This window comes from Nautilia abyssi, from assembly GCF_055388085.1.
Window position 1 is genome coordinate 1,453,939 of the sequence record NZ_AP042376.1, and the last position, 54,739, is coordinate 1,508,677.

Here is a 54,739-nt window from a genome sequence, read left to right on the forward strand (position 1 = left end):
TATTCTTCAATTGTACAAAAAGTTGTACCGAGTGTTGTAAATATTTCAACTGAAAAAATGGTAAAAACAAAAATTCCTGAGCAGTTCAGGAGATTTTTTGAAGATCCGTTTTTCAGAAGATTTTTTGGTCCTTTCGGTCAGCTGCCGAAAGAAAAGGAACAAAAAGAATATGCACTCGGAAGCGGTGTAATCGTTACAAAAAACGGATATATCGTTACAAACAATCACGTTGTGGCAGGTGCTACGAAAATTATAGTAAAACTGCATGACGGAAGAAAATATACCGCAAAACTCATAGGAACCGATCCGAAAACGGATATTGCAATCATCAAAATTAATGCCAAAAATTTAAAACCTATCACTATTGCGGATTCAAGCAAAGTAAAAGTAGGTGATATGGTTCTTGCAATAGGAAATCCTTTCGGACTGGGCGAGAGCGTAACTCACGGAATAGTCAGTGCGCTAAACAGAACTTCAATAGGTCTGAACGACTATGAAAACTTTATCCAGACAGACGCGGCAATCAACCCTGGAAACAGCGGAGGTGCTCTGGTTGACCTTAAAGGAAGACTGATTGGTATCAACTCTGCTATTATAAGTAGAAGCGGCGGAAACAACGGTATAGGTTTTGCAATTCCGAGTAATATGATGAAATTCGTTATTACATCTCTTATCAAACACGGAAAAGTGGAAAGAGGATATCTGGGCGTAATGATCAGCAATATTGATTCAAGCAAAGCGAAACTTTACGGAATAGACCACGGTGTGCTAATCAATAAAGTAGAACCGAAAAGCGCAGCGGCGGCTGCAGGTCTTAAAGCGGGAGACATTATCGTAGCGGTTGACGGCAAAGAAGTTAAAAATGCCGGTGAGCTTAGAAACCAGATAGCGTTTAAAGGCCCTGATGCGAAAGTTCATATTAAAGTATACAGAAACGGAAAATACATTACTTTAACAGCTAAATTAAAAGCGCTGAAAACAAAAGTTGAAACAATTCAAAACATTAAACTGCTTGAAGGCGTAACGCTTAAAGAGCAAAAAGGCCACATTGTAATAGATAAGGTAGCACCTAATACATATCCGGCAATGGTAGGATTACAAAAAGGCGATATAATTCTAAAAGTAAAAACAGTTAAAACAGGCAAATGGGAAAAAGTAACATCTATTGACGAACTTAAAAAACTGTTAAAAGGTCTTGACAGAGGCGACACTTTACTTGAAATTAACAGAGACGGTTCAATATTTATCGTTCAAATGTAAGGAAATAAATGAAAATACTTTTAGCGCCCAGTGAAAGAAAAACATTAGGGGGAGGTTTTCCTCCTATATCAAAAAACAGTTTTATTTTCCCCGAAATTTACGAAAAAAGAAAAGAAGCCGTTAAAAAATATGATGAATTTTTAAAAACGACAGACGATATTAAAAATTTCGGAGATGATAAAACTTCCGTTTTTGAAAGACCTGTAAAAAAAGCAGTATTAAGATACAGCGGTGTGGCGTTTGATCATATGAAATACGAAGAACTCGATAAAAGTTCACAAAAGTGGATAGACGAAAACGTATATATTTTTTCAAATCTGTTCGGTGTAATCAGCGCCGGCGACTTAATTCCCCACTATACCCTAAAACAGGGAAGCAAACCCGGATTTGACATTTATTCATATTATAAAGAAGTGTTTTCGCCTGTTCTTGAAAAAATTAACGAAAGCGAGCCTTTTATAGATTTAAGGGCTAAGTTTTACGAAAAAATTTATAAACCAAAAAACGCAATTACGTTTAAATTCATTAAAAACGGCAAAGTGGTCAGCCATTTTGCAAAAGCTTACAGGGGAAAACTGAGTGCCGTTATCTCAAAACACCGACCCGAAACCATAGAAGATGTATTAAAAATACCGTTTGAAGACATTAAAATTATAGAAATACAGGAAAAAAAAGGAGTAAAAGAAATTGTGTGCGAGGTTTTTTAAATATCGTCAAAGCCTCCGAAATCATCTAAGCCTTCAAAATCGTCAAAACCTCCTTCAAAATCATTGTCCGCCACTTCATCTTCATAATTTTCAAAATATTCGCTGCTCATAACGTCTTCATCAAGTCCTGAAGAAACATTATCTATTTTTTCATCCAGTTCATCAAGTTTTGCATCTATTTCATCAAGCTTGGTATCTATTTCGCTTATATCGTTTTGCAATACTTCATTTATTTCATTATTGTCCATACCCAGACTCTGTCCCATTTCCACAGGCGAAACGTTATGATTAAAAAGAAGATTATAAAGTCCCATACCGGCCATTGCTCCCGCCATAGAACCTAAAAAACTACCTCCAAAACCGCTTGATAAACTGTTTGAAGCTGAATTCTGAACGGTTGTCTGAGGCTGAGGTTTTGCTTTGAAATCCTCGCTTGAGAACTTTTTTTCGTTATTTCCGTTTATTTCTTCAAGTTTTGCAACCCTTTTATCGAGTTCATCTACTTTTTGAACAAGTTTTTCAAGAACAAGACCCATTTTTTTAAGAGTGTTTTCAATGTTTTGAGTATCCATCTTTACTCCTTTTTTTTAATTATATCTTTATTTTTTGCTTTTTTGTATTTTTTCCAGAGGAGTTTGAACAACATAAAAAAATTCAGGGTTTAAATCATTATAAAACAGCTTCACTTTAGCTTCCTGATATAGTTTTTTTTCAATAACTTCGGTTACCACTCCTACTTTAGCTCCTTTATAAAAAACACCGTCAAGACCGCTTGTAATTACCAGATCCCCTACCTTTATCGGTTTAAATTTCGGAATATACTTAATGGTATTTATTTTCCCGTAAAAGATTCCGGGAATTTTGTCTTTTCCTATATATACGGTATAAGAAGTTTTTTCGTTAGAATTAAGAAGAGCCAGCGAATAATTAGAATAGTTTTTAACAACAATCCCTGCCGCCATATTGTTATATACCAATCCCCTCGGCGTTTTAAAAGGTTTGTCATAATTTATATATACTTCGGTAAAATCAGGAAGTTTGGCATAAGATATAACCTGAGTAAATACCAGGTTGGGAAAATTTATATATCTAAAATACTTTAAATCTTTACAAGTAGCATATCTTACGGCAAATTTTTGAATTTCATCTTTTAAAAATTTATTTTCTTCGAGAACTTTTTGCAGTGTATCTTTTTGATCTATATATTCTTCATATATCACTTTCCATGAAGTAATAAAGGAAGAAAAGGAGTTTTTAAGGGAATTAGCGCTTTCCAGCGTATATTTTTTAACAACCGGTATCTGAAAAAACAGAACCGTTAAAAGTGTGATTATTAATAATAGCCGCTTACTCATCAAGTGTTGCTAGTATCTCTATTTCATCTAATACTTTGCCTGTACCTTTAGCAACGGCCAAAAGAGGCTCTTCCGCAATATAAACAGGAAGAAGCACCAAATCGCTTAAATATTTATCAAGCCCTTTAAGCAGAGCGCCTCCGCCTGTTAAAACAATACCGTTTTCGACAATATCCCCCGCCAAATCCGCCGGTGTTTCTTCAAGCACCTGTTTTACAGCTTCTCCGATTTCTTTTACTGGTTCTTTAAGGGCTTCTCTTATATCTTCGCTTGTAACCGTGATAGTTTCAAGAAGACCGGAAATTCTGTTTTTACCCTGAACCTGCATTTTAAGCTCTTCTTCAAGTTTAACGGCGCTTCCTATTTCCATTTTAATCTCTTCGGCTACTCTTTCACCGATAATTAAATTGTATTTTTTATTGATATAATCCACTATGCTTCTGTCAAATTTATCACCTGCAACCCTGATCGATTTACTTACAACCAGACCTCCTAAAGAAATAACGCCGATTTCAGTAGTACCGCCACCGATATCGATTACCATACTTCCCTGAGGATCTTTTACGGGAAGCCCCGCACCGATTGCCGCAGCCATAGGTTCTTCAATTAAATATACCTCTCTGGCTCCTGCGCTCATAGCGGATTCTTTAACCGCTTTTCTTTCAACCTGAGTAAGTCCGTAAGGCACACATATTACTATTCTAGGCCTGATCAGACCCTTTCTGTTGTGCACTTTTTGAATAAAATATCTTATCATTTCTTCCGTTACGCTGAAATCCGCAATAACTCCGTTTTTCATAGGACGGATCGCAACAATGTTTTTAGGAGTTTTTCCTACCATTTCCTTTGCGGCTTTTCCGACTGCAAGAACCTTTTTTTTATGCTTGTCGTCTTTAATGGCAACTACGCTCGGTTCGTTAATTACGATTCCTTTACCTTTTACGCTTACCAGTGTATTGGCGGTACCTAAATCTATCGCCAAATCGTTACTGAAAAATCCCAAAATTTTATTTAGCATTTTCTTCCTTTTTTACCAAAATAGGCTCTGCTTTTTTTTCTATTACATCTTTTGTGATAATAATCTTATATCCTCTGTATTCCGGCAGATTGAACATAATATCCACCATCGCTTCTTCCAAAATAGCTCTAAGTCCTCTGGCTCCTGTTCCTCTTTTAATAGCTTTGTCCGCTATTGCCTCAAGGGCTTCTTTATCAAATTCAAGTTCTACATCATCAAGCGCAAATAAAGCCTGATACTGTTTTATAAGCGCATCTTTAGGCTCTGTCAGAACTCTTATCAGATCTTCTCTTCCGAGCTCTCTTAATGTAGCAATTACCGGAAGTCTGCCGATAAGTTCCGGAATCAGACCGTATTTAACAAGATCTTCCGGTTCTACAAGCGCAAAAATATCGTCTTTTGTCAGTTTTTCTTTTGTTTTACCCAAAAATCCGACAGTAGCGCCTTCAAGTCTTTTTTGAATAATCTCCTCAAGTCCGTCAAATGCGCCTCCGCATATAAACAGAATATTTGAAGTGTCTATCTGTATAAATTCCTGATTAGGATGTTTTCTTCCCCCCTGAGGCGGCACATTTACGATTGACCCTTCTATGATTTTAAGCAGTGCCTGCTGAACTCCCTCACCGCTAACGTCCCTTGTAATTGATCTGTTTTCGGAAAGTCTGCTTATTTTATCAATCTCATCGATAAACACAATACCTCTTTCGGCTTTTTTAACATCAAAATCCGCGGCCTGAATCAGTTTTAAAAGTACGTTTTCAACGTCTTCACCCACATATCCGGCTTCCGTTAAGGACGTGGCGTCAGCAATAGCTAGCGGAACGTCAAGAAGCTTTGCAAGCGTTCTTGCAATAAGCGTTTTACCGCTTCCGGTAGGTCCTATCATAAGAATATTCGATTTTTGAATTTCAACGTCGCTTTTTGCTCCGAAGAGTATTCTTTTGTAATGGTTATAAACCGCAACTGAAATAATTTTTTTGGCTCTTTCCTGTCCTATTACGTATTCGTCTAAATGAGCTTTTATAGCTTTAGGAGTAAGAAGCCTTATATCGGAGCTTTCTTCTTTTTTTTCTTTTTTATCAGTTGCCCCCATTATAATTTCATACGCCGTCAATACACAGTTTTTACATATAAACGCCGCATCGTCGGGAGCCGCTAATAGCGGATTGTCTTCCGTTTCAAGACTTCCGCAGAAACTACACTTTTCTGTCATATGGTATTCCCCTTTTTGAATTTAATACGAATTCGCATAAATGTTTTACATATTCGTTATCTGTGTTTTCAAGTATTTCTTTTGCTGTGTCTTTAAGCGGTTTTCCGCTTTCAAACAGCTCTTTATACGCTTTTTTAATAGCATCTATGTCGCTTCTGTTTTCAAATCTTCTTCTAAGTCCCGTAAGATTAAGACCTCTTAATTTCGCCCTGTTGCCCTCGGCAATGGTAAACGGAGGAATATCCTGCCCTACTGCGCTAGCACCGGCTATCATAGCATGGGCTCCGATTTTTACAAACTGATGAATAGGTGTCATTCCGCCTATTACCACATAATCCTCAAGTTCAACATGCCCCGCAAGGGTAGCCGCATTGGCCAATATACAGTTGTTTGCAATTATTACGTCGTGTGCTACGTGTACGTATCCCATAAGCAGATTGTTATCTCCTATTTTGGTTACGGCTCCTCCACCTTCCGTTCCGGGATTTATTAACGTAAATTCCCTGATTTTATTGTTGTTTCCTATAATAAGTTCCGTTTTTTCACCGTGATATTTCAAATCCTGAGGTTCGCTTCCGAGTACCGCATGAGAATAAATATGGTTATTATCGCCTATAGTCGTATATCCGGTAATTAACGTATAAGGATCAATAACGTTGTTATCGCCGATAACTACGTTTTCATCAATTATAACACCTTCGCCTATTTTACAGTTTTTACCTATTTTGCCTTTTATTATTGCTTTTTCGCTTACATTTTCCATAGTTTTTCCATTTATTTTTATTTGTCCATTATCATGGCTTTAAGTTCAGCTTCGCTTACAAGCTCTCCGTCAACATACGCTTCACCCTTAAGCTGCCATATTTTACCTCTGTGCTTGATAGTAGAAATTTTATATACGAGTTTATCCCCCGGAAGTACCGGTTTTCTGAACTTCGCTTTGTCAATGCTCATAAAATATACAACTTTATCGTTTAGTTCTTCTTTGCTCATTACTGTAAAAGGTAAAATAGCTCCTGTCTGCGCCATACCTTCAATGATTAACACGCCAGGATAAATAGGATGCCCCGGAAAATGACCCTGAAATACCTGATTTGTAATAGAAATATTCAAATACCCCTCAACATATTCGCCCTCTTTTACATCCGTAATTCTGTCAACTAACAAAAACGGATATCTGTGAGGTAACATTTCCTGGATCTGATTAATATCATAAACCATATTCTGCCTTTTTTATTAAAATTTTATCAAAATTTCTCTTACATCGGGGTATACTTTAGCCTCAATATCCACTTCATATTTATCTTTTATCTTATCCACAATAATAATCGGCGACAAAGAATATTCTGTATGCGTAATTTTTTCCCTAAAACGTATCTCTTCATCGATACTTGGAGGAGAAAGTAAAATTTCTTTAACATTGTGATATTTTTTATTTAAAATTTCATTAAATTTGGAAATTTCCGCGAAAATTATCTGCATTCTGTTGAAATAACCGATTCCGTTTTTTACAAACTCGATTTTACCCCTTGCAGGCCTTTGAAGATACGAATAAAACAGAATATAACTATCCTCGATTTCCCATTTTCCATCTCCACCCCAAATAGTCTTACGATTTTCCGGCAAGCCCGAATTTTCCGTTTTACACTTTTCACTTTTCACTTTACATTTTACACTGCCCTTAAGCAGTCTGTAATTTAGGAAATTTTCTTTGATTATTTTATATTTAATTCCATCATCTTCATACTCAAGCCTCTTTTTATAAATCTCAAGCCTCTCTTCTATGCTTGCGGGAAGAATCTGACCCGTTACGGGGCTTAGCAGTTCGTCTATAATTTCCTGATCCTGTTTTTGCTGCCAGATTCCGTATATGCACCCGCAGTAGTCCTGCCTGTACATCTGAGTCTCTTTCGCATACATCTGCTGTGCCTGGGTTCCTCCCTTTTTACGGTAATCGGGTGCGTAAAAGTCGATACCGTATTTTCTTTTTATCACTTTTCCTATCGAATTTAACTGCTCCTGGGATTTCATAGGCGACATCAGAAGCGAAGTGGTTATTTTATCATCGCCGTTTTTTAATGCGAACTCGGCGGTGACTTCCAATGAATGGTCAAAACATACAGAACACCTTACACCCTTTTCGGGTTCGTTTTCTTTGCCTTTTACGGCTTTAAGCCAGCTTTCGTAATCATATTCGCCCTCTACGTATTCTATTCCGAGTTTCCTGCATATTCTTTCGGTATCAAGTGAACGAAGTTTAAACTCGCTGTAAGGATGGATATTGGGGTCGTAAAAAAAACCTGTTATTTTTTCATCAGGAAAATCTTCTTTTAATCTTTTCAAAAAATATCCGGCATCGACACTGCAGCAGAGATGGGCAATCATAAAAAGCCTTTTTGGGAGATAATATAAAAAAAGGAGAGAGTTTTCAACCCTTAGCTGACGCTCGGGCATGAAAGTTCTACATAAATTCTAAACGTATCGCCTTCTTCGTTTACGAAAAATCTGTGTTTTTTACAGAAGTTTCCGTTCATGTAGTTTGCGATTTTTAAAGCTTCCATTTCAGCCTGTTCTTTTGATTCGAACGTTTTTGGGAACTCAAGATCGCTTTTTTTAATACATCCGCAGAGTTTTTCTACGTCTACTTTGTACATTGTTACTCCTTTGAGATAAATTTTGTCCGAAATATACCAAATTTTTTTGCAAAATCAAATTTTTTTGATATATTTAGCCAAAAAAAGGACAGTAATGACAAATACTCAAAAAGAGATGATGGCTCTTGTGGGCGCCTGCACCCAGGAAGCCGGCGATAAATTTCTGGTACCAAGCGTATTAAACGGTGAATTTAATAAAATTCTTACTAAAAAGTTTGAAATTTTTAATGAAGACACTCAGGAAAAATATGATCTTATTATTGACGAAAAACCGGGCGATTTGATTAAAATATACGAAAAACTTAATGATAAAGGTATATATATCACAACCGCCTCATCACTTGAAGACAGGGATCTTTTTGCAAATCTTAGCAAACTGTTTTATATTGTAATGCCGTATTATTTCATTGAAGACGACGGTTCAAGAAAAGCCCTCGTATTCGCAAGCAAAGAGATTCACCCTACAGCGGATCTTATCAGACACAGAAGCGATTTCGTTGAAAACACCCACTACTACCATACGGACATTCACCTTGCAAGTTTTGTGCTTCCTAAGTATATTTTTGAAAATATCAAAGACGTAATTAAATTATAAGTGAAAAGTGTAAAGTGAAAAACGAAAAATTTTCTAACGCAATAGTATTAACGGGAGGAATCGGGACGGGCAAAAGCACCGTCGCTTCTTTTTTAAAAATGTTCGGCTACAAAATAATAGACGCGGACGAGATAAGCAGACAGGTTTTCGAAGAACAGAAAGAAAAAATAGAAAAAATCTTCGGAACAATTGACAGAAAAGAATTAAGAAACATAGTATTCAACGACAAAGAAAAGCTAAAAACTCTCGAAAACATAATTTTACCGGAAGTAAGAAAAAGAGTAATAAATTTCGCCGAAAAATATGAAAAAGACGGCGTTAAGTATTTTGTAGACCTTCCGCTTTATTTTGAAAAACAAAACTACCCGGAATTTGATAAAGTCCTCGTAATCTACGCCCCGAAAGAACTGCAGGTAAAAAGGGTTATGCAAAGGGACGGCGTAAGCAAAGAAGAAGCGCTTTCAATTCTTAACAACCAGCTTGATATTGAGCTTAAAAAGCAAAAAGCCGACTTTGTAATTGACAACTCAAAAGATCTAAAACACCTTCAAAAAGAGATTGAAAAGTTTATAAAAAACCTATGAATAAATTGTTGTAATTACCAGATTTATTTTTTAAAGTTTTTGAAAAAATTATTTTAAGAAAACATCTGCAGCGTAATGGTCGAAATTTCTTTGAAATTTCGGGTAACCATAGCGAAGCCGTTTGAAAAAAATAATATTTTTCAAAAAACTTCATTCACTACTTTAAAAATATAAAAACTTCCCCATACTTTCATTTTCCGTTAATAAAGTGCTATAATATTTAAAAGGATTAAGATGGAAAAAATATTCGATCTTGACAGAAAAGCCGCTTCAATAATCGAAAATGCGGACAATGAAATAAAAAAACTTTTTGACGAATTCGAAAAAGAAAAAAAAGAACATCTTGATAAATTCAATAAAGAATTAAATTCTTACGAAGAAAATCTAAAAAACGAACTGAATATAAAACTTTCACAATACAAAAACTCCATTGAGAAATCTTTTAAAGAAAAACAGAAAAAACTTTCATCATTTTCGATTAATACGGATAAACTCTTTAATAAAATAAAAGAAGAACTATGCGCCCGGTAAAATACGCCTATGTAAACGCTCTTGTAAGAAGCCTCAAAAGCGGATTTGTAACCCCCGAGAAACTCCTTGCAGCTGAAAACAAAGCGGATTTATTCAATATTTTGCTCTCAACACCTTACGCGTCAGTCCTTACGGCGCCGGAAAACCTGTATAAAGACCTTGACGTATATTTTGAAAAACTTTATAAAAAAATTACAAAACCTCTTAATAAACACGAAAAAAATCTGTTTTATCTTTTCTTTTCAAATGAAAAAACAGACAAAACCAAAGCGTCCCTTATAAAAGAGTCCGTAAAAAAAATCCCATCAAAAGAGCAAAAAGAGTTTGAAACTATTATAGGACGCTATTTTGATCTGATTAATATATTCACCGTTTTGAAATACAAAATAATCTATAATCTTAAAATTGAAGATTTTTTTCCGTATCTTCTGCCGTACGGAACCATTAAAAAACCTCATCTTCAAATACTCTCGACATCAGAAAACCTGTATGAATTCACCCAAAACCTGCAAAACATAATAAATCTGCCTGGCAGAGAGTACAGTTTCGCCTCTTTAAAAAAAGAACTTTTCAAAAACTATTATAAATCGCTCAACAGCGTATGGTTCGGATATCCTTTCAAACTTTCCGTGCCTTTTGTGTTTCTGGTGCTTAAAAAACGGGAAATTTCCAATATCAAAGCCGTATGGACGGCTTTTAGCTACAATCTGGCAAAAAACGAAATTGAAAATATGGCGCTCTGAGATGTTTTTTCCGGAAAAGATGTATAAAACAACCTTTGAAATCCCGAAAGAAAAAATTGACACTTTTCTGGAAACACTCGGAAAAGAAAAACTCATTCACATAAAAAAAGAAAAAACAAAAAAGCATCCTCTTCTTTACAAAACCGAAACTCTTTTAAAAAAAACTGCTTCTCTGCTTTCAGTAATAAACGAGCCTCTTGCGCCTCCTGAAAAAGGAAATTTAACTCTTGAAGAGATTGAAAACGAACTGGCCTCTCTTATTTCCGTATATGAAAGCGTTTCATTCAGGGAAAAAGAATATAAAAGAAAAAAAGAATCACTGCAAAAACTGAATAAATTTCTAAAAGCCTTCGGTATATCAAAAGAAAAACTTAAATTCAGGTTTTTAAAATTCAAAGCGTTTTACGCCCCTTATGAAAGTTTTGAGGAAATCAAACTTGTTATGAGCGCTTACAATATTCTGTGCGTATATGAGGAATTAAAGGATTTTATCGCCGTAATAGCCGTATATACGCCAAAAAGCGAGCAAAAAGCACTTGAAATACTGCAAAAATTTTCAATTACGCCTTTTGACGAGGGAGTATTTGAAACAGACGAAAAAACACTTGAAAACGAACTGAAAGAAATAAACAGAGAAAAACGGAAAATAGCGCAAAAAAAAGATATATTAAAAAAAATATATTCCCATCTTTTATACATAAAAAACCTTTATGAAGTCAAAACGTTTTTAAAAGAAAAAAACGGGTTTTACATCCTTGAAGGCTGGATACCCAAAAAGAGATTTAAAAATCTCCCTTTTATAAAACAAAAAGAACCGGATTACATAAACTCCCCAACACTGCTGAATACCCCCGAATTTTTCAAACCGTTCGAAAATCTTGTAAAAACTTATTCCCTGCCAAAACCGTACGAAATAAACCCTACAATATTTTTTGCGGTAATTTTCGTGTTTTTATTCGGTCTGATGTTCGGCGATATAGGACAGGGAGCCGTCCTGGCGGTAACGGGCTTTTGTTTAAAAAACAAAAAGGCGGTTCTTGGAAGAATAATGTTTTTAAGCGGACTTTCATCAATGTTTTTCGGCGCCGTTTACGGGCACTTTTTCGGATTTGAGCTTTATCATTTCTTTTCACCTATGGAAAATATAAATTCGCTTATTGCGTTAAGCATATTTGCCGGAAGCGTTATTATCTCCATTGGCTTTATTCTGTATATGAGCACAAATTACAAAAAAGGGGATATGAAAAAGCTTCTTTTCGGGGAAAACGGGCTTCTACCGTTTGCCATTTACCTTCTTCTGATATGGATAGGCGTTAAAATGTTTATACTCCACACCGATATCAAAATAGACCTGTTTATTCTGGCTTTGCTGTTTGCGGCGTTTACCGGATATACGATATATGAGAGCAAAAAGACCTCCCAGTCCCTTTTTCATTCACTAATCGCTCTTTTGGAAAACATTACCAATACGATTTCCTTTATGAGAACGGGCGCGTTTGCCCTGGCGCATGCGGCTCTTTTCCTGGCGGTGTTCACCATTGCCGATATGATGAGTAAAACGGGATACTGGATTACGGTAATTCTCGGCAACATATTCGTTATAATACTTGAAGGGGTTATTGTAACGATCCAGACGCTGAGGCTTGAATATTACGAATTTTTTAAAAGATTCTACGAAGGAGGAGGATATGAATACAAACCGTTCGAATTATAAAGGTGTTTTAAAACTGTTTTTGTTTCTACCTATGGTTTTAATGGCGGGCGACAATTCTTACGCATACATTGCCGCGGCCCTGGCAGTCGGACTTTCAAGTATAGCCGCGGGAATTGCCGTAGGAATGGTGGGAGCCGCCGCTATGGGAAGCATAGGTGAAAAACCCGAAATTTCGACAAAAGCGCTTATTTTCCTGGGACTTGCCGAAGGTATCGCTATTTACGGGCTTATCGTTTCTATAATGATACTGGGGAAAATATGAAAATCGTTCTTCTCGGAAACAAGGAGGAATGCCTGGGATTTTCGCTCTGCGGCATAGAAACGGTAAAAGTCGAAAATTTTGAAGAAGACTTTTTAAAAGTGTTAAAAGACAAAAATACCGGGCTTGTGATTATAGCCGACAGATATTACGAAACCTTTAAACTCAAATTTTCAAACTACACCAAAAAAAACGCCCTCCCTGCGATTGTGTTTATACCGTCGTTTGAAAAAACATATATGCAGGAAAGCATAAAAGGATATTTATCAAATGTTCTCGGAATCAGACTTTGAAAAACTGAAAAACCAGGCTTTAAAAGAGGCAAAGCTTACAGCAAAACAAAAAATAAACAAAGCAAAAGAAAAACTTCTGCGCCAAAAAGAAGAATTTTTTAAAAGTCTCGATTTAGACAGGGAAAAAGAGCTTTTAAAACTGAAATACGAAAAAATTTTAAAAGAAAAAGAACTAGAAATCAATCAGCGGTATGAGCTGGAATTTGAAAAGTTTTATCAAAACTTTATTCAAAACCTGAAAAAATCCCTTTTGGAAAAAATCCGCCAAAACGCCCTGGTTTTATGCGAATGTTTTATAAATAAACTTTCATCTTATGAAAATGGGGAGCTGTTTTTGCCTAAATTTCTCAAAAACAAATGCCAAAGCCGTTTTAAAACAACTTACACCGAGAGTAACTGCTTTGTTTTCAAAACCGGCAGCAAATATATCGTTTTCGACCCGGAAGAGAGCGTAAATAAAACAATACAAGGCGAACTATGCTTAAAATAACATCAGTCAACGGACCTATCGTAAAAGCAGAATACAAAGACGAAACACCTTTGATGTTCGAATACGTATATGTCGGGGAAAACAGATTAATAGGGGAAATAACAAGCGTCAATAAAAATTCCGTAACCGTCCAGGTATATGAAGACACCACTTCACTCAAACTAAACGAACCTGTTTTTTTAACCGGAAACCTGTTAAGCGCAACGCTGGGCCCGGGACTTCTTGGCAGTGTATATGACGGTATTCAAAGAGCTCTTTTTTCCATGCCTGAAAGAATACAAAAAGGGCTTAAAACAAAAGCGCTGGATGAAGAAAAAAAATATTTTTTCAAAGCTTTAAAATCCGCAGGCGATGAGGTCAAAAAAGGCGAAATAATCGGAGAAGTTGACGAAAACGGGATTAAACACAGAATTTTAAGCGATTTTGACGGAATTTTGGAAGAAATAAAAGATAAAACCTGCACCGTTAAAGACACCGTAGCCGTAATAAGCGGAAACAGACAGACAATGATAAAAAAAAGGCCTTTAAGGATACCCGGAGGTTTTAAAAAAAGACTCTCTCCCAAAACCCCTCTTATTACGGGACAGAGAGTAATTGATTTTATGTTTCCGATAGCAAAGGGAGGCTCGGCTTCAATTCCGGGAGGATTCGGAACGGGAAAAACAATTTTACAGCAAACTCTTGCCAAATACTGCGATGCGGACATAATTATCTACATAGGATGCGGCGAGAGGGGAAATGAAATGACGGAAGTTTTGGAGGAATTCCCAAAACTTTCCGACCCTTACAGCAAAAAACCGCTTATGAACAGAACCGTTTTGATAGCAAACACATCCGATATGCCTGTTTCGGCCAGGGAAGCGTCCATTTATCTGGGAATCACGATAGGCGAATATTTCAGGGATCAGGGATACCACGTAGCGCTTATGGCCGATTCCACTTCAAGATGGGCGGAGGCTATGAGGGAGCTTTCGAGCAGAATGGGAGAACTGCCGATGGAAGAAGGGTATCCTGCGGATATTTCTTCCAAAATAGCTTCCGTTTACGAAAGGGCCTCAATAGTTGAAACGTTTGCTTCAAATACTGGTTCTCTTAGCATCATCGGGGCGGTTTCACCCGCAGGCGGCGACTTTTCGGAACCTGTAACAATCCACACCAAACGTTTTACAAGCGTATTCTGGGCTCTTGACAAATCCCTTGCAAACGCAAGGTTTTATCCCGCCATCAACTACCTAAACAGCTATTCGGGATACGAACTGGAAGAATGGTGGGAAAAAATCGGAAAACAAAAAGAGATAAAACAGTTTTTTAACGACCTCCTGCAAAAAGACGCGTCGCTTCAAAAAATAGTAAAACTTTTAGGGCTCGGGGCTCTTCCGGAAGAAGAAAAAATAACACTTTACACGGCTGAACTGATAAAAGAAGCATTTTTACAGCAAAACGCCTTTGACGAAACGGACGCATTCTGCACTCCTCAAAAACAGATGGAAATGGCAAAAACGGTTGTTTTGATACACGATATGTGGCAAAAAGCGTTTTTAACCAGACAGATTCCGGCAGACATACTGAAAAACCAGCCGGTAATTTCTGAATTTATAAGGGCAAAATACGAAATTCCGAATACGGAATACGAAAAATATGGACTGTTAAGAAAAAAAATAGAAAATTTTTATAACGAATTTATAAAAAACTACGGAGAATAATATGAGAGTGGAATACGAAGGGGCTTTTAAGCTGAAAGGAAACCTGCTTTTTTTTGAAACGGTAAAAGGCGTGGGATACAACGAAAGCGTAACGCTTAGATGCAGGGATAAAACGCTCAGGGGAATTGTCAGCGCCGTTGACGAAAAAGTAACAGTTATAGAAATTCTGGGAGATACATATGGACTTGATATAAACAAAATTAAAGCCGAATTTCACTTAAAACCCCTTAAAATAAAACTCAGTGAAGAATATGTAGGAAAAGCGCTTGACGCGTTTGCAAACCCCATAGAAGGAATAACCGAATCTTTTGAAAAAGAATCCGATATAAACCCCGGCGCATACAATCCGGCTTACAGGGAATATCCAAAAGACATAATCCAGACGGGATTCAGTGCGGTTGACGCGCTCAATACACTCATAAAAGGCCAGAAACTGCCGGTGTTTGCTTTAAGCGGGCTTAAAAACGACGAATTCGTAACAAAACTCGCAACGCAGATTTCAATAGAAAACTCCCTGATAGTCTTAGGCGCGATAGGTATGAGATTTGAAAGGGCCGAATATCTTATAAACTCCATATCGAATCAAAACTCCCAAATCACCGTATTTCTAAATCTGGCAAACGAACCGACGGTAAATTCCCTGCTGCTGCCCCGCACAGCCCTTACATTTGCCGAATATATGGCGTTTGAAAAAGGCAAAAACGTAATAGTGATACTTTACGATATGACAAACTACGCAAACGCCCTGCGGGAAATTTCGGCCAAAAAAGAAGAAATCCCCGGTAAAAAGGGATATCCAGGATATATGTACAGCGACCTGGCGTCCATTTATGAAAGAGCCGGAATAATCAAAGGCAAAAAAGGTTCAATCACACAGATTCCGGTACTTACCCTGCCTGATGACGATATAACACACCCTGTTGCGGATTTAAGCGGCTATATCACCGAAGGGCAGATAGTATTCAGCCGTTCTCTTCACAAAAAGGGTGTTTTTCCTCCGATAGACGTACTGAGCTCACTTTCAAGACTTATGAATTCAGCAGTCAATTCAACACATAAAAGATTTGCTTCACAGCTCTACGCATCATACGCAAACGCCAAAAAAATAGAAAGTTTCGCTTCTATTATAGGCGAAAGCGAATTAAGCGATCTGGAAAAAAAATATCTAAAATTTTCAAAGGAATTTGACAATACGTTTATAAACCAGGATCTTCCGAGAAATATGAATGAAACATTTGAAGTTGCCAAAAAACTTTTAAAAATACTCCCAAAAAGCGAAATGACAAGACTCTCCCAAAAAGAACTCGGAGAAATTTATGATAAAGAATAAATCCACTCTTCTTGAACTGAAAAAAGACCTGGAAATTGTAAACGAAGGCGAGGAGATTTTAAGCAAAAAAAGGGATATCCTGCTTAAAGAAATTATGCAGATTGCCGACACTGTCGACAAAAGAAGAAAAGAGCTCAACGAAACCATCAAAAGCAGCTACAATATCCTCATAAAAGCTCTCATGGAAAACCAAAACCTATCTTCCGAATCTTTTGTCAAAACAGAACTAAAAGTAGTTCAAAAAAGCTTTTTGGGAATCGTTATTCCGAAAATCGACTTTAAAATAACGCAAAAACCACAAATAAGCCTTAATACCGATATTTTTGAAGATCTGGCGAGGGAAAGTTTTTTTAAGTGCCTGAAAATGATACTCGAACTTGCGGAGCTCGAAATAAAAATATGGAAACTCTCAACAGAACTCAAACAGACGCTTGTAAGGGTAAACGCCCTTAAATACCACTACATTCCCAAATACGAAAAAGAGATAAAAGAAATCAAAACATATCTTGAAGAAAGCGAGAGGGAATTTATAGCAGTAATTAAAAAGCTGAAATAAAATTTATCGGGTTAACTGATATATTGGTAACCCTCTGGAAAAAATAATATTTTTCAGAGAACAGAATTGATATAATTTTTCACTTTTTAATATAAAATGATATAATTAATAAAAAGGCTTCACATGAAAACAAACACAGTTATAGCGGAATTTCCTCTTGCAAACACAAAAGAAGGGTTAATCACCGTATCACACATTAAAGAACCTTACGGAGAAGGCAGCAAGCCTGTTGTAAGTATAGGTATTTCTCTAAACGGAGACAATGAAAAACCAGACTGGAAAGCGCATATTCCCTATGAAAATATTGACGACGTTATAGCGGCTCTTAAAGCTGCAAAAGAGAAATTCGCCAAATAATGAAATTTCTCTTTTTTCTTTTACCGGCACTGTTGTTTTTAGGATGTTCAAACAAGATCAATCTTGCCGATTACAGACCTTATTATGTACCTAAAAACAGTGCGGCTCCTTCAAATTTTTCACCCAAAATAAAAAAAATATCCATGGTAAAATTTCCAAAATACAGATTCAGACATGTAGATGTTTCTTCTGATACTTTTTATACGTTAAAAAATCTTTTATCATCTTCTAGATTCGTAAAAATTTTAAGAGTCATTACACCTGATAAAATAAACGAAGAAGTAAAAGCAGCCGAAATATCCAAAGAAACCGATTCCGATCTGGGAGCGGACTATATAATCAAAGGCCGTATTGTCAATGTAACATACACTCCTTTTTACCATAAAGGCTACTATTACTACATAAAAACAAAAAACGGCAAAAAACTTAAATATTCTCCTCCTTATTACTCATATGAAGCCTGTACGCAACTGCATATCGACGTACTTGCCCTGCCGGATTTAAATAACGCTTTAAGTGAAAATTTTCAGGCCTGTTCATCATTCAGCGATACAGTTTCTTATAAAAGGTTTTATCCGAATTTAATTATAAAATCATCAAGCAAAGCAGCAGAATACGCATACAGCTCATTAAAAAGATTTTTCGCTCCTAAAGGATACATATATGAAGTAAAAACGGACGGAGACGATTTAATAGCAAAAATAACACTCGGCAAAAACCAGGGCATGTATGAGGGGCTTAAACTGAATATTTACAGACTTCAAAAAGACCCCGTTACGGGAGAAATAGAAAAATACAAAATAGGCGAAGGGACTGTGAGCAATATAATATTCGACAACTCATGCTGGATAAAAACAGATCTAAACGACAATGCGAAACTTGAAATAGGCGATATGGTAATACCTGATTTTAATACGTCTTTTTGGGATCTGTTTTAATGAAGAAGTTTTTTATTTATTTAACGGTTTTTCTTTTTGTTTCATGCGGCTCGCCTCAAATTCCGAAATGGTATGTTAACACTCCAAAAGACACAACTTTATATTTTTACTCTTCTGCCGAAGGCTACACGAAAGAAAACGCTTTAAAAAACGCTTTAAACGACATAGCTTCCAGAATAAACGTAAAAATATCATCAAGTTTCGTAATCAACAAAGGCATTCACAATCAAAAAACATACAGCGAAATATACCAGCAGATAAACACGCAGATAAAAAATATCGATTTTAACAATTACGAAATAATAAAACTAAAAAAAGAAGACGGTAAATATTACGTTTTACTGAGAGTCAATAAACAAAAACTCATATCAAACCTGAAACATAAAATAAATATGCAAATCGGCTCTGTTAATTTTTCTGCCGATTCTCCGATAAAAAAAGTTATAAAAGCATATCATGTCCTAAAAACGCTCAAAAAAATAAAAAGCCGCATATTCATTTTGGAATCTCTCGGAAAACCGATAGACGGCTATATTAATAAGATACAAAAAATTGAAAATAAAGCCCGAAAAATTATATTAAACACAAAATTCAAAATATCCGCAAACATATACAAAACACCGAGCGCTGAAGTGTTGTCTAAATATTTAAATATAGACAAACATGCTGAAAACGAAATTAAAATAATTATATCAGTCAAAAAACTAAAACTGTTTAATTATTATCTTATAAAAGGCAAAACCACTGTATTTTTAGATGCTCCTTACACGATTACGTTTCTTGGAAAATCGGCATCAAGTTTTAAAGAAGCTGAATTTTTTGCAAAAGAAGAATATAAAAAAAGGCTTTTAGGTCTTTTAAAACAGATATTTTAGTGTTTTTTTATCTTTGCGAAATAAAACCCTGAATATGCGCCTTTTGGAAGTATTCTCACTGTTTTTACTACATCCGGGTGATATTTTTTGTCTTCCCACTCGGTAATACCTTTTTGGACATTGTCAATCGGAAGATTCACATCTACAACTTCCGCGTTTTCGTACCTGTTTAAAAGAAAATCCACACTTTCCTCGTTTTCTTCCGGAGCAAACGTACATGTGGCGAATATCATCTCGCCTCCGGGTTTTAGAGCTTCAAAAGCCGATATTATAAGCTCTTTTTGAAGTTTGGAAAACCTTCTGACCCTCTTGAGATTCCACCATGTTATTCCTTCGTTAAAATCTATATGCGCTTCGGAACTGCACGGCGCATCCAAAAAAACCTTGTCAAACATCTCTCCGGTGGCTTTATAAACGAATCTTCCGTCTTTGTTGTATGTCTGTATGTTTTTGACACCGTGTTCTTTAAAGTTTCTTTTCATCCTGAAAAATCTGTTTTTATCCGGCTCCACAGCACTGACTTTTTCGGCTTTTTCGCTGAATATCAGACTTTTGCCCCCGGGAGCCGCAGCCAGATCAAGCACCCAGTCGTTTTCGTCAATGTCAAGAGAAAGCGCTGAAATAATAGATGAGAGGTTTTGTATGTATATTTTGTTTGCCGTATATGTTTTGGATTTGGTTATTTTTTTCCTCTCTTCTATAGGAAGCGTATACACCCACTCGCTCCATTCCACAGGCTTGGGATTGTATCCTTCTTTTTTTAACTCTTCAACCGCTTCAAGCCCAGCCTTATGGCGGTTTATTCTGAATGAGAACTCTTTTTTTTCTTTCAGCCCTTCAAGAATTTCAGGGTTTATTTTATTTATTCTTTCAATAAAAATCGCTTCGTTTTCCCTGTTTCTCACTTTTAACCTTTCTTTATCAATATTATCAATTAATCTTCTAAAAAATAATATTTTTCAAAAAACACAATTATAATTTCGGCACCTTAAAAATATCAGGATGAAGAGGTGCGAGTTCTTCATTTCTGTCAATATTTCCGTACCATTCGTGAAACTGGTCCGAAACTTTAAAAAGCCAGTCAATAAGCTCTTCGTTTGCCTCTTTTTTCTCTCGCGCTTTATCAAGCACATCTTCAACAAAATGAGCGAAATTTTTAATTCTGTCTATTTTCAGATACGCCGTTGCCGATTTCAGATTATGAAACATTCTGAATAAATCGTTAACGGCTTCGTCATAATCCGTATACAGTCTCTCGATCGTCAGATCAAGATTGTCTTCCATAATATCAAGCATCATCAAAAATTCTTCGATAATATTTGAATCAAACTCATTATATAAATAATACTGAATTCCCATTTTAAGCCTCCTTTGCAATGAGAGGCAGCTAAATTATTCTTTCATACTCCTCAAAATCCATTTTCCACACTTTAGTACCGCAGAATCTGTCTCCTTCAGGACATACAGGTTTTATACCTTCCTGATGTCTCAGTGTACAAGGAGGCATGAATTTTTCAGCCGCTTTAACTCCGGCTTTTTTAAGCTCTTCCACCTGTGCGTAAACTATATCGAATATCTCCTCCTGGGCATTATAGCAAAGCCTCATCTGAGCTTTATGCGCAAATTCCTGAAAGTCGTTGTGTTCTACTATTTCAATATTATGTGCATTAAGAAGAGCATACGCCGCTTCGCCGAAACCTAATGTTTCTTTTTGATTTTCAAAAAAATCATACGAATACTCAACAGCCCTTAAATAAAGCTCTTTTACACTGTTACATATTTTCGGCATATAAAAATCTCTTTTGTAAATACTCTCGAGCTTCGGTCTAACTGCCGGTGAGCGTCTGTGACGCTGGTTTTGAGCATCTGCGCTTAAAGACAGCTTAATATAAGAATTAAAGCTTCCGAGTATCGCTTCGTCAAGATAAATGTTTGAAACTCTGAGCACTCCCGCATAATTGGCATTGAGCTCAAAATCGTAATCCACTATATCAAACACCTCAACCTTTTTGGTTACGTTTTTTGCCTTTTTAATTTTTTCTATATCAATATTCGGAAACACTGCTTCTTCATTTTCGGCAAACTCTATTAAAGGAGCCAAATTTTCATCAATTTTCAGCATTTCCCTTTTCATTTGAGATACAAACTCTTCAGCTTCAGCTTTTGCCTCCGGTATCACCTTTACGGCATTTATATATCTTAAAGCCGTAATGATGTTTACGGTATGGTAAAGATGCGCGTTCATACCCATCGGCAGCAGATATCTTGCAAACTCCTGGGCCCTTTTTTTCGCTTCTTTTTTCTTAAACTTTGGAAGTACTTTTTCAATTTCCGGAGTCAGTCTTGAAATAAGTTCTTCATAATAAAAAAACATATTTTCATAATATTTCTGCCACTTTTCCCTGTCCGCGTTTTTCGGGTAAGTGAAATTTTCTATTTTCATTTTGGCGTATCTCTGGCTTACCTGCTCGGAATTGTAAAAAGGATGCGCGTGCAAAAGCCTCCAGATTAAAAGCCTGCTCATACCTTCAATTAAAAACGTAAAGTTATAATGCATTAGAGTCGTATGATGCCCGGCTTTAAATATGGAATTTAGCAAATCATTCTTTTTATCCCACTCAGCCGCACTTTCAGGTGTCACAATATGCTTACCGAAATAACAGCTCCTCGCACTTCCTACGGCTATATCGGTCGGTTTGTATCTGCTCTCAAGCGCTTTTACAATCATCAAAATCCTTTAAATTATATTACTATATTTTAACATTAAAAGAGATTTATTACAAATAAAAAAAAAGAGAGTTATTTGGAGATTTTATCGCTGTCTATTTCTATTACCGTATGAACGTTGCCGCGCGGATTGAAATCCATTGTTACTTTCATATATTTGGGTTTAAGCTTATTATAAAGCGTATCGAATATTTCATTTGCACTGTCTTCGTGGGAAATGTATCTGTTCATAAAAGAATTTATAAAGAGCTTAAGGGCTTTTAATTCCACTACCCACTCATCAGGCGTATATTCAAGATAAACTGTCGCAAAATCAGGATAACCGCTTCTTGGACATTTACACATAAATTCGGGAAGAGTAATTTTGATTAAATAGTTTTTCTTATGTTTATTCGGCCATATTTCCATATTTTCTGGATTGAATTCTAAAATTTCCTTCTCACCGTATCTGATTTCACTCATTATTTTCCTTATACGTCAATATTTTCTACTTCTTTTGCGTTAGCCTGGATAAATTCACGTCTAGGCCCTACTTCACTTCCCATGAACAACTCGAATTTTTCAGCGGCTTTTTCGGCATCTTCCATTGTAACCTGGATAAGAATTCTGTTTTCAGGATTCATTGTTGTCTCCCAAAGCTGTTCAGGATTCATCTCACCAAGACCTTTGTATCTTTGGATATGGGCACCTTTTCTGGCTTTTTCTACAACTTCATCCAGTAGCTCCAAATAATCTCTGTCAATTATATCTTTATATTCCTGAAGTTTCTGATAAACTTTTTTAGCTTCTACAAAAAGCTGATGGTTAAGAAGTTTATCGTCAATTGTAATCTCTTCAAGTCCTCTGTTTGTCTGAATATAATAATGATCGTCATGTTTTGAAATAATATTAAATCCAAGACTTTCAAGGAATTTAGGAAGTTCTTCCAAGTTTCCGTTTTCAATTAAAAATCTTATAACCTCAGGGATGTTGAATCTTTTTGAAAGTCTGTCAAGAAGCAGTTTGTAAAGTGCCGCATATTTTAACAGCTCTTTAAGTTCGGGCTTTCCTACACCCGTAATATCGATAGAGTTTATACCCTGCTCTATTAAAAATTCATTCAGTTCTTTGTCGTCTTTAAGGTATTTTTCAATTTTACCCTTTTTGTATCTGTAAAGAGGCGGCTGTGCGATATAAAGATATCCGTTTTCAATAACTTCTCTTAAATGGTTGAAGAAAAATGTCATAATAAGCGTCTGGATATGGCTTCCGTCTACATCGGCATCCGTCATAATTATAACTTTATTGTATCTTATTTTATCAATATCAAAATCTTCGCCTATCCCGGTTCCGAGTGCAGTGATTATGTTTTTAATTTCTTCTGAACTAAGAGCCTTTGCGTCAGTAGATTTTTGGGTATTTAATATTTTACCTCTTAATGGAAGAATAGCCTGGAATACTCTGTCTCTTCCTTGTTTTGCACTTCCTCCCGCACTGTCACCCTCAACTAAATATAATTCGCTTTCAACCGGGTCTTTGCTCTGACAGTCCGCAAGTTTTCCAGGAAGCGTACCTACACCTACTTTTGCCTGCTTTCTCGTAAGATCTCTGGCTCTTTTGGCTGCAATCCTGCTTCTTGCAGCTGCAATTGCTTTTTCGGCTATAAGTTTTGCTTCATTAGGATTTTCTTCAAAAAATCTCGTAAGATATTCATAAGTAACTTTTTGAGTAATAGGTTTAACATATGAGCTTCCGAGTTTACCTTTAGTCTGACCTTCAAACTGAGGTTCGCTCATTTTAACGCTGACAATTGCATTAAGACCTTCTTTTACGTCGTCACCGGTTACTTTAATATTTTCTTTTAACTTCATATTTTTATTGATATAATTTATTACGGCCTTGCTGAGCCCCGCTTTAAATCCACTCTCGTGTGTACCGCCTTCCGGAGTTCTGATATTATTAACGAAACTTAATACTTTTTCGTCATATCCGCTGTCATAACAAAGAGCAACCTCAACATCAAGAGCTTTTTCCTCGTCGCTGTAATGATCGTTAAAATAAACGACATCGCTTATACATTCTTTATTGGTTAATGTTTTAACAAAATCTTTAATACCGCCTTCGTAGTGGTATTCTTCTTTAACACCGTCGTTTTCATTTTCGAATTTGATAGTTATATTAGGATTCAGGTAAGCCAGTTCTTTTAATCTTTTTTGAAGTATTTCGCTTTTAAAAGTAGTAGTTTCAAATATTTCGTCATCCGGCCAGAACTGTATAGTAGTGCCTGTTCTGTTTGTATTTCCTATTACTTCAAGATCTGTAACGGGTTTACCTCTTTCAAATTCCTGTCTCCATATTTTTCCGTCTCTTTTAATAGTCATTATAAGTTTTTTGGCAAGAGCGTTAACTACTGAAACCCCTACCCCGTGAAGACCGCCTGAAACTTTATATGTTTTGTTATCGAATTTACCTCCGGCATGTAAAACCGTTAAAACAACGGTTGCCGCAGGAATTTTTTCTTCAGGATGGATATCAACCGGAATACCCCTACCGTTATCTGAAATTTCGGCACTTCCGTCTTTATTAATTTTTACTTTGATTTCATTGGCAAATCCAGCCATTGCTTCGTCAATAGAGTTGTCAACCACTTCATAAATTAAATGATGAAGACCTTTTACAGAAGTGTCCCCGATATACATTCCGGGTCTTTTTCTTACTGCCTCAAGACCTTTTAATACTCTAATATTCTTAGCACCGTAATCGCTCATTAAATTCCTTTTGAGTCATTTTTTAATATTATATCAAATATTAAGCGGCATTACTATTGTTATGAAATTATCGTCTTTTAGCATAAACGGTATATTCGGCTCATTAAGACCCAGTACAAATGTATCGCTTTCAATTACATTTAAAAAGTCCATAATATATCTGCTGTTTACCGCAAATGTAAATTCTTCTAAAGGAGTGTTGATTTCGAAGCTTGTTTTTGCCTGCATTGTTTCGTCGCTTATACTTTCGAAAGTAATTTTATCTGTATTGATTGTAATTTTTACTTCGTTTGAAATAATACTTACCTGTTTTAAATGTGATAAGAATTCTCCTTTTGGTATTGAAAGCTCATATTTTAAGCTTTGAGGAATTATTTTTTCGTATGCAGGAAATTTTCCGTTTATAAGTTTGGTGAAAAACATAATTTCACCGTTTTTAAGAATTAAATATACATCGTCATAAAAAATTTCCATATCGTCTCTGATTACTCTTTTTATTTCAGCTATACTTCTTTTAGGAACTATTATTTTTGATTCTTTTGCTTTTGCGTTTGAATAATATACGGCTAATCTTCTGGTGTCTGTTGAAACGAAGTTTGTTTTGTCTTTCAGATCAAAAAGAGCACCGTTTAATTCATATTTAGGGTTGTTGTTGTCTATTACCGGATAGATTTTTTTAATAGCTTTATTTAATTCTTCTATTTCTATATCGATTTTGCTCATTTCGTCCGTATTTGGAAATTCAGGAAATTCGCTTGCATTAAATGATGTCAGTTTATAAATGGAGCTGTCTTGTGTGATTGTTATCTGATTATCTTCTGTTTTGATTTCTATTTCTTTGTTTTGAAGTGTTTTAATAATATCCAAAAATCTTTTCCCGTTTATTGTTATTGTTCCTGAATCTAATATTTCAGCGTTTGTCACTACTTTGATTCCGATTTCTTTGTCTGTTGCTTTTAGTATCAGTTTTTCGTTAGCTTTAATGAGTATGTGGGATGTTATCTGGGTGTTGTCTTTTTTTTCGGTAAAAGGTATTATCTGGTTTAAGATGCTTTCGATTACCGGTTTTTCTATTTTGATGTGCATTCTTTCTCCTTATTTAAATTTAAATAGTAATAATAATAGGACGCGTTAAAATGTGAAAAGATAACTTTTTTCCCATTATACCTAAAAAAAACGGGTGAATGTGAAAAACTTTTTTATTCACTTTATTCACTTTTTCTTATTTGGATTTTATTTTTAAGCTCTTCAATTTTTATTCTGAATTCGCTGTCTTCTTTCAGTTTTTTATTAAAACTTTTAATAGCGTGGCTAACTGCACTGTGATCTCTGAGTCCGAAATATTTTGCAATAATAGGAGTTGATTCTTTTGTAAATTCCCTTGCAAGGTAAATAGCGCATCTTCTTGCAGCCACTATATTTTTATTTCTGCTTTTTGAGACTATTTCGCTAGGTTTTATATTAAACTCTTTTGCGATAAGTTTTATGATATCTTCAAGAGTAATTACTTCTTTTTTGTCTTTTATATGTTCTTTAAGTGCCTGTTTTGCAAAGTCAAGCGTTATTTCGTTTATTCCCAAAATTTTAGACATAGCGTTTATTTTTGTAATCATTCCTTCGATTTCTCTTATGTTTGAATCAAGTTTTGTTGCGATGAACTCGATTATTTCTTCCGGAAGATATATACCGTTTAGTTCGCATTTTTTTCTGATAATTTCTATTTTTGTTTCAAGTTCCGGCGGCTGAATATCCACGATAAGTCCCGCTTCAAACCTGCTTCTTAGTCTGTCTACAAGGTCGTAGAGTTTTTTAGGAGGTCTATCGGCCGTGAGGCATATCTGTTTTTTTTGGTTATAGAGTTCGTTGAAGGTATGGAAAAATTCTTCCTGGGTTCTTTCTTTTCCGGCGAAAAATTGTACGTCGTCTATTAGTAAAACGTCGCAGTTTCTGTATTTTTCGTGAAATCTTTCAGGAGTTTTCATTCTGATGTTTTCCGTAAATTCGTTCATAAACTGTTCGCTTGTAACGTATAATACATTTAAAGAGCTTTTTAAATAATTTCCTATTGCCTGGAGAAGGTGTGTTTTACCGAGCCCTACCCCTCCGTAGATAAACAGAGGATTGTAATTTTTCCCCGGATTTTCCGCTACACTTTTTGCTGCGGTATATGCAAACTGGTTTGAAGGTCCTACTATAAAGCTTTCAAAGGTATATTCAGGTATTAGAACGCTTGGCGTTGAAGGTTCTATTATTTCTTCAAGGGTTACGGGTTTATGTGTTATTTCCTTTGTAACTATGTCTATTTTGGGTTTGATGCCTGTTTCTTTTTCATACAGTTCGCTTATTTTGTTAAGATATTTTCTTTTTACGAAATTTGCTATAAATATATTAGGAGCTTTTATTATTAAATGTGTTGAGGTTGAATTTTTTTCGTCAAATTCCAAATTTTTAATAAATTTATTATAATTCACAAGGTTTTCACTTTTTAGTGAATCTTTTATTTTTTTAAATATACTCAAATGCGTCCTTTGTGAATAACTTTTTTTTCACATTGTGAATATTTTGTGAAAAATTATGTGAATTAAATTTTATCATATCGGAGAATAAATGTAAAATCATTTCATTCACATAGTGAATAGCATGTGAATAATTGTTGAACATAGTGTGAAAGGCTTTAATGAAAATATTGGGAATTGATCCAGGAACCATAAAATGCGGTTATGCGATTATAGAGACCAGACCGAAACTTACTCTTATAGACGCAGGATTTATAAAAATTACGGAAAAAGAGCTTCAGTATCAGCTTTCACAGCTTATAGAAGGTATCGATATGATATATGACAGCTCCATTGACGAAGTGGCTATTGAAGACATATTTTTTGCTTATAATCCCAAAACAGTTTTAAAACTTGCGCAGTTCAGAGGAGCGCTTTCTCTTAGAATACTTCAGATACACGGAAATTTCAGCGAATACACACCTTTACAGGTTAAAAAAGCGGTTACCGGAAACGGTAAAGCAAAAAAAGAGCAGGTTGCTTTTATGGTTAAAAGAATACTCGGAATAAAGGCCGATATAAAACCTCTTGATATTACTGACGCTATAGCGGTTGCCATAACGCATTCACAGAGGGTAAAATGTTAGAGATTACCGATATTATTGGAATAATCGCTTTTGCCATAAGCGGATTTATCATAGGTGTCAGAAATAAGCTCGATTTATTGGGAATTGCCATAAGCGCATTTTTAACGGCTCTTGGGGGCGGTATTATCAGAGATGTTTTGGCAGACAGGGCAATATATTCTTTTACAAATATAATACCCGGAAGCATTGTTTTGGCCGTTATAGTAATTGGAATATACTTTAAACTGCATGAATACGATTTTGAAAAAAAAGATCTGTTTTTAATAAGCGATTCGATAGGGCTGGTATCATTTTCTATTTCTGGAAGCATTGTGGCGCTTAATTCGGGATTTAACGTTTACGGAGTTGTTTTTTTGGCTCTTATTACGGCAGTCGGCGGAGGGATGATAAGGGATATTCTGATTAATAAGATTCCTTTTATATTAAAGGAAAATTTTTACGGAAGCGTAAGTATTTTTGTAAGTATATTTTTATATATTTTCGGGATTACTGATGTAAATATAATATTAATTTTGATTATAGGAGTGATAATTAGGGTAATTGCACATAAAAAAAGTTGGAAATTGCCTACTTTTTGATGTATAATATTTATACATCATTTTAAAGGAGAAGGTATGAGAGTAGGTGATTTGGTAATCGTTGCTACGCTTGGTGAAATTAAAGCTTATGTTGCAAATCCTAGAACTCCGGAAGCGGAAGCTGGATTAAAACCTAACGAAATAAAATTGGATTTAATAACATCAATAGATATTTTAACGGCTCATAAAAGAGTAAGCGAACTCGTAACGGGTATAGAAGGTGCTAATAAACCCGGATTTTTAAACAGGGCTTTCAGCGGAGAAAACCATAATTTAAAAGCTGAAATATATAAAGAAGCGGTAAAATCAGTTGCCGAAGATATAGATATGCTTATAGACAAATACGGTGATAAAAAAGTGTTTTTATCTCTTCCTAAACATATTGCGAAAGATGTATTGGACAATGTAAAAAACAGATCAAAAATTTACAGAATTGTTGAAAAAGATCTTCTTAAAACAGATAAAAACAAACTTATTGACGAGTTTAAACCTGAAATTTTAAAATAGGGGGTTATTTAAGACCCTCTATATTAAACGGTTTTGAAAAATGATATCCTTGAGAAGCGTCTACATTAAGCTCTATTAATTCCAGATATAGTTTTTCATTTTCTACAAATTCTGCTATCGTTTCGAAATTAAAGTCTTTTGCAATTTCTACAATTCTTTTTAGAAGTTTTTTTAGCTTTTCGTCTTCTAAAATATCTTTTACCAGTGTGCCGTCTATTTTAATGATGTTTATTGGCAAATTTTTAATTAAATAAACAAAATTTGAATATCCGCTGCCGAAATCGTCTATAGCAATTTTAACGCCCATTTCAGACAGAGTGTGAATTACTTCATTTACTTTTTTATCAGATATCATCTCTTCGTCTTCAAGCAGCTCTATGGTTAATTTATGGGCTATATTGTATTCATTTATTTTTTCTGTAAGATGTTTGACAAACTGGTCGTTTTTAAGGTCTCTTAAAGAAAGATTAATAGAAAAATTATAAGGAAGTTTAGAAAATTTATTAAAGCATTTTTCAATAATAATTGTTTGAAGAGCTTCATACTGGTGTGTTTTTTTGGCAATTTCAAGAAAATGAAACGGGGTATAAATTTTATTATTATGTTTTATTCTCATTAAACATTCATATTTTTCAACCTGTTTAGTTTTGTTGTTTATTATAGCCTGTACGTAAGGTATAACATTGTCGTTTTCTATTGCTTCGTTTATTATTTTTTTCCATTTCAGATTTTCTTCAAACTCCTTTAAAATAGGGAGTTTTTTATTATATACAATTATCTGTTTTTTTCTTTTTTTTGCGTATTTCAGGGCCGTATCGGCTTCTGCGAGCGTTTTTCCGATACCTACGGTAATATTTATTTTTATTTCTTCATTTCCTATTTTGAATTTTAAACTTTTAAGTTTCTCAATAATATCTGAAGAGATATGTTTCAATTTTGCGGGTGTTTTTTCTATAATAGCGTATTCATCGCCTGAAAGTTTATATGTTTTTTGAATTTTATTTAAAAACTCTCCGAATTCTTTTATCAGTTTATCTCCTTCTTTTACACCGAAGAAGTCGTTTATTTCTTTGAAATCGTCTATGTTGATTATGGCTATGTATTTGTCTTCGAAATCATTGATAAGCTTTTCTCTGTTAGGAAGGTTTGTAAGGTTGTCCGTAAACATGTTTTTAGTCAGTTCTTTTGTTTTTTTATGAACTTCGTTTTTTAAATTTTTGTTTAGGTCTTCAAGCATTTGGTTTTTGGTGTTAATTCTTTCTTCAAACTCGTCTATTATTTTTTCGATAATAGCGTTTTGTTTTTTTATAATATAATTGGCAATAAGTAAGATTATAAAAAATACCAGTAAATACAGACCTGATAAAATTTTCAAATCTTTTTTAAACATATGTTCTTTTTTTTGGATGACATTATTTATATCGTCTACAAAAACGCTAGTAAATATGAGCCAGTTCCATGGTTTGTATAGTTTTACATATGAAATTTTAGGTCTTATTATTTTTGTTGAATATTTGTAAAACCAGTATGTAACAAATCCTTCTCCGGTGGTATTGGCGATTTTAAGATATTCTTTTCTGTAAAGTTTTCCTTTTGCGTCTTTTTTGTCGTCGCTTAAAAGTTTTCCGACCATTTTGGGATTGACCGGAAGCGCTATCACTTTTGCAAAATTTTTTCCGCCTTTGTAGTTAAGTATTTCGGCTACTGATATGTATCCGTGATTTTCGGGACCGAATCTTACGTTGTATATAATTTTTATAATTTTCTGTTTTACCATTTGGTCTATTTCTTTTTTATACATAGCCGCTGTCAGTAAATATTTATCAAATATATGTTGATATGTAATCTTATCGCCAAGAGATGTATGATGTTCAAAATACATTTGATTAATATTTTTATTCAGCAGTGTTTTTATTAATCTAACTCTTTTTGTATGGTTAAAGTCGCTTAAACTGCTATAAATCAGGTTTCCTTTCAGGTCTGTAAGGGCCCAGTGGACAAATGGAGTTACTTTATCGATATAATTCATAATATAATAAAGATGATTTTCATTTTTTTGAAGAATTTTTGCCGCATTTATATTGGAAATTTTTAAAAGACTTTTTACTTCTTTTAATTTTTCCTTTCTTAATGTGTTAATCAGCTTTATTACATTATTTACCTGATGTTTCATCATGTTTTTCTGATTTTCGATGTAATTGTTTTTTATTAAGTGTATTTCTGTCTGATATTTTTCGTACATTACAAAAAAGGTAATGGCAAAAGAAGCAAAAGTTAAAAATATTAAAATAGAGTATGTAGCTACTTTATTGTGTCTTAATATTTTTTCTTTTAAAGTTTCAATTTTTTTCATTAGCTAGTTTTTCCTTGGCAACCTTGTCTAAGATACCGTTTATGAAACTTTTTGCTTTGTCTTCTGAAAAATTTTTCGCTATTTTTACAGCTTCGTCTATTACGATCTGATAAGGGGTGTCGGTATACAGTATTTCGTATATTCCGACTCTCAGTATCTGTTTGTCTACTTTGTCCAATCTGTCAAAATCCCAGTCAATCAGATGGTTTTTGATTATTTCGTCAATTTCGTCTATATGTTCTAAAATACCTTTTAAAAGTTTTTTTGCAAATTCGGCTTTGCCGCCTTTTACTTTTTTGTCTTTCAGTATTTCTTCAAACTGCTCTATTGCCTGGTCATTACCCATTTCTTGTGCATACAGCGTCTGTATTACAGCTTCTCTAGCATGTGTTATCGTAGCCATTATTTCCTCCAAAGTTTTATAGTTATTAATCCCAATGCAATAAACGTTTCAGGAATTAATAAAAGTGTCATTTTTTCCGTTGTTACGGGAGTAAAAAAATATTTGAAAAATCTCAAAAACGCTCCCGTTAAAATTAAAATTATTATTGAAATCAGAATTGAAAAATCCAGTGTGTTTTTTATATTAAAACTCAATTTATCTCTTTGTAAAGATTAATCATTTCGATCAGTCCAAGCATTGCCTCAAAACCTTTGTTTCCGGCTTTTGTCCCAGCTCTTTCAATTGCCTGTTCGATGGTGTCTGTTGTTAAAAGTCCGAATGTTACGGGAATATCCGCCTGTAAAGTAGTATTGGCAATACCTTTTGTAGCTTCGGCCGCCACATAGTCAAAATGAGGTGTAGCTCCTCTGATTACCGCGCCTACACAGCACACTCCGTCATATTTTCCGGTTTTAATGGCTTTTTTTAATCCGAAAGGAAGCTCAAAAGCACCGGGGACTAATATCAGTTCCAGGTTTTCTTCTTTTCCGCCGTTTCTTAAAAACGCGTCTTTTGCGCCTTCAACCAATCTGTCAGTTATAAGGTGGTTAAATCTGCTGGCTATTATAGCTATTTTTTCGTTTCCGTTTAACTGTAAGTTTCCTTCAATTATTTTCATTTATTCTCCTTGCAATTTGTTATACACTCAATTTCTTTTAATGTTGTTTCCAATGTATCAGGTGTAATCATATTAGGCCCGTCGCTTAGAGCCTCATCCGGATTATAATGTGTTTCAAAGAAAAATCCGTCTATTCCTACAGCTGCTGCCGCTCTGCTTAAAACAGGCACATATTCCCTTTTACCGCTGCTTTTGCCTCCTGCGCCTCCGGGCATCTGAACAGCATGTGTAGCGTCAAATATCACTGGTGCGTATTCTCTCATAATATATAAACTTCTCATATCCACCACAAGATTTCCGTATCCGAATGTTGTGCCTCTTTCTGTAAGCCATACACCGTGTTTTTGAGCGTTTTCATATGTCGCTTCATCACATCCTCTTGTCTGCAGCACTTTAAGGACAGAATATTTCATATCGGCCGGATTCATAAACTGTCCTTTTTTGATGTTTACGATTTTGTCGGTTTTTGCCGCTTCAACCAGCAAATCCGTCTGTCTGCATAAAAACGCCGGTATCTGAAGCACGTCTACTACCTCAGCCGCCTTTTTTACCTGCCAGGTTTCGTGCACGTCTGTTAGTAATTTATATCCGAATTTTTCTTTAACTTCGTTTAAAATTTCCAGGCCTTTTTCAATTCCAGGGCCTCTGTAGCTGTTTAAAGACGTTCTGTTTGCTTTGTCGTAGCTTGCTTTGAAATAAAATTCATATTTGTCACTGTACGGTTTTAAATATTCCGCTATTTTAAAAATCTGTTCTTTGCTTTCTATTACACAAGGACCGGCGATTAATATCATTACGCACCTTTTATTTTTATTAAAATTATATCAGATATTTTTAATTAAACATTTAATGCTATAATACACTAAAAAGAAAGACCGGAAAATATGTATAAAAACAAATCGAAATTAATACCGAGACTTATAATAGGCTTGCCGGTTGTTTCGGTTTTACTGACTATATTATTTATAAGTTTCGGTACAATATTTACAATAAAACAGACTTTTAAAAAAGAACTCGTACAGACTGAAAAGAACTTTTTTAAAAATTTGAAATTTACTACTAAAAAAAGAATAAATATTACCTACAATATTATCGAAGCCCTGTATAAAAGCAATCCGAACGATAAAAATAAAACGGTTAAACTTATTCAAAGCGTTATGGATAAATTAAGATGGCCTGACAACGGATATATTTTTATATTTGATTCAAAAGGCAATACGATTTATCACATTAACCATAAATACATTGGTCAAAACAGGTGGAATGTAGTCAGAGACGGACAGAAAATAGTCCAGCTTATTATTAAATCGGCCCTTAAACATCCTGACGGAACGTTTGTAAAATACGCAGCTTATTTTCCTAACGGCAAGTCTATGGAAAAAATATCTTATGTGAAATATTTCAAGCCTCTTGATATGATAATAGGGACCGGTATATATCTAAACAGTTTAAACAAAGATCTGATTGCGAAAAAAAACAAACAAAAACAGCTTTTAAACAGTCTAATTAAAACAATTGTTATCGTTTCACTGATCTCCATGATTATTACTCTTGTAATCATGTATATACTTTCCGATATCGTTAACAGAATATTTAAGGTTTACGATAATGCGCTGCAGAAAGAAAAACATAAACTGTTTTTGCAGGCTAACTACGACAATCTGACAGGCCTATGCAACAGAGAGTGTTTTATGCAGAAATTAAAAGACATTTATTATGAAGCAAACAGAAAAAAAGAAAAATTTGCCGTATTGTTTATAGATATAGATTATTTCAAACAGATAAATGATTCAGACGGTCATAAAGTAGGGGACAAGGTATTAAAAATATTAGCCGACAGATTAAAAAGCAGTGTAAGAAGATCCGATATCGTTTCAAGATTCGGAGGAGATGAGTTTTTGATAATCTTAAAAGGCGTGCATTCCGTAGAAGATGTAGCCTTATATGCCCAGAGGATCCTTTCTAATATAAAAAGGGAAATTGTTGTAAACAATAAAAAATATTATCTTTCCGGAAGTATAGGAATAAGCATGTATCCTGAAAACGGAGAGGATCTTGATAAACTCATTGTTTATGCGGATGTCGCAATGTATAAATCAAAAAAAGACGGTAAAGACAGATTTAATTTTTATAATTCCGAATTTACTAAAAAAGCCGAGAATTTCATAACTTTGAAAGACGATATTTTAAGAGCGTTGAAAAAGGGAGAGTTTGAAATATATTTTCAGCCTCAGTTTGATAAAAATGAGTATCTTTACGGCAGCGAAGTGCTTGTTAGATGGCATCATCCAGTAAAGGGCTTTTTATATCCTGAAAGTTTTATCCCTTCCGCCATAGAAATGGGACTTATAGACAAAATTGATTTATTTGTTTTTGAATCTGCCGTTAAACAGTATAAAGAGTGGTATTTAAAAGGGTATTATCCGGGGGTGATGTCATGGAATGTAACTATGTATCAGCTTCAGAAAAAAGAGTTTTTGCAGCAGGTTAAAAATATTATTCAAAAATACGAAATAGACCCTAAAATTCTTAATCTGGAAATTACGGAAGAAAGTATTATGAATGATCCTGAAACGTCAATTAAAATGCTGAACGAAATAAAAAAACTCGGAATAAGTATAAGTATAGACGATTTTGGTACCGGTTATTCATCATTGGCTTATTTAAAAAAACTGCCTATAGATAAAATCAAAATCGATCAGAGTTTTATCAGCGATATTCCTTATAACAGGGATGATGTTATAATTACAAAAGCGATTATTAATCTCGGCAAAAACCTCGATCTGCTTACAGTTGCAGAGGGTGTGAAAAATAAAATTCAAAGACAGTTTGTAATAGACAAAGGCTGCGATTTTATTCAGGGGGAATATTATTCAATGCCTATATGCGCTGAAGAATTTGAAGAAAAATATTTAAGGACATATTAATGGTTGTATATAAATATTCTGCAAGCGGAAATGATTTTGTTATTTTCCATACATTTATAAAAAAAGACAGGAGTTCATTGGCAAAAGAGCTGTGTGACCGTCAAAACGGAATAGGGGCAGACGGTTTAATCGTTATACTTCCGCATGAAGAATATGATTTTGAATGGCAGTTTTACAATTCCGACGGTAGCGTTGCCGAAATGTGCGGAAACGGGAGCAGGGCGGCTGCTCATTATGCTTTTATAAACGGTCTGGCACCTGCAAAAATGAGATTTTTGACTGTTGCGGGTGTTATTGAAGCGGAAGTGGACGGAGATAAAGTGGAATCCCAGTTAACTCCGCACAAAGAGATTAAAGAAATGAACGAATGGAAGCTTTTTGATACGGGTGTTCCGCATTTGGTTAAAATTGACAGTATTGATAATTTTGATTTACAAGAATGCAGGGATTTAAGATATAAACACAATGCAAATGTGAATGTTGCTGAGGTAAAAGACGGCAAACTGTATGTAAGAACGTATGAAAGAGGCGTGGAAGATGAAACGCTTGCATGCGGGACAGGAATGTGCGCAAGTTTTCTTTTGGCCAGGGAAAAAGGATTAGTGGGTAATGAAGTAACAGTTTATCCAAAAAGCGGTGAAGAATTACAAATAAGATTAAAAAACGGCCGTTTATATTTTAAAGGCAGAGTAAAAAATACTTTTATTGCACAATATAAGTAACAATAAGTAACAAAATGTAACACTTCTAAATAAAAGATAAAAATACTCTTTTTTATTTTTTTTCTTTCTGTTATACTTCAATAAAAAAAGGATTAAACATGCCAACATTAACAAAATTAAAAGGAAACGATGTAGCACTTTACGGAAATCAGGTAAACGTAGGAGACAATGCACCGGTTGTAACGCTTCCGAACAGCGGATTAGAAGAGGTAACTGTAGGAGGAGCTCAGGACAAAGCTCAGTTAATCGTAGCCGTGCCTAGTCTAGACACTCCTGTATGTGCAATGGAGACTGCTAAATTTAACAATCAGGCGGCATCTGTTGAAGGAGCGACTGTATATGTTGTATCTATGGATTTGCCGTTTGCCGCAAAAAGATTCTGTTCAACTGAAGGAATTGAAAATCTTCAAGTACTTAGCGACTTCAGAGACAAATGTTTCTCAGCTGCATACGGAACACTTATAGCAGAAGGACCGTTAAGAGGATTAAGTGCAAGAGCTGTATTCGTAGTAGGAAAAGACGGAAAAGTGGTATATAAAGAATTAGTTGACGAAATTACCGCTGAACCGGATTATGAAGCTGCTTTAAACGCTTTAAAAGAAGCTGCGGCTAAATAATTCCTCTTCTCTCTTTTTTATTAATCATCTACTTGACTTAATTAATTACACTTGCAATAATTGCATAATCAATTGAAAGGATTTTTATGCAATATAATAAAGAAACGTCAGTCGGTTATGCACTTACTACAACATTAAATTTGCTTAGAAAAAATTTCAATAGGGAAATAAAAAATTATGATTTAAGTTCAGAGCAGTATGGTGTTTTGAAACTCGTTTCAGAATCAGAAAAACTGACACCGACACAAATATCCGAACTTTTAAACAGGGACAAGGCTACTATTACCAGAATTATTAAATCTTTGGATCATAAAGGCTTAATACAAAAAGAAAGCATTAACAACCGTTCTTTTTATATCAAACTGACAAAAAACGGCAGGGAAATGTTGAAAAAAGCCGATGATATTGCGTTTAAATACCATAAAATGATAATGGATAAAGTCGGAGAAAAAGATATAAAACATATGCTTGAAACATTAAAAAAAATCAGAGAATTATTTTAAAGGATTTAAATGAAAAAATTACTGTTTACATTAGGACTGGTAATATTATTAAACGCACAGGTGATAGATAAAATAATTGCAACTGTTAATAATATTCCTATTACTTCATATGAAGTTGATACAACTGCAAAAAAAATGAATATTTCTAAACAGAAAGCTTTAAATTATCTTTTGGATCAAAAACTTATTCAAAGCGAAATAAAAAAAAGAGGAATAGAAGTTGATGATTTTGAAGTAGAAAACGCAATGGAAAAGATTGCTAAACAAAACGGGCTTAGTTTATTCGAATTTAAAAACATATTAATGCAAAAAGGCGAACTGGATAAAGTAAAAAAACAGATAAAACAGAATCTTTTAAAAGAAAAACTTTTTGATCAGATTGTTCAGACTAAATTAAATATATCTGACGATGAAATAAAAAATTATTATAAAAATCATAAGAATGATTTTAAAGTTTTTAATACTGTCCAGGTAACAAAATACAGTGCGAATAACAAAGAAATATTAAATAAAATAAAATCAAATCCTTTAGCTAACGCAAACGTAAAAACGTCTACTCAGGTTTACAGTTATAATGAATTGCCTGTAGGACTTTTATTTTTATTTAAACAAACCAAAGTAGGGGAATTTACTCCTATTATTAACGACGGGTTAGGATATAGCATGTATTTTATTGATAGAAAAGACGGAAGTGCGTATATCCCGTTTGATAAAGTCAAAAACGCAATAGCAAATAAAATTGCGGCTGAAAAAAGAGAAATGATTCTAAAAGACTATTTTTCCAAACTGAAAAACAGAGCTTATATAAAATTTTATAAATAATTATATTTTACATGTTCCTTTTTCATTTGGAACAATTTCTCCTTCTATTTTTTTAAATCCGTTTTCATATTTCCAGATTTCAAAATTTATTCCTTCTTTTAATAAAACATCTTTAATAGTTTCTTTGTCAGTAGTCAGTATTGACACTCCGCAGTCTTCAAATATTTCGTCAGGTGTAGGAATTGATTTGATATTGTAGTCTTTTAACAGTTTTTCAGCTTTTAATCCGGTTGGAATATCTTCAAAATGAAAATAATAATATCTGTTTAAATCATCAGTCAGTTTGTAAACAAGTTCTTTAAAATGAAGTCTTACTCCCGCAGGTAAGTATTTTAATTCAGCCATTTTTAAACCTTTAATCGTTTTTTAGTTTTTTTTCCCTTAACTGTCCGCATGCGGCGGATATATCCATTCCTTTGCTTTTTCTAATTGTACACATTATTCCTTTATTGATCAAATAATCTTGGAATTTTTTCATAGTTTCATCATCAGGTCTTTTAAAATTGGTACCGGGATATGGATTAAAATATATTAAATTAACTTTACTCGGAATACCGTTTAAAAGCTTTACAAGTTTTTTTGCCGATTCAATATCATCATTTACATCTTTTATTACCAGGTATTCAAACATAACTTTTTTTCTTTTGTCAATCGGAAATTCTCTGATAGCGTCTATTACACTTTGAATGTTGTATGCTTTATTAAGAGGTATCAGTTCTTCGCGCAGTTTATCATCTACGGCATGCAATGATATCGCTAAGTTTATTCCTAAATTTTCGTTTCCGAGTTTCTTTATTTTCGGAGCTATTCCTGATGTAGAAACGGTCTGGCGTCTTGGGGAAATATTCATTCCGTTCTGATCGGCTAAGATTTTAATAGCTTTAACTAAATTTTCATAATTGTCTAACGGTTCGCCCATTCCCATATAAACGATATTTAACGCTTTATTTTCGTCAAAGTTTTTAAATTTTTTCATCCACCATACCTGTGCAACTATTTCACCTGCGCTTAAATTTCTTACAAATCCGCCTTTTGCGGTTAAACAAAATGCACATCCGACTTTACATCCGACTTGCGTTGAAACACAAACGGTATATTTTGCCTCTTTTTTCTTTCCGTCTTTTATTTCTTCATCTTTCATTTTTATTAATACGGTTTCTACCGTATGTCCGTCTTGCATTTTAAACAAGAATTTTTCCGTACCGTCGCTTGCTATCTCATGATTTACCAGTTCCAGTGGATTGATTATAAATTTATCTTTTAATTCTGCTCTTAAAGCTTTAGGAATATTTTGCATTTCATCAAAGTTTTCTACATATTTTCTATATATCCATGTATAAAGCTGATTAACTCTGAATTTCGGTTTTATGCCCATGTCTACCAGTTCATCAGGTAAATAATCCATAAATATTTTTTTATCCATTAATTTCCTTTAATATATTTTTTTCTACAAGTCTTTCAATTAATAATTTTTTAGCTTTTTCAATATTCTGAATATACTCAGTGTGTGCACTTTCATTACAGTAATTTGTTATAACAAAAATTCCAAGTGTAGGTATTTCAAATTCTTTTGCCACGCTCATAACCGAATAAAATTCCATATTTTCCGCATCTATTTTCATTTTTAAGTATTTTTCAGATATTTCTTTATCAGTGGTGATATAGTTTGAAGAGTTTATAATTGTTTCACGGGAAACATCTTTTGAAAAACTTATTATGTTTTCTATAGGCGTATAACAGTTTTTGTTTAAAAAACAGTTCTCAATATTTGAAGCACTGCTTGTCTCTATAATATCAAAAACTTTTTTATTACCGTAGCTTCCGGCCGTTCCGATAAAGATTAAAAATTCAGGTTTTTGAAATAAGCAGATCCTTGTAAGATTAATTGCTGAATTAATAAGTCCAACTCCTATCGGGGTGGCAAAATTAAATATCTCTTTATTACCTGCGCTTATTATCACTTCTATATACCTTTTTATTTTGTTTCACGTGAATCATTTACAATCAAGAATTACTTTATATTTTAGTTTAACGGTTTCAGGCTTGGTTATTATTTTGTTTTCATCCGGCGATAAAAATATTAATTCTTTTATTTTACATTTTTTATATGTGTGTTTTACCTGCTTTATAACTGAATATTGCAGTTTGTCGGAATTTATATAAGCGACTTTAATATTTTCGAACTGAGCATCCTGAGGTGCATAAAATTCGTTATCAAGCCACATATTTATTTGTCTCGTGTCTCCTAGCAGAATATAACCGTCATCGGTTTTGATATAATTAAAAGGAAATGTTAAATTCTGCGCTTTTGTTTTAATTAATATCGCGTCTTTTTTTGGAACGACATATTTGGTAAATACTTTTGTAAATACTACATCAAAGGCAAATATATTAACTAGTAAAACCATTAAAATAAAAATTTTTTTCATTTAATTAATCCTTACGCTTATATTGTTTTTATTGAGATAATGTTTAAGATCCATAATATCGATTTCTTTAAAATGAAAAATACTTGCGGCAAGAGCAGCGTCTGCATAATGTTCAAATACGTCTTTAAAATGTTCCATTTTACCTGCGCCGCCGCTTGCAATGACAGGAACGTTTACTAGTCTTGATATTTTTTCGGTTATTTCAATATCAAAGCCTGATTTTGTCCCGTCGGTGTCCATTGATGTTAACAGTATTTCACCCGCTCCTCTGTCAACGACTTCTTTAGCCCACTGAATAGCGTCAAGACCTGTATCTTCTCTTCCGCCTTTTATAAAAACATGCCATTTGTCAGAAGCCACTTTTTTTACATCGATTGCGACAACGATACACTGGCTGCCAAATCTTTTACTGGATTCATTAATAAATGCCGGGTTTTTTACGGCGGCGGAATTTATAGAAACTTTATCACAGCCTACATTTAATAGATTGTAAATGTCGTCAAGTTCGCTTATACCGCCTCCTACGGTTAAAGGAATAAAAACTTCACGCGCGACTTCTTTTACAATATCTACTATCGGTTTACGTCCTTCATGGCTGGCGGTAATATCTAAAAAGGTGAGTTCGTCGGCTCCTTCTTCATTATATCGTATTGCGGCTTCTACAGGATCTCCCGCATCTCTAAGTCCTACAAAATTTACGCCTTTAACAACTCTGCCGTCTTTTACATCCAGACAGGGTATTATACGCTTAGCAAAATATTCCATTAATATCCTTTATAAAATAGCAGAGGCTGAAAAGCAGAATATCGATTATTCCTATTTGTCAGAATATGCATAACTTCTCTTTCTTTTAAAACGCTGCTGTTTCTCAGCCTCTTTTTTGTTATAATTTTATCAAACTATTTACATTTAGTAAAAGGATATGATATAATCAAGGCAAAGAAAAAATTTGGACAAAATTTTTTAAAAGATAAACATTATTTGGATAAAATCGTCCAAGCGATGCCCAACACCGATAATCTGGTAGTAGAAATTGGGCCTGGCTTAGGCGATTTAACAGAAAAGCTGCTGGAAAAAAGAAGAGTAACAGCTTATGAAATTGATAAAGATTTATGTGAAATTTTAAAAGAAAAATTTCCTGATCTTGAATTAAAATGTGGTGATGTATTGGAGTTTTGGCAAGAAACTCTTGAAAATGAAAAGTATGATTTGATTGCAAATTTACCTTATTACGTTGCGACAAATATAATATTAAAAGCATTAAAAGATAAAAATGCAAAAAACATACTAGTACTTATTCAAAAAGAAGTTGCGGATAAGTTTTCTGCAAAAGCGGGGGATAAAAATTACTCATCTTTAGCGATACTTGCACAAAGTGTGGCTAAAGTAAAAAAACTGTTTGATATACCTCCGGGTGCGTTTATTCCTGCGCCCAAGGTTACAAGCAGTGTGATTTTATTTGAAAAGTTTGAAAACTCTTTTAATGAGGAGTTTGCAAAATTTTTAAAAGTCGCTTTTGCAAACCCTAGAAAAACTCTCAGAAAAAACTTATCCGTGAAATATAAGGATTTTGATCCTGAAAAATTCGGACTTGCCAAAAGCATACGGCCTCACCAGGTAGACGGCTCTACTTTTTTCCAGCTCTTTTCTAATGTCCGCTAGGCTAAAGAAAGGAGAATAAATGGAAGAAAAAAATCAAAAAGCCGTTGTTAAAACTAAAAAAAATTATCAACAAAAAAAGACAGATCCGAAAAACTTTGTTTGGTTTAAAGATTTAAACAAAGCATTTAACGAAAACGAAAAAATTCAACAGGCGAGACTTAATTCACATACAAAAATAGACAATAATGCAAAAGGGTGGGTTAGATTTACGCCTCTTGGAGGATTAGACGAAATCGGAGGAAACTGTGCTGTTCTTGAAACGGAAAACAGTGCGATTATAATCGACTGCGGAATGAGTTTTCCGAATGAAGATATGCACGGAGTGGATATTTTAATTCCCGATTTCAGTTATTTAAGAGAAATAAGACACAAAATCAAAGGTCTTATCATAACACACGGGCATGAAGATCATATAGGAGCTGTACCGTATCTGTTTAAAGAAATGCAGTTTCCTATTTACGGAACTTCGCTTCCTCTTGCAATGATTGAAAATAAATTTAAAGAGCATAAATTATTACAGTATAAAAGCTATTTCAGAAGTGTTAAAAAACGCCATCCGATTCAAATAGGAGATTTTAAAATAGAGTGGATTCATATGACGCACTCTATTATAGACAGTTCATCTTTGGCAATACAGACGCCCGTAGGAACACTTATACATACGGGAGATTTCAAAATAGACCATACTCCGATTGACGGATATGCGCCTGATTTACACAGATTTGCATATTACGGGGAAAAGGGTGTGTTAGCGCTTTTCAGTGATTCTACGAACTCATATAAGCCGGGAGTTACACCTAGTGAAAGCGTAGTAGGAAATACGTTTGACGACCTGTTTTTAAAAGCGAAGGGAAGAGTGATAATGTCAACATTCTCTTCAAACATTCACAGAGTATATCAGGCAATCGAAAGAGGTATTAAACACGGAAGAAAAGTGTGTATTATTGGTAGAAGTATGGAGCAGAACCTGAATGTAGCGATGGATCTCGGTTATATAAAACTGCCTCGCGATATATTTATCGATCCTTATGAAATAGGAAAATATGAAGATCATGAGATTTTAATAGTAACTACTGGAAGCCAGGGTGAAAGTATGAGCGCTTTATACAGAATGGCGATAGACGAACACAGACATGTTAAGATTAAAGAAGGCGATCAGATAGTAATAAGCGCAAAAGCGATTCCGGGTAACGAACCTACAGTATCACAATTAATCAATTTCTTAATGAAAAAAGGCGCAAAAGTTGCATATCAGGATTTCAGCGAAATCCACGTTTCGGGTCACGCGGCTCAGGAAGAACAAAAACTTATGCTAAGACTTGTAAAACCTAAATACTTTTTCCCTGTGCACGGTGAATACAATCACCTGATGAAACACAGAGAAACAGCTATGAGCCTCGGGATGGATGAAAATAACATATTCGTTATGGAAGACGGAGAGCAGTGGGAAATTACTCCTAAAAGAGTCAGAAAAGTCAAATCCGTAAAAGTGGGTAAAATTTATATCGATAATCAGATAAATGAAAAAATCGAAACGGATATAGTGCTAGACAGACAGAAACTTGCAAATGAGGGTATTATAATGATCGTTGCGCAGGTTGACAAACAGAAGAAAAAACTGCTTTCACGCCCTCGTGTAACGACATACGGTATTATTGCAGACAAAGAAGACAAAAATTTCGCAAAAGAAATGGAAGATATTTTAATCAATTATATAGACCATGCAAAAGATTACGTATACGAAAAAACGAGAATTTTCGAAAACGAGCTTAGAAACGTAATCAGAAAACACGTATTTAGAAAAACGAAAAAATATCCTACTATCGTTCCGATCGTTTACTTTATGTAAACCTTCTCTTTCTTAACTTTTCCTTAAATTTTTGATATAATATTAATAAATATATAAGTTTTAAGGAGGCAGTATGTCAGAAAAAGAAAACAAAATAGAATATCCAAGAATGTGGGGTTTCAGAATAATAGGCGAAGATAAAGAAAAAATGCGTCAGGCAGTTAAAGAATGCATAAACAATCAGGAATGCAATGTTGAAGACAACAAATCGCATGGAAAATACCACTCTCAAAAATTTGAAGCTTACGTAACGAGCGAAGAGGAAAGAAACGAATTTTTCAAAAGACTTCAGGAACATAAGGACATTAAATTCGTTCTTTAATTCCTCTTTTAATTCAAACAACCAACTTATGATAAAATTACATAAAAAAGGCTTCCGATGATTACTTTGAATACTCCTATTGATATGCATCTGCATCTGCGAGAAGGCAAAATGCTGCGAGATGTAATACCTTATACGTATAATCAGTTTGCGGCGGCCGTTGTTATGCCAAATTTAGTTCCCCCTGTTGATAACAGAGAAAGACTTGAAGGATACAGGGAAGAAATTTTGCAAAACAGTGAAAATTTTACGCCTCTTATGAATGTTTTTATGAGAGAATATACAAAAGAAGAGTTAGAAGATTTAAAAGACGATATTTTTGCTGTGAAACTTTATCCGGCAGGTATAACGACTAACAGCGAAGCAGGTGTAAAATCGATTGAAAACGTATATCCTGTTTTGGAAATTATGCAAGAACTCGGTATTCCTCTTTCGGTTCACGGCGAAACAAACGGTTTTGTGCTTGACAGGGAAAGAGAGTTTGCAGTCGTATATGAAAAACTTGCCAGTGATTTTCCTAATCTTAAAATCATAATGGAACATATTTCTACATATAATCTTGCAGATCTTTTAGATAAACATGATAATCTTTATGCAACGGTGACACTTCATCATCTGCTTTTAACGCTTGACGATTTAATAGGAGGAAGTTTAAATCCTCATAATTTCTGTAAACCGGTGGTTAAAACGCCAAAAGACAGGGATGCCCTGCAGGAAATTGTGCGATCAGGACATCCAAAAGTTATGTTTGGAAGCGACAGTGCGCCTCATTCGATAGAAAACAAACTAAAAGGCGCCGCCGGACTTTTCAGCGCACCTGTTATTCTTCCGGCACTTGCCGAGTTTTTTGACGGTGATAATGATACGTTCCAAAAATTCATAAGCGACAACGCCAGAAGAAACTTTGATTTAGCTGTGCCTGAAAAAGAGGTAGTGCTTGTTGAAGAGGAGTATATTGTTCCTCAGATGGTAGGTGAAGTTAAACCTATGTATGCAGGTAAAAGATTTTCTTATAGCGTAAAAAAATCTTAAAATTTTTTTCTTTTCTTTCTATCCCGTAAAATCGGATAAAAAACTCTTATTAAGATAAAAATACTCTCGAACTCCCGGCGTTGCTTAAGTTTACATTAAAAAAAAGGATATATAATTCCTATTATTGAATAAAAATTCAGGAGTAAAAATGAAAAAAGTAATTAAAAGAGACGGTACTCCTCAGAACTATTTTCCTTATAAAATAGAAGATGCCATTAAAAAAGCTTTTGAAGCTACGAATGTTTCGTATGATCCTCAAGTATTTGAAGAAGTTATTAAACAGCTGCAGAAAATCGAAACCCCGGAAGTGGAATATATTCAGGATTTAATAGAGCACTCATTGTATAAACACGGCTATTTTGACGTAATGAAAAATTTTATGCTTTACAGACATCTGCATAAACTGCAAAGAGAAAATCTGCTTGATAAAGAAGCGACTTATATTAACTGTAATACTACAATTGACGAATATGTCTCAAAACAGGACTGGAGGATAAACGCCAACTCAAATACGGGATATTCTCATGCGGGACTTATAAACAATACCGCGGGGAAGGTTATAGCCAATTACTGGCTTGACAAAGTATATTCTCCTGCCGAAGGAAAAGCGCACAGAGACGGAGATTATCATATACATGATCTTGACTGTCTGGCACCGTACTGTGCGGGATGGAGTCTTAGAAATTTGCTTAATGAAGGGTTTAACGGAGTAAGAGGAAGGGTTGAGGCAAAAGCTCCCGGACATTTCAGAAGCGCTCTTGGACAGATGGCCAATTTCCTTGGAATCCTCCAGAGCGAGTGGGCCGGCGCACAGGCATTTAGCAGTTTCGATACATACCTGGCTCCTTATGTATTTAAAGACAAGCTTTCATATAACGAGATAAAAGAAGCGATTGAAAGTTTTGTATATAACCTAAACGTACCGGCACGTTGGGGACAGAGCCCGTTTACGAATATTACCATTGACTTTACGGTGCCCGATGATTTGAAAGACCAGATTCCTACACGCAACAACAAACATCTTTTAGAGGGTGTTGAAGATGAAGAGCTATTAAAAAAATTACAAAAAAGAAATCCTAAAATCAAAAAACTCACCGATGCTACGTATAAAGATTTTGAGCCTGAAATGCAGGAAATAATAAAAGCTTTTTATGAAGTTATGACAAAAGGGGATGCAATCGGACAGCCGTTTACGTTTCCTATTCCGACTGTTAATATAACAGAAGATTTTGACTGGGATTCTCCTGCGGCAAAAGCTCTTTGGGAAAATACGGCAAGAATCGGAAGCAGTTATTTTCAAAATTTTATAGGAAGTCAGTATATAATTGATGAAAACGGAAACAGGGTCAGAAATCCTAACGCATACGAACCGGGAGCAGTCAGAAGTATGTGCTGCAGGCTTCAGCTTGATTTAAGAGAACTATTAAAAAGAGGAGGAGGACTTTTCGGTAGTGCTGAAATGACGGGAAGTATAGGTGTTGTGACTATCAATATGGCAAGACTCGGATATCTTTATAAAGGAGATAAGCAGGCTCTTCTCGAAAGACTGACGGAACTTATGGATCTCGCCAAATCAACGCTTGAGAAAAAAAGAAAATTTGTTCAGGAAATGTATGAAAGAGGTCTTTATCCTTATACGAAAAGATATCTCCCCGGTTTTAACAATCATTTTTCAACCATCGGTGTTAACGGTATGAATGAAATGATTAGAAATTTTACTAACGACAAAGAAAACATAGCAAGCGAATGGGGAGTTGAATTTGCTAAAGAAATTCTTGATTTTATGAGAGAGAGACTTAAAAAATATCAGGAAGAAACAGGAAATCTTTATAACCTTGAAGCAACACCTGCAGAAGGAACTACTTACAGATTTGCAAAAGAAGATAAAAAAAGATTCCCTAATATGATCCAGGCGGGCTTTGAAGATGCTCCTTATTATACTAACTCTTCTCAGCTGCCTGCCGATTATACTGATGATCCTTTTGAAGCTCTTGAGCTTCAGGACGAACTTCAGACTATGTATACCGGAGGAACCGTTCTGCATCTGTATATGAGCGAAAAACTTAGCTCCACAGAAGCGGCAAAAAACCTCGTCAAAAAGGCAATTACGAGATTCAGACTTCCGTATATTTCTATTACGCCTGTATTTTCGGTATGTCCGAAACACGGATATATTGCGGGTGAACACGAGTACTGTCCGTATTGCGATGCAGAGCTTTTAGAAGAAATAGAAAAAGAAAAATTTAATAAATAAAAGGAGAAAGAATGGAAGTAAAAACATTATCAAAAGAAGAAATTTTAGAAAAAGTAAAAGAAAAAAGACAAAAATGCATGGTTTATACAAGAGTAATGGGTTATCACAGACCTGTTGAAAGTTTTAATATCGGTAAAAAAGCAGAGCATAAAGAAAGAACTTATTTCAAAGAATGTTAGGTATTTATTCTATTCAAAAGTTTTCTTCTCTTGACTTTCCCGGGCGTCTTTGTGCGATTTTATGGTTTAGCGGCTGTAATATGCGCTGTCCTTACTGTTATAACAAAGACGTCGTATTCGGGGAAAAACAGATAGAAGAAGAAGAGGTGCTGGAATTTTTGAAAAAGCGTGTAGGGCTGCTTGACGGTGTAAGTTTTACAGGCGGTGAAGCCACGCTTTATAAAAATATTATTCCTTTTAGCAGAAAAATTAAAGAGATGGGTTTTGAAATCAAGCTCGACACCAACGGACTGAATTTTGACGTCATTAAACAGATGGTTGATGAAAATCTTGTCGATTATATCGCGCTTGATTTTAAAGCCCCGCCCGAAAAGTTTGAAACTGTTACAAAAAGCAGACATTTCGACAAATACGAAAAAACACTTGATTTTTTAATATCGAGCAACGTTGAATTTGAAGTCCGCACAACCGTTCATACAGATTTGTTGAATGAAGACGATATAAACGAAATAATCAAAACACTGCATAATAAAGGCTACAAAGGCATATATTACCTTCAAAACTACTTCGAATCAGATAAAGAAACACTTGGCAATATCGGACCGCAAAAAAGAAAATTAGACACTTCCAAAATATCAGATTTAATACCCGTAGAATTTAGGAATTTTTAGTATAATCAAACAAAAAGAGGATTTATGAGCCTTTTTGATTTGTATTATAAAGACTATGAAGAGTGGTTTGAAAAACATCATGAAATCTATGAAGAAGAGCTTAAAACCGTAAAAACCCTTTTGCCAAAAGGCAGAGGGATGGAAGTGGGAGTCGGAAGCGGGAGGTTTGCGGCGCCTTTTGGTATCAAATTCGGGATAGAACCGAGCCGTAAAATGGCCGAAATCGCAAGAAGCAGAGGTATTGAAGCTATTGAAACAACGGCTGAAGAGATGGATTTTGAGGATGAATTTGATTTTATATTGATGGTGACGACAATATGCTTTGTAAAAGATCCTCAAAAAACAATAAACAACTGCTATAAAGCACTTAAAAAAGGCGGGTATCTCTTGGTTGCCTTTGTTGATCTGGACTCGCCTCTTGGCAGAATGTATGAAAAAAACAAAGCAAAATCCAAATTTTACGCACCTGCTACATTTTTTACCAAAAACGATATAATAAACCTTATGAAAAAAGCGGGATTTAAAGATTTTGAATGTAAAGAAAACCTTTATGGCGACAGTCTTGAGAGTCTTAAATTCGGAATAAACGACTGCAACGGCGGAGCTTTTAAAGTTGTAAAAGGGAAAAAAGATTTAAAATAAAATTTTAGGATTTTAATAAAAAAGTGCTATAATAGAAAAAGTTTGTTTAAAGGAATGATAATGGATTCGTTAAAAACAGAAGTAATACTTGCCGGACTTGCGGATGTCATAGGGCAGCTAGCCTGGTATGAGGATATCGTAGTTAAGAGAGAAGAACTTAAAGATGCCGAAAGAATAAAAACCCTGCAGAAAAAAGCGCTTGAGTTATCCAACAGCATTAGAATGAACGGGGCTGACAGTATTGACGGTCTTGAAGAAAGATATAAAGAAATCAGAAAAGAGTATGACGGGTATTTCGAAAAATACAACCAGATTGTGCAGGAGTCTGTAAAGCAGTTTGACGGACAGGTAAAAGTTTAATAAAGGAATTAAAATGAACGAAGACATTTTAATAAAAATCCTTGAAAAAGTGGAAGAACAAAACAGCAAAATCGACTCTCTCATATCCGAAAACGAGCAGTTAAGAAAAGAATTAGCCGAAGTGAAGGATGAGGTAAAGGAAGCAAAAGAAAACGCACAGGAAACAAAAGAGGAAACTAAAAAGTTTTATAAAGCGTTAGCAGAGGAAGTCGTAATGACGCTTGCGGATTTTATAAAAAAAGCGCTTGATAAAAACGATGAAAAACTGATGGGCGAAATAGACGAAAAACTAAAAGGCATAGCCGGACTAATCGACAACGGTGAAAAATTTGAGAAACTGAAAGAGTATATTCATAATGAGTTGAGCGAAGCGGGAAAAGAATTAGTAGCTGTATTAAGTGGTAATCAGGCTAACATAAGCGACAACCTTATCCAACACCACAAAGATGTATTAAACAGACTTGATAAAATGGAATACGAAATAAAAACCGAAATAAAAACTATAAGAGATCCTGACTATAGATATAGACTTCCGGACGGGACTGTGTCAATAGGGCGTCCGGTAAGATAACGGAAAGTAAAATGGCTAAAACAAAAATAACGCAGACTATTTTTTATGCTCGCCAACGCTGACGAAGATGTAAAAAAGAGATGGTTTTCAAAAATTTTAACCCATATGGATTTATATGAAATGAATACTGTATTTACTCCCGAAGTCGTTTGGAAATATGCGCTTGACGATGAAGTTATAAATTTGCTTTTTCCCGATAATCACAAAATGCTTTGGAAAAGCATTAAAAAAAGACTTAAAAATTTGGGCTTGGCGGAAGAATAAATATACGTAATTATCACAAGATAATCCAGCTTTTCATAAAATAGTCCAACGGGAAAAATATATTATAATTATTCCAACAAAATTATAAAAGGTTTGCAAATGTCTTCTAACAATAAAGAAAGAACAACTTATTTTGGATTAAAAGTATATAATATTGATAATCAGGACTATGTGAGAGAGGAAGACATTAAAAAACTGCCGTTTTATAACTTTTGGAAGACAAGCGCAACAGGTTCAACCTGTATAGCCGATGATAAGCTCGGAATTTTAATTTATCTTTATGACTGGGAAGAATTTTCAGTGCTTTTTATTAAAACAGGCAAACACAGATATATGTAAGAATGAAAATCAGTCAATTGTATTTAAAAACTATATAAAAACTCCCGCCCTTTCTTTTTCTCACAACCCTTACATTTCAACCGAAAAATTGCAATAATACCGTTAAGTGCATATAAAAGTTTGCTTTATAATTAAAAAAAAGTTTAAACTGTCTATTATGCTTTAGACGGTTGTGCTAAAATATGAAAAAACAAAGGTAAAAAATGCAGTTCAGCATAGTATTTGACAATTACATAGCAAACGAAAAACTGGAAAGTTTTTGGGGGTTTTCGTGTGTAATCAATGACTATTTTCTTTTTGATACGGGAAGCAACGGGCGTGCGCTTGTAAGAAACATAGCAAAAACGGGATTTGATATTAATGAATTTAAATACCTTTTTATATCACATCCCCACTGGGATCATATAGGCGGAATCGACAGTATTGTGGACGTAAACAGAAAAATGAGCCTGATACTTCCTAATTCACTCTCAAAGCTTTATATAAGGGATTTAAAAACGCTTTCACGTGAAACAATTGTAGCGGACAGTAATCCTAAGAAACTTTTTGGAAGTTTTTACACTACGGGCGTAATGGAACCTGTAGGAGAGCAGAGTCTTGTGATTGACGAGGGGGAATTTAGCGTGGTTGTGACCGGATGTGCGCATCCGGGAATCGTAAATATTGTAAAAAGGGCAATGGAAATGCTGAATAAGCCTGTATTGTATGCTTTAGGAGGATTCCATCTTATGAGAAGCTCTGAAGCAGAAATAATCGAAACTATAAAAGAGCTTAAAAGCTTGGGTGTAGAATACGTAACTCCTACGCATTGCAGCGGTGACATGGCTATTGAAATGTTTAAAGACGCTTACGGGGAAAATTACATTCCCGGAGGCGTCGGAAGGGTGATAGAGTTTTGAAAAAGATTATAATCTTTTTAGCCGTTTTTCTTTTTGCCAATCCTCTTTTTATTATAAACGAATACAGAAGCGCTGTGGGTTTGAACTCATTGGAAGATAATCCTTCTTTGGATTTTGCAGCAAAACTGCATGCAAAATATATGTTTAAAAACAATGAATTTTCTCATTACGAAAAAAAATACGGATACAGATTCGCCGGCGTTACTCCGGCTGACAGGGCAATGAGCTGCGGTTATCCTTCCAGGTTTGTTATTGAAAATATTTCAAAAGGAGAAAAAAGCTATAAAGAATCTGTTAAAGATTTATTCAGTGCGATATATCACAGACTAGCTTTTTTGAATTTTAATATTAACGAAATAGGCTATTACCGTTTAAACGATATTTATGTATATGATATGGGAAATAAATATATTAGTGAAGCCTGTGATAATTTGGAAAAATTTAACAGTGGGTTTGCAGGTCTTTGCAGGGATAAAAATAAAATAATTCCAAAAGAAGTATATATTGCAAATATGCAGAATAATCCCAAAGTTGTGTTCTGGCCGTATAACGGGATGAAAAACACTCCGCCTGTTTTTTATGATGAAATACCCGATCCTCTTCCGGATTACGGAGTCTGCGGTTATCCTGTAAGTATAAGCTTTAATCCGTATTATTATAAAAACAAGAAAATACAGCTTATTACATTTACTCTGTATAAAGGGAAAATGCCTGTTAACGATGTTAAAATAATTACATCTGAAACCGATGTAAATCATATGCTTAAAAAAACCGATTTTGTTTTATTTCCGCTGCAAAGACTGGAATACGGAGCAAAATACAATGTTGAAGCCGATTTTGTAATAGACGGTAAAATCAAAAGTTATAAATGGTCTTTTGAAGTGGAGGATAAATATATCCCTGTAATTAACGTAATAGGCAATAAAGGAAAATATTATATAAAACCGAATATTACATATCTGATTTATTTTAAACCTTTAAATAAAAACGATAAACTTTCCGATTTAAAATATGAATTCAGAAGAGGGCTTACCATTAACAAAATCGGTTATAAAGACGCCAATACCCTTTATCTCAATATTTCCGGCAAAAATAATAAAAAACTTAAAATTTACACCAAAAACAGACGGATTACATTAATTATAAAGGATTAGAATGAAAAAAATTTTATTTGGTATCTGTGTTCTTTTTTTTATTACGGGATGCAGTTCCAAGCAGGAAGTAAATAAAGGCAATTCCATACAAATGCAAAAACAGGATGCAAATAAAGCATGGAAAGAGCTGGACACTCAATAATTAATTTTTGGGTTTGTGTCTTACTCTTCTCAGTTCTTTTTCTATAATATCGTCATATGCCCATTTTTTAAGGGTTTTTTCAATCAGTTCCTGAGGCAGTGAAGGAGTGTCATACATGCCTTTTGCGGCTCTTTGGCGTTGAGCTTCATACAAAATGACCGCATTTGCTACGGATACGTTAAGACTCTGGCTCATTCCGTACATCGGGATTATTACTTTTTTATCTGCGTATTTTATACTTATGTCGCTTGCACCGTCCACTTCGTTGCCTAATACTATTAAGGTCGGTTTTGTATAATCAACTTCCCTGAAATCGACCGTTTCCTCATCAAGCAGCGTTACTACCACCTGATAGCCTTCTTTTTTAATGCTTTTATAAAATTCCTCAATATCTTCAACATATTCGTGAAATATCCATTTATGCGCACCCATTGTTATTTCGTTGTTAAGTTTAACTTTTCTCTGGTGTCTGTAGTAAAGCTTTCCGACGTTTACGGCATCGCATGTTCTGACGATTGCCGAGAGGTTGTGTGATGAGAATACATAATCCATAAAAACCCTCAGGGTATTTTGACGGGTGTTTAAAATACTTTTCATTTTTTCAAGACGCTCTTCGCTTACAAGATACAAGGTTTTCCTTTTTTGTTGAAATTATACTAAAATTGTCGTATAATAATAAATAAACTATACAACAAGGATTGAAATGAATGCAAAAATTACTCTTTACAGTGATAAAGAACTTATTGAAAAAATAAAAAAATATGCAAAAAAGAAAAATACGAGTGTATCAGCAATAGTTAATGAATTTTTTAAATCACTACTTGAAAAAAATCAATCCGCCCCTATTACCGATTCTTTGGCAGGAATTTTAAAAGATGTAAAAATTGAAGATTATAAAAAACATTTGGAAGAAAAATATTTATGAAAATATTACTAGATATAAATGTCGTTCTCGATTTTTTCTTACAAAGAGAGCCGTTTTTTGAAGAAATGTATAAAATTTTCAGTGCAGTTGAAAATAAAAAGATTGAAGGTTTTTTATGTGCTTCAAGTATAGATACAATACATTATTTAACTTCAAAGTCTCTTAATAAAAAAACGGCGGATGAAATAGTATATAAACTTTTAAAACTGTTTGAAATAGCCGAGGTTAACAAAGCGGTTTTGCTTGAAGCGCTAAATAGCAGTTTTAACGATTTTGAAGACAGCATTGTTTATTCAAGCGCATATATGAAAGGTATAGATTATATAGTTACAAGAGATAAAAAAGGCTTTAAAACATCAAAAGTGAAAATTCTGACTCCTGCCGAAATGACTGCTAAACTTTAGAAGAAATTTCTTCTAAAAAATCGCAGATGTCGACGTTAAGTGCTTTTGCAATCTGTATTAAATGAATTATATTGAAGTGTTGTTTTTTATGATAAATTTTCGCACATGAAACTATACTTACAGATTTATGGCCTATTGAATGAGCAAGTTCTAATTAAAAAATACCTTTTTACCTTTTCCTAAACATACTCAAAAAAAGTCCCGCGGCAGCAAGTATAACGATAATCGGTGTCGGTGCCAAATCGTAAAAATAGCTGATAATAATACCTGCTGTTATAAATACTGCGGAAAAGATGGAGCTTAAAATTATCATCTGATAGAATTTTTTGGTAAATTTTTCCGCTATTAAAGGAGGTATGGTAAAAAGGGCCAGAATTAAAATAATACCTATAGATTTAACGCTCATAACGACGGTCAGAGATGTTAAAATTAAAAAATAAGTATATAAAATATTAGCGTTTACGCCTCTGACCTTTAAAAATTCCATATCGTAGCTCATTGCAAGAAATCTGTTATAGAGAAAAATTACAGATACAATCAGTAAAGCGTCTATTGCCGACATTATTATCAAGTCTTTGTTTTCAATAAGAAGAATATTTCCAAACAGATAGCTTAGAGCGTCGGCATTGTATCCGGGTGTTAGATTTAGAAAAATAATACCTATACTCATTCCTATCGCCCATATAACACCTATAAGACTGTCGAGCCTGTGACGGTAGTATATTGCTATGAATGACAGTATAAAAGCAAGAAGCAGAGT

The 54,739-nt window shown here is 34.5% G+C and carries 68 protein-coding genes (2 of these 68 running past the window's edge); 41 read left to right on the top strand and 27 right to left on the bottom strand.

What is annotated here, in order from left to right; translation table 11 throughout:
* Both ACZ5EP_RS07575 and ACZ5EP_RS07580 read left to right on the top strand, forming a co-directional pair.
* A protein-coding gene (locus ACZ5EP_RS07575; protein ID WP_464508616.1) for a Do family serine endopeptidase crosses the window boundary here: on the top strand, positions 1-1,260 show its 3' portion. Its footprint begins 123 nt before the window's first position; only the last 1,260 of its 1,383 coding nucleotides appear in the window; its start codon lies off the left edge, out of view; it ends in the stop codon at positions 1,258-1,260.
* Positions 1,261-1,268: 8 nt separating this feature from the next.
* Positions 1,269-1,967, top strand: coding sequence for a YaaA family protein (locus ACZ5EP_RS07580; RefSeq protein ID WP_464508617.1), 699 nt, complete (start codon positions 1,269-1,271; stop codon positions 1,965-1,967).
* Here the strand turns inward: ACZ5EP_RS07580 and ACZ5EP_RS07585 are convergent.
* The 8 genes from ACZ5EP_RS07585 to ACZ5EP_RS07620 are packed head-to-tail and all read right to left on the bottom strand — an operon-like array spanning position 1,964 to position 8,207.
* On the bottom strand, positions 1,964-2,539 hold the full coding sequence (locus tag ACZ5EP_RS07585; RefSeq protein WP_464508619.1) for a hypothetical protein: 576 nt from the start codon (positions 2,537-2,539) through the stop codon (positions 1,964-1,966). The two genes, ACZ5EP_RS07580 and ACZ5EP_RS07585, sit on opposite strands and share 4 nt — an antisense overlap.
* A gap of 27 nt (positions 2,540-2,566) precedes the next feature.
* Entirely contained in the window at positions 2,567-3,322 is a 756-nt protein-coding gene (locus tag ACZ5EP_RS07590; protein ID WP_127679170.1) for a rod shape-determining protein MreC, read from the bottom strand.
* Positions 3,315-4,340: a rod shape-determining protein gene (locus ACZ5EP_RS07595; protein ID WP_464508621.1), complete on the bottom strand. Its 1,026-nt coding sequence runs from the start codon at positions 4,338-4,340 to the stop codon at positions 3,315-3,317. The genes ACZ5EP_RS07590 and ACZ5EP_RS07595 overlap by 8 nt, the downstream gene beginning before the upstream one ends.
* Entirely contained in the window at positions 4,330-5,553 is a 1,224-nt protein-coding gene (clpX, locus tag ACZ5EP_RS07600; RefSeq protein ID WP_464508622.1) for an ATP-dependent Clp protease ATP-binding subunit ClpX, read from the bottom strand. Before clpX ends, ACZ5EP_RS07595 begins: the two co-directional genes overlap by 11 nt.
* Positions 5,537-6,316, bottom strand: a complete 780-nt coding sequence (gene lpxA / locus ACZ5EP_RS07605; RefSeq protein ID WP_464508623.1) for an acyl-ACP--UDP-N-acetylglucosamine O-acyltransferase — start codon at positions 6,314-6,316, stop codon at positions 5,537-5,539. The genes clpX and lpxA overlap by 17 nt, the downstream gene beginning before the upstream one ends.
* Positions 6,317-6,333: 17 nt before the next feature.
* Entirely contained in the window at positions 6,334-6,774 is a 441-nt protein-coding gene (fabZ, locus tag ACZ5EP_RS07610; protein WP_015901865.1) for a 3-hydroxyacyl-ACP dehydratase FabZ, read from the bottom strand.
* 15 nt (positions 6,775-6,789) lie between these two features.
* Positions 6,790-7,938, bottom strand: coding sequence for an epoxyqueuosine reductase QueH (locus tag ACZ5EP_RS07615; protein ID WP_464508624.1), 1,149 nt, complete (start codon positions 7,936-7,938; stop codon positions 6,790-6,792).
* 50 nt (positions 7,939-7,988) lie between these two features.
* Positions 7,989-8,207, bottom strand: a complete 219-nt coding sequence (locus tag ACZ5EP_RS07620; RefSeq protein WP_127679164.1) for a hypothetical protein — start codon at positions 8,205-8,207, stop codon at positions 7,989-7,991.
* Positions 8,208-8,301: 94 nt separating this feature from the next.
* Between ACZ5EP_RS07620 and ACZ5EP_RS07625 the strand changes: the two genes are divergently transcribed.
* The 14 genes from ACZ5EP_RS07625 (at position 8,302) to ACZ5EP_RS07690 (ending at position 19,175) form a co-directional block, all read left to right on the top strand.
* Positions 8,302-8,802 carry a class I SAM-dependent methyltransferase gene (locus ACZ5EP_RS07625; RefSeq protein WP_464508626.1) on the top strand — a complete coding sequence of 167 codons (501 nt, stop codon included), beginning with the start codon at positions 8,302-8,304 and terminating at the stop codon, positions 8,800-8,802.
* Positions 8,803-8,816: 14 nt separating this feature from the next.
* Positions 8,817-9,386: a dephospho-CoA kinase gene (gene coaE / locus ACZ5EP_RS07630; RefSeq protein WP_464508627.1), complete on the top strand. Its 570-nt coding sequence runs from the start codon at positions 8,817-8,819 to the stop codon at positions 9,384-9,386.
* A 234-nt stretch (positions 9,387-9,620) separates the two neighbouring features.
* Positions 9,621-9,917, top strand: a complete 297-nt coding sequence (locus tag ACZ5EP_RS07635; RefSeq protein ID WP_464508628.1) for a hypothetical protein — start codon at positions 9,621-9,623, stop codon at positions 9,915-9,917.
* A complete protein-coding gene (locus tag ACZ5EP_RS07640; protein ID WP_464508630.1) occupies positions 9,905-10,660 on the top strand; it encodes a V0D/AC39 family V-type ATPase subunit in 756 nt (251 codons plus the stop codon). Before ACZ5EP_RS07635 ends, ACZ5EP_RS07640 begins: the two co-directional genes overlap by 13 nt.
* A gap of 19 nt (positions 10,661-10,679) precedes the next feature.
* Positions 10,680-12,374 (top strand): V-type ATP synthase subunit I, encoded by a 1,695-nt coding sequence (locus ACZ5EP_RS07645; RefSeq protein ID WP_464508631.1) that lies wholly within the window; start codon positions 10,680-10,682, stop codon positions 12,372-12,374.
* On the top strand, positions 12,349-12,636 hold the full coding sequence (locus tag ACZ5EP_RS07650; protein ID WP_127679159.1) for an ATP synthase subunit C: 288 nt from the start codon (positions 12,349-12,351) through the stop codon (positions 12,634-12,636). The genes ACZ5EP_RS07645 and ACZ5EP_RS07650 overlap by 26 nt, the downstream gene beginning before the upstream one ends.
* On the top strand, positions 12,633-12,926 hold the full coding sequence (locus ACZ5EP_RS07655; RefSeq protein WP_464508632.1) for a V-type ATP synthase subunit F: 294 nt from the start codon (positions 12,633-12,635) through the stop codon (positions 12,924-12,926). The genes ACZ5EP_RS07650 and ACZ5EP_RS07655 overlap by 4 nt, the downstream gene beginning before the upstream one ends.
* Positions 12,904-13,416, top strand: coding sequence for a hypothetical protein (locus ACZ5EP_RS07660; RefSeq protein WP_464508633.1), 513 nt, complete (start codon positions 12,904-12,906; stop codon positions 13,414-13,416). Before ACZ5EP_RS07655 ends, ACZ5EP_RS07660 begins: the two co-directional genes overlap by 23 nt.
* On the top strand, positions 13,404-15,119 hold the full coding sequence (locus tag ACZ5EP_RS07665; RefSeq protein WP_464508634.1) for a V-type ATP synthase subunit A: 1,716 nt from the start codon (positions 13,404-13,406) through the stop codon (positions 15,117-15,119). The genes ACZ5EP_RS07660 and ACZ5EP_RS07665 overlap by 13 nt, the downstream gene beginning before the upstream one ends.
* 1 nt (position 15,120) lies before the next feature.
* A complete protein-coding gene (locus ACZ5EP_RS07670; RefSeq protein WP_464508635.1) occupies positions 15,121-16,449 on the top strand; it encodes a V-type ATP synthase subunit B in 1,329 nt (442 codons plus the stop codon).
* The gene (locus ACZ5EP_RS07675; protein WP_464508636.1) at positions 16,436-17,005 is read left to right on the top strand and encodes a V-type ATP synthase subunit D; all 570 of its coding nucleotides are present in this window, start codon (positions 16,436-16,438) and stop codon (positions 17,003-17,005) included. The genes ACZ5EP_RS07670 and ACZ5EP_RS07675 overlap by 14 nt, the downstream gene beginning before the upstream one ends.
* Before the next feature lie 123 nt (positions 17,006-17,128).
* Positions 17,129-17,362 (top strand): hypothetical protein, encoded by a 234-nt coding sequence (locus ACZ5EP_RS07680; RefSeq protein WP_127679153.1) that lies wholly within the window; start codon positions 17,129-17,131, stop codon positions 17,360-17,362.
* The gene (locus ACZ5EP_RS07685) at positions 17,362-18,300 is read left to right on the top strand and encodes a hypothetical protein (RefSeq protein WP_464508637.1); all 939 of its coding nucleotides are present in this window, start codon (positions 17,362-17,364) and stop codon (positions 18,298-18,300) included. Before ACZ5EP_RS07680 ends, ACZ5EP_RS07685 begins: the two co-directional genes overlap by 1 nt.
* Positions 18,300-19,175: an LPP20 family lipoprotein gene (locus ACZ5EP_RS07690; RefSeq protein WP_464508638.1), complete on the top strand. Its 876-nt coding sequence runs from the start codon at positions 18,300-18,302 to the stop codon at positions 19,173-19,175. Before ACZ5EP_RS07685 ends, ACZ5EP_RS07690 begins: the two co-directional genes overlap by 1 nt.
* Here the strand turns inward: ACZ5EP_RS07690 and ACZ5EP_RS07695 are convergent.
* The 7 genes from ACZ5EP_RS07695 to dnaA all read right to left on the bottom strand — a co-directional run bounded on the left by ACZ5EP_RS07695 (position 19,172) and on the right by dnaA (position 27,168).
* A complete protein-coding gene (locus ACZ5EP_RS07695) occupies positions 19,172-20,080 on the bottom strand; it encodes an RsmB/NOP family class I SAM-dependent RNA methyltransferase (protein WP_464508639.1) in 909 nt (302 codons plus the stop codon). The genes ACZ5EP_RS07690 and ACZ5EP_RS07695 overlap by 4 nt on opposite strands.
* Positions 20,081-20,147: 67 nt before the next feature.
* Positions 20,148-20,534 carry an Hpt domain-containing protein gene (locus ACZ5EP_RS07700; protein WP_464508640.1) on the bottom strand — a complete coding sequence of 129 codons (387 nt, stop codon included), beginning with the start codon at positions 20,532-20,534 and terminating at the stop codon, positions 20,148-20,150.
* Positions 20,535-20,562: 28 nt separating this feature from the next.
* Positions 20,563-21,903 carry an FAD-dependent thymidylate synthase gene (locus ACZ5EP_RS07705; protein WP_464508641.1) on the bottom strand — a complete coding sequence of 447 codons (1,341 nt, stop codon included), beginning with the start codon at positions 21,901-21,903 and terminating at the stop codon, positions 20,563-20,565.
* A 71-nt stretch (positions 21,904-21,974) separates the two neighbouring features.
* Positions 21,975-22,364, bottom strand: coding sequence for a preQ(1) synthase (queF, locus tag ACZ5EP_RS07710; protein ID WP_464508642.1), 390 nt, complete (start codon positions 22,362-22,364; stop codon positions 21,975-21,977).
* Positions 22,365-22,372: 8 nt separating this feature from the next.
* A complete protein-coding gene (gene gyrB / locus ACZ5EP_RS07715) occupies positions 22,373-24,649 on the bottom strand; it encodes a DNA topoisomerase (ATP-hydrolyzing) subunit B (protein ID WP_464508644.1) in 2,277 nt (758 codons plus the stop codon).
* A 33-nt stretch (positions 24,650-24,682) separates the two neighbouring features.
* Complete coding sequence (dnaN, locus tag ACZ5EP_RS07720) at positions 24,683-25,735, bottom strand: DNA polymerase III subunit beta (RefSeq protein WP_464508645.1); 1,053 nt, start codon at positions 25,733-25,735, stop codon at positions 24,683-24,685.
* 122 nt (positions 25,736-25,857) lie between these two features.
* Positions 25,858-27,168 carry a chromosomal replication initiator protein DnaA gene (gene dnaA / locus ACZ5EP_RS07725; RefSeq protein ID WP_127679129.1) on the bottom strand — a complete coding sequence of 437 codons (1,311 nt, stop codon included), beginning with the start codon at positions 27,166-27,168 and terminating at the stop codon, positions 25,858-25,860.
* 158 nt (positions 27,169-27,326) lie between these two features.
* Here dnaA and ruvC point away from each other — a divergent pair, with 158 nt between their 5' ends.
* Genes ruvC through ACZ5EP_RS07740 form a run of 3 tightly spaced genes read left to right on the top strand, consistent with a single transcriptional unit; the run spans position 27,327 to position 28,876 of the window.
* Entirely contained in the window at positions 27,327-27,791 is a 465-nt protein-coding gene (gene ruvC, locus ACZ5EP_RS07730; RefSeq protein WP_127682087.1) for a crossover junction endodeoxyribonuclease RuvC, read from the top strand.
* The gene (locus ACZ5EP_RS07735; RefSeq protein ID WP_464508647.1) at positions 27,785-28,369 is read left to right on the top strand and encodes a trimeric intracellular cation channel family protein; all 585 of its coding nucleotides are present in this window, start codon (positions 27,785-27,787) and stop codon (positions 28,367-28,369) included. The genes ruvC and ACZ5EP_RS07735 overlap by 7 nt, the downstream gene beginning before the upstream one ends.
* Before the next feature lie 36 nt (positions 28,370-28,405).
* Positions 28,406-28,876, top strand: a complete 471-nt coding sequence (locus tag ACZ5EP_RS07740) for a hypothetical protein (protein WP_464508648.1) — start codon at positions 28,406-28,408, stop codon at positions 28,874-28,876.
* Between the two features lie 4 nt (positions 28,877-28,880).
* Here ACZ5EP_RS07740 and ACZ5EP_RS07745 read toward each other — a convergent pair whose 3' ends face one another.
* The 5 genes from ACZ5EP_RS07745 to kdsA are packed head-to-tail and all read right to left on the bottom strand — an operon-like array spanning position 28,881 to position 33,084.
* A complete protein-coding gene (locus ACZ5EP_RS07745) occupies positions 28,881-31,229 on the bottom strand; it encodes an EAL domain-containing protein (protein ID WP_464508649.1) in 2,349 nt (782 codons plus the stop codon).
* Entirely contained in the window at positions 31,216-31,632 is a 417-nt protein-coding gene (nusB, locus tag ACZ5EP_RS07750) for a transcription antitermination factor NusB (RefSeq protein ID WP_464508650.1), read from the bottom strand. Before nusB ends, ACZ5EP_RS07745 begins: the two co-directional genes overlap by 14 nt.
* A complete protein-coding gene (locus ACZ5EP_RS07755) occupies positions 31,632-31,826 on the bottom strand; it encodes a hypothetical protein (protein ID WP_464508651.1) in 195 nt (64 codons plus the stop codon). The genes nusB and ACZ5EP_RS07755 overlap by 1 nt, the downstream gene beginning before the upstream one ends.
* On the bottom strand, positions 31,823-32,290 hold the full coding sequence (ribH, locus tag ACZ5EP_RS07760; RefSeq protein ID WP_464508652.1) for a 6,7-dimethyl-8-ribityllumazine synthase: 468 nt from the start codon (positions 32,288-32,290) through the stop codon (positions 31,823-31,825). The genes ACZ5EP_RS07755 and ribH overlap by 4 nt, the downstream gene beginning before the upstream one ends.
* On the bottom strand, positions 32,287-33,084 hold the full coding sequence (gene kdsA, locus ACZ5EP_RS07765) for a 3-deoxy-8-phosphooctulonate synthase (RefSeq protein ID WP_464508653.1): 798 nt from the start codon (positions 33,082-33,084) through the stop codon (positions 32,287-32,289). The genes ribH and kdsA overlap by 4 nt, the downstream gene beginning before the upstream one ends.
* A gap of 90 nt (positions 33,085-33,174) precedes the next feature.
* Between kdsA and ACZ5EP_RS07770 the strand changes: the two genes are divergently transcribed.
* The 5 genes from ACZ5EP_RS07770 to ACZ5EP_RS07790 all read left to right on the top strand — a co-directional run bounded on the left by ACZ5EP_RS07770 (position 33,175) and on the right by ACZ5EP_RS07790 (position 37,881).
* Complete coding sequence (locus tag ACZ5EP_RS07770) at positions 33,175-35,217, top strand: EAL domain-containing protein (RefSeq protein WP_464508654.1); 2,043 nt, start codon at positions 33,175-33,177, stop codon at positions 35,215-35,217.
* The gene (gene dapF, locus ACZ5EP_RS07775) at positions 35,217-35,939 is read left to right on the top strand and encodes a diaminopimelate epimerase (protein ID WP_464508655.1); all 723 of its coding nucleotides are present in this window, start codon (positions 35,217-35,219) and stop codon (positions 35,937-35,939) included. The genes ACZ5EP_RS07770 and dapF overlap by 1 nt, the downstream gene beginning before the upstream one ends.
* A 98-nt stretch (positions 35,940-36,037) precedes the next feature.
* Positions 36,038-36,556 carry a thiol peroxidase gene (tpx, locus tag ACZ5EP_RS07780; RefSeq protein ID WP_464508656.1) on the top strand — a complete coding sequence of 173 codons (519 nt, stop codon included), beginning with the start codon at positions 36,038-36,040 and terminating at the stop codon, positions 36,554-36,556.
* 86 nt (positions 36,557-36,642) lie between these two features.
* Positions 36,643-37,059: a MarR family winged helix-turn-helix transcriptional regulator gene (locus ACZ5EP_RS07785; RefSeq protein ID WP_464508657.1), complete on the top strand. Its 417-nt coding sequence runs from the start codon at positions 36,643-36,645 to the stop codon at positions 37,057-37,059.
* A gap of 9 nt (positions 37,060-37,068) precedes the next feature.
* Positions 37,069-37,881 (top strand): peptidylprolyl isomerase, encoded by an 813-nt coding sequence (locus ACZ5EP_RS07790; RefSeq protein ID WP_127682063.1) that lies wholly within the window; start codon positions 37,069-37,071, stop codon positions 37,879-37,881.
* Here the strand turns inward: ACZ5EP_RS07790 and ACZ5EP_RS07795 are convergent, their stop codons facing one another.
* The 5 genes from ACZ5EP_RS07795 to hisF are packed head-to-tail and all read right to left on the bottom strand — an operon-like array spanning position 37,882 to position 41,075.
* On the bottom strand, positions 37,882-38,226 hold the full coding sequence (locus ACZ5EP_RS07795) for a putative Se/S carrier protein (RefSeq protein WP_127682061.1): 345 nt from the start codon (positions 38,224-38,226) through the stop codon (positions 37,882-37,884).
* A 10-nt stretch (positions 38,227-38,236) separates the two neighbouring features.
* Positions 38,237-39,304: a dual-specificity RNA methyltransferase RlmN gene (gene rlmN / locus ACZ5EP_RS07800; protein ID WP_464508658.1), complete on the bottom strand. Its 1,068-nt coding sequence runs from the start codon at positions 39,302-39,304 to the stop codon at positions 38,237-38,239.
* The gene (locus ACZ5EP_RS07805; RefSeq protein WP_464508659.1) at positions 39,297-39,842 is read right to left on the bottom strand and encodes a phosphorylase family protein; all 546 of its coding nucleotides are present in this window, start codon (positions 39,840-39,842) and stop codon (positions 39,297-39,299) included. The genes rlmN and ACZ5EP_RS07805 overlap by 8 nt, the downstream gene beginning before the upstream one ends.
* Before the next feature lie 33 nt (positions 39,843-39,875).
* Positions 39,876-40,310, bottom strand: coding sequence for a hypothetical protein (locus ACZ5EP_RS07810; protein ID WP_464508661.1), 435 nt, complete (start codon positions 40,308-40,310; stop codon positions 39,876-39,878).
* Positions 40,311-41,075 (bottom strand): imidazole glycerol phosphate synthase subunit HisF, encoded by a 765-nt coding sequence (hisF, locus tag ACZ5EP_RS07815; RefSeq protein WP_464508662.1) that lies wholly within the window; start codon positions 41,073-41,075, stop codon positions 40,311-40,313.
* Positions 41,076-41,291: 216 nt separating this feature from the next.
* Here hisF and rsmA point away from each other — a divergent pair, with 216 nt between their 5' ends.
* From rsmA to ACZ5EP_RS07890, 15 genes are all read left to right on the top strand, one after another.
* Positions 41,292-41,972 (top strand): 16S rRNA (adenine(1518)-N(6)/adenine(1519)-N(6))-dimethyltransferase RsmA, encoded by a 681-nt coding sequence (rsmA, locus tag ACZ5EP_RS07820; protein ID WP_464508663.1) that lies wholly within the window; start codon positions 41,292-41,294, stop codon positions 41,970-41,972.
* A gap of 19 nt (positions 41,973-41,991) precedes the next feature.
* Positions 41,992-43,821 (top strand): ribonuclease J, encoded by a 1,830-nt coding sequence (locus ACZ5EP_RS07825; RefSeq protein WP_464508664.1) that lies wholly within the window; start codon positions 41,992-41,994, stop codon positions 43,819-43,821.
* 73 nt (positions 43,822-43,894) lie between these two features.
* Positions 43,895-44,143 carry an HP0495 family protein gene (locus ACZ5EP_RS07830; protein ID WP_015902641.1) on the top strand — a complete coding sequence of 83 codons (249 nt, stop codon included), beginning with the start codon at positions 43,895-43,897 and terminating at the stop codon, positions 44,141-44,143.
* Between the two features lie 57 nt (positions 44,144-44,200).
* Positions 44,201-45,175, top strand: coding sequence for a dihydroorotase (gene pyrC, locus ACZ5EP_RS07835; protein ID WP_127682047.1), 975 nt, complete (start codon positions 44,201-44,203; stop codon positions 45,173-45,175).
* Between the two features lie 148 nt (positions 45,176-45,323).
* Positions 45,324-47,429: a ribonucleoside triphosphate reductase gene (locus ACZ5EP_RS07840; RefSeq protein WP_464508665.1), complete on the top strand. Its 2,106-nt coding sequence runs from the start codon at positions 45,324-45,326 to the stop codon at positions 47,427-47,429.
* Positions 47,430-47,440: 11 nt separating this feature from the next.
* Complete coding sequence (nrdD, locus tag ACZ5EP_RS07845; protein WP_127682043.1) at positions 47,441-47,608, top strand: anaerobic ribonucleoside-triphosphate reductase; 168 nt, start codon at positions 47,441-47,443, stop codon at positions 47,606-47,608.
* Positions 47,602-48,279, top strand: a complete 678-nt coding sequence (locus tag ACZ5EP_RS07850; protein ID WP_464508667.1) for an anaerobic ribonucleoside-triphosphate reductase activating protein — start codon at positions 47,602-47,604, stop codon at positions 48,277-48,279. Before nrdD ends, ACZ5EP_RS07850 begins: the two co-directional genes overlap by 7 nt.
* 24 nt (positions 48,280-48,303) lie before the next feature.
* The gene (locus ACZ5EP_RS07855) at positions 48,304-48,921 is read left to right on the top strand and encodes a class I SAM-dependent methyltransferase (RefSeq protein WP_464508668.1); all 618 of its coding nucleotides are present in this window, start codon (positions 48,304-48,306) and stop codon (positions 48,919-48,921) included.
* Between the two features lie 60 nt (positions 48,922-48,981).
* Complete coding sequence (locus ACZ5EP_RS07860; protein ID WP_464508669.1) at positions 48,982-49,281, top strand: hypothetical protein; 300 nt, start codon at positions 48,982-48,984, stop codon at positions 49,279-49,281.
* 13 nt (positions 49,282-49,294) lie between these two features.
* Complete coding sequence (locus ACZ5EP_RS07865) at positions 49,295-49,852, top strand: coiled-coil domain-containing protein (protein ID WP_464508670.1); 558 nt, start codon at positions 49,295-49,297, stop codon at positions 49,850-49,852.
* Positions 49,853-49,897: 45 nt separating this feature from the next.
* Positions 49,898-50,116 (top strand): hypothetical protein, encoded by a 219-nt coding sequence (locus ACZ5EP_RS07870; protein WP_464508671.1) that lies wholly within the window; start codon positions 49,898-49,900, stop codon positions 50,114-50,116.
* A 99-nt stretch (positions 50,117-50,215) separates the two neighbouring features.
* Positions 50,216-50,455 (top strand): hypothetical protein, encoded by a 240-nt coding sequence (locus ACZ5EP_RS07875; RefSeq protein ID WP_464508672.1) that lies wholly within the window; start codon positions 50,216-50,218, stop codon positions 50,453-50,455.
* Positions 50,456-50,658: 203 nt separating this feature from the next.
* Positions 50,659-51,354: an MBL fold metallo-hydrolase gene (locus ACZ5EP_RS07880; protein ID WP_464508673.1), complete on the top strand. Its 696-nt coding sequence runs from the start codon at positions 50,659-50,661 to the stop codon at positions 51,352-51,354.
* On the top strand, positions 51,351-52,508 hold the full coding sequence (locus ACZ5EP_RS07885) for a CAP domain-containing protein (RefSeq protein WP_464508674.1): 1,158 nt from the start codon (positions 51,351-51,353) through the stop codon (positions 52,506-52,508). The genes ACZ5EP_RS07880 and ACZ5EP_RS07885 overlap by 4 nt, the downstream gene beginning before the upstream one ends.
* Position 52,509: 1 nt before the next feature.
* A complete protein-coding gene (locus ACZ5EP_RS07890; RefSeq protein WP_464508675.1) occupies positions 52,510-52,650 on the top strand; it encodes a hypothetical protein in 141 nt (46 codons plus the stop codon).
* Here ACZ5EP_RS07890 and ACZ5EP_RS07895 read toward each other — a convergent pair whose 3' ends face one another.
* Positions 52,651-53,202 (bottom strand): TrmH family RNA methyltransferase, encoded by a 552-nt coding sequence (locus tag ACZ5EP_RS07895; RefSeq protein WP_464508676.1) that lies wholly within the window; start codon positions 53,200-53,202, stop codon positions 52,651-52,653.
* A 151-nt stretch (positions 53,203-53,353) separates the two neighbouring features.
* Between ACZ5EP_RS07895 and ACZ5EP_RS07900 the strand changes: the two genes are divergently transcribed.
* Positions 53,354-53,575, top strand: a complete 222-nt coding sequence (locus ACZ5EP_RS07900; protein WP_127682023.1) for a DUF6364 family protein — start codon at positions 53,354-53,356, stop codon at positions 53,573-53,575.
* Positions 53,572-53,979 (top strand): type II toxin-antitoxin system VapC family toxin, encoded by a 408-nt coding sequence (locus ACZ5EP_RS07905; protein WP_464508677.1) that lies wholly within the window; start codon positions 53,572-53,574, stop codon positions 53,977-53,979. Before ACZ5EP_RS07900 ends, ACZ5EP_RS07905 begins: the two co-directional genes overlap by 4 nt.
* Positions 53,980-54,148: 169 nt before the next feature.
* Here ACZ5EP_RS07905 and ACZ5EP_RS07910 read toward each other — a convergent pair whose 3' ends face one another.
* On the bottom strand, positions 54,149-54,739 hold the 3' portion of the coding sequence (locus ACZ5EP_RS07910; RefSeq protein WP_464508678.1) for a metal ABC transporter permease. 189 nt of this gene lie beyond the right edge of the window; 591 of the gene's 780 nt are visible here — the last part of the coding sequence; its start codon lies off the right edge, out of view — the gene reads right to left on this strand; its stop codon occupies positions 54,149-54,151.

Excerpts from the sequence above, each read along its gene's own strand:
- ACZ5EP_RS07840 (WP_464508665.1), top strand. The coding sequence starts at position 45,324 with ATGAAAAAAGTAATTAAAAGAGACGGTACTCCTCAGAACTATTTTCCT.
- ACZ5EP_RS07675 (WP_464508636.1), top strand. The coding sequence starts at position 16,436 with ATGATAAAGAATAAATCCACTCTTCTTGAACTGAAAAAAGACCTGGAA.
- ACZ5EP_RS07585 (WP_464508619.1), bottom strand. The coding sequence starts at position 2,539 with ATGGATACTCAAAACATTGAAAACACTCTTAAAAAAATGGGTCTTGTT.
- nusB (WP_464508650.1), bottom strand. The coding sequence starts at position 31,632 with ATGGCTACGATAACACATGCTAGAGAAGCTGTAATACAGACGCTGTAT.
- ACZ5EP_RS07830 (WP_015902641.1), top strand. The coding sequence starts at position 43,895 with ATGTCAGAAAAAGAAAACAAAATAGAATATCCAAGAATGTGGGGTTTC.
- ACZ5EP_RS07635 (WP_464508628.1), top strand. The coding sequence starts at position 9,621 with ATGGAAAAAATATTCGATCTTGACAGAAAAGCCGCTTCAATAATCGAA.
- ribH (WP_464508652.1), bottom strand. The coding sequence starts at position 32,290 with ATGAAAATAATTGAAGGAAACTTACAGTTAAACGGAAACGAAAAAATA.
- ACZ5EP_RS07880 (WP_464508673.1), top strand. The coding sequence starts at position 50,659 with ATGCAGTTCAGCATAGTATTTGACAATTACATAGCAAACGAAAAACTG.
- ACZ5EP_RS07770 (WP_464508654.1), top strand. The coding sequence starts at position 33,175 with ATGTATAAAAACAAATCGAAATTAATACCGAGACTTATAATAGGCTTG.
- fabZ (WP_015901865.1), bottom strand. The coding sequence starts at position 6,774 with ATGGTTTATGATATTAATCAGATCCAGGAAATGTTACCTCACAGATAT.
- ACZ5EP_RS07895 (WP_464508676.1), bottom strand. The coding sequence starts at position 53,202 with ATGGATTATGTATTCTCATCACACAACCTCTCGGCAATCGTCAGAACA.
- ACZ5EP_RS07660 (WP_464508633.1), top strand. The coding sequence starts at position 12,904 with ATGTTCTCGGAATCAGACTTTGAAAAACTGAAAAACCAGGCTTTAAAA.
- ACZ5EP_RS07785 (WP_464508657.1), top strand. The coding sequence starts at position 36,643 with ATGCAATATAATAAAGAAACGTCAGTCGGTTATGCACTTACTACAACA.
- queF (WP_464508642.1), bottom strand. The coding sequence starts at position 22,364 with ATGAGTGAAATCAGATACGGTGAGAAGGAAATTTTAGAATTCAATCCA.
- ACZ5EP_RS07655 (WP_464508632.1), top strand. The coding sequence starts at position 12,633 with ATGAAAATCGTTCTTCTCGGAAACAAGGAGGAATGCCTGGGATTTTCG.
- ACZ5EP_RS07640 (WP_464508630.1), top strand. The coding sequence starts at position 9,905 with ATGCGCCCGGTAAAATACGCCTATGTAAACGCTCTTGTAAGAAGCCTC.
- ACZ5EP_RS07870 (WP_464508671.1), top strand. The coding sequence starts at position 49,898 with ATGCTCGCCAACGCTGACGAAGATGTAAAAAAGAGATGGTTTTCAAAA.
- ACZ5EP_RS07855 (WP_464508668.1), top strand. The coding sequence starts at position 48,304 with ATGAGCCTTTTTGATTTGTATTATAAAGACTATGAAGAGTGGTTTGAA.
- ACZ5EP_RS07685 (WP_464508637.1), top strand. The coding sequence starts at position 17,362 with ATGAAATTTCTCTTTTTTCTTTTACCGGCACTGTTGTTTTTAGGATGT.
- ACZ5EP_RS07795 (WP_127682061.1), bottom strand. The coding sequence starts at position 38,226 with ATGGCTGAATTAAAATACTTACCTGCGGGAGTAAGACTTCATTTTAAA.
- ACZ5EP_RS07900 (WP_127682023.1), top strand. The coding sequence starts at position 53,354 with ATGAATGCAAAAATTACTCTTTACAGTGATAAAGAACTTATTGAAAAA.
- ACZ5EP_RS07790 (WP_127682063.1), top strand. The coding sequence starts at position 37,069 with ATGAAAAAATTACTGTTTACATTAGGACTGGTAATATTATTAAACGCA.
- hisF (WP_464508662.1), bottom strand. The coding sequence starts at position 41,075 with ATGGAATATTTTGCTAAGCGTATAATACCCTGTCTGGATGTAAAAGAC.
- clpX (WP_464508622.1), bottom strand. The coding sequence starts at position 5,553 with ATGACAGAAAAGTGTAGTTTCTGCGGAAGTCTTGAAACGGAAGACAAT.
- tpx (WP_464508656.1), top strand. The coding sequence starts at position 36,038 with ATGCCAACATTAACAAAATTAAAAGGAAACGATGTAGCACTTTACGGA.
- ACZ5EP_RS07670 (WP_464508635.1), top strand. The coding sequence starts at position 15,121 with ATGAGAGTGGAATACGAAGGGGCTTTTAAGCTGAAAGGAAACCTGCTT.
- ACZ5EP_RS07905 (WP_464508677.1), top strand. The coding sequence starts at position 53,572 with ATGAAAATATTACTAGATATAAATGTCGTTCTCGATTTTTTCTTACAA.
- ruvC (WP_127682087.1), top strand. The coding sequence starts at position 27,327 with ATGAAAATATTGGGAATTGATCCAGGAACCATAAAATGCGGTTATGCG.
- dapF (WP_464508655.1), top strand. The coding sequence starts at position 35,217 with ATGGTTGTATATAAATATTCTGCAAGCGGAAATGATTTTGTTATTTTC.
- lpxA (WP_464508623.1), bottom strand. The coding sequence starts at position 6,316 with ATGGAAAATGTAAGCGAAAAAGCAATAATAAAAGGCAAAATAGGTAAA.
- ACZ5EP_RS07890 (WP_464508675.1), top strand. The coding sequence starts at position 52,510 with ATGAAAAAAATTTTATTTGGTATCTGTGTTCTTTTTTTTATTACGGGA.
- kdsA (WP_464508653.1), bottom strand. The coding sequence starts at position 33,084 with ATGATATTAATCGCCGGTCCTTGTGTAATAGAAAGCAAAGAACAGATT.
- ACZ5EP_RS07745 (WP_464508649.1), bottom strand. The coding sequence starts at position 31,229 with ATGAAAAAAATTGAAACTTTAAAAGAAAAAATATTAAGACACAATAAA.
- gyrB (WP_464508644.1), bottom strand. The coding sequence starts at position 24,649 with ATGAGCGATTACGGTGCTAAGAATATTAGAGTATTAAAAGGTCTTGAG.
- ACZ5EP_RS07625 (WP_464508626.1), top strand. The coding sequence starts at position 8,302 with ATGACAAATACTCAAAAAGAGATGATGGCTCTTGTGGGCGCCTGCACC.
- ACZ5EP_RS07690 (WP_464508638.1), top strand. The coding sequence starts at position 18,300 with ATGAAGAAGTTTTTTATTTATTTAACGGTTTTTCTTTTTGTTTCATGC.
- ACZ5EP_RS07740 (WP_464508648.1), top strand. The coding sequence starts at position 28,406 with ATGAGAGTAGGTGATTTGGTAATCGTTGCTACGCTTGGTGAAATTAAA.
- ACZ5EP_RS07615 (WP_464508624.1), bottom strand. The coding sequence starts at position 7,938 with ATGATTGCCCATCTCTGCTGCAGTGTCGATGCCGGATATTTTTTGAAA.
- ACZ5EP_RS07590 (WP_127679170.1), bottom strand. The coding sequence starts at position 3,322 with ATGAGTAAGCGGCTATTATTAATAATCACACTTTTAACGGTTCTGTTT.
- ACZ5EP_RS07680 (WP_127679153.1), top strand. The coding sequence starts at position 17,129 with ATGAAAACAAACACAGTTATAGCGGAATTTCCTCTTGCAAACACAAAA.
- pyrC (WP_127682047.1), top strand. The coding sequence starts at position 44,201 with ATGATTACTTTGAATACTCCTATTGATATGCATCTGCATCTGCGAGAA.
- ACZ5EP_RS07705 (WP_464508641.1), bottom strand. The coding sequence starts at position 21,903 with ATGATTGTAAAAGCGCTTGAGAGCAGATACAAACCGACCGATATAGCC.
- dnaN (WP_464508645.1), bottom strand. The coding sequence starts at position 25,735 with ATGCACATCAAAATAGAAAAACCGGTAATCGAAAGCATCTTAAACCAG.
- nrdD (WP_127682043.1), top strand. The coding sequence starts at position 47,441 with ATGGAAGTAAAAACATTATCAAAAGAAGAAATTTTAGAAAAAGTAAAA.
- rlmN (WP_464508658.1), bottom strand. The coding sequence starts at position 39,304 with ATGGATAAAAAAATATTTATGGATTATTTACCTGATGAACTGGTAGAC.
- ACZ5EP_RS07620 (WP_127679164.1), bottom strand. The coding sequence starts at position 8,207 with ATGTACAAAGTAGACGTAGAAAAACTCTGCGGATGTATTAAAAAAAGC.
- ACZ5EP_RS07825 (WP_464508664.1), top strand. The coding sequence starts at position 41,992 with ATGGAAGAAAAAAATCAAAAAGCCGTTGTTAAAACTAAAAAAAATTAT.
- ACZ5EP_RS07650 (WP_127679159.1), top strand. The coding sequence starts at position 12,349 with ATGAATACAAACCGTTCGAATTATAAAGGTGTTTTAAAACTGTTTTTG.
- ACZ5EP_RS07875 (WP_464508672.1), top strand. The coding sequence starts at position 50,216 with ATGTCTTCTAACAATAAAGAAAGAACAACTTATTTTGGATTAAAAGTA.
- ACZ5EP_RS07700 (WP_464508640.1), bottom strand. The coding sequence starts at position 20,534 with ATGGGAATTCAGTATTATTTATATAATGAGTTTGATTCAAATATTATC.
- ACZ5EP_RS07665 (WP_464508634.1), top strand. The coding sequence starts at position 13,404 with ATGCTTAAAATAACATCAGTCAACGGACCTATCGTAAAAGCAGAATAC.
- ACZ5EP_RS07735 (WP_464508647.1), top strand. The coding sequence starts at position 27,785 with ATGTTAGAGATTACCGATATTATTGGAATAATCGCTTTTGCCATAAGC.
- ACZ5EP_RS07850 (WP_464508667.1), top strand. The coding sequence starts at position 47,602 with ATGTTAGGTATTTATTCTATTCAAAAGTTTTCTTCTCTTGACTTTCCC.
- ACZ5EP_RS07580 (WP_464508617.1), top strand. The coding sequence starts at position 1,269 with ATGAAAATACTTTTAGCGCCCAGTGAAAGAAAAACATTAGGGGGAGGT.
- ACZ5EP_RS07865 (WP_464508670.1), top strand. The coding sequence starts at position 49,295 with ATGAACGAAGACATTTTAATAAAAATCCTTGAAAAAGTGGAAGAACAA.
- ACZ5EP_RS07595 (WP_464508621.1), bottom strand. The coding sequence starts at position 4,340 with ATGCTAAATAAAATTTTGGGATTTTTCAGTAACGATTTGGCGATAGAT.
- ACZ5EP_RS07645 (WP_464508631.1), top strand. The coding sequence starts at position 10,680 with ATGTATAAAACAACCTTTGAAATCCCGAAAGAAAAAATTGACACTTTT.
- ACZ5EP_RS07860 (WP_464508669.1), top strand. The coding sequence starts at position 48,982 with ATGGATTCGTTAAAAACAGAAGTAATACTTGCCGGACTTGCGGATGTC.
- ACZ5EP_RS07810 (WP_464508661.1), bottom strand. The coding sequence starts at position 40,310 with ATGAAAAAAATTTTTATTTTAATGGTTTTACTAGTTAATATATTTGCC.